50 protein-coding genes and 1 pseudogene (2 of these 51 running past the window's edge) are annotated in these 57,671 nt (G+C 57.3%); 14 read left to right on the forward strand and 37 right to left on the reverse strand.

The window, feature by feature from the left end; all coding sequences use genetic code 11:
- On the forward strand, window positions 1–1,016 hold the 3' portion of the coding sequence (gene ahpF / locus D8U61_RS23880) for an alkyl hydroperoxide reductase subunit F (protein WP_130927771.1). It extends 547 nt beyond the left edge of the window; 1,016 of the gene's 1,563 nt are visible here — the last part of the coding sequence; the start codon falls outside the window, past its left edge; its stop codon occupies window positions 1,014–1,016.
- Window positions 1,017–1,268: 252 nt separating this feature from the next.
- Here ahpF and gloA read toward each other — a convergent pair whose 3' ends face one another.
- The gene (gloA, locus tag D8U61_RS23885) at window positions 1,269–1,790 is read right to left on the reverse strand and encodes a lactoylglutathione lyase (RefSeq protein ID WP_130927772.1); all 522 of its coding nucleotides are present in this window, start codon (window positions 1,788–1,790) and stop codon (window positions 1,269–1,271) included.
- Window positions 1,791–1,927: 137 nt separating this feature from the next.
- On the opposite strand from gloA, the gene D8U61_RS23890 reads away from it, so the two are divergent.
- A complete protein-coding gene (locus D8U61_RS23890; protein WP_130927773.1) occupies window positions 1,928–2,446 on the forward strand; it encodes a DUF4946 domain-containing protein in 519 nt (172 codons plus the stop codon).
- A 215-nt stretch (window positions 2,447–2,661) separates the two neighbouring features.
- On the opposite strand, the gene D8U61_RS23895 is transcribed toward D8U61_RS23890, so the two are convergent.
- A complete protein-coding gene (locus D8U61_RS23895; protein ID WP_016774912.1) occupies window positions 2,662–3,027 on the reverse strand; it encodes a histone-like nucleoid-structuring protein, MvaT/MvaU family in 366 nt (121 codons plus the stop codon).
- A 227-nt stretch (window positions 3,028–3,254) separates the two neighbouring features.
- Window positions 3,255–4,790: an EAL domain-containing protein gene (locus D8U61_RS23900; protein WP_130927774.1), complete on the reverse strand. Its 1,536-nt coding sequence runs from the start codon at window positions 4,788–4,790 to the stop codon at window positions 3,255–3,257.
- A gap of 351 nt (window positions 4,791–5,141) precedes the next feature.
- On the opposite strand from D8U61_RS23900, the gene hppD reads away from it, so the two are divergent.
- Window positions 5,142–6,218 (forward strand): 4-hydroxyphenylpyruvate dioxygenase, encoded by a 1,077-nt coding sequence (gene hppD / locus D8U61_RS23905; RefSeq protein WP_016774910.1) that lies wholly within the window; start codon window positions 5,142–5,144, stop codon window positions 6,216–6,218.
- A gap of 173 nt (window positions 6,219–6,391) precedes the next feature.
- On the opposite strand, the gene rarD is transcribed toward hppD, so the two are convergent.
- Both rarD and D8U61_RS23915 read right to left on the reverse strand, forming a co-directional pair.
- The gene (gene rarD, locus D8U61_RS23910) at window positions 6,392–7,273 is read right to left on the reverse strand and encodes an EamA family transporter RarD (protein ID WP_016774909.1); all 882 of its coding nucleotides are present in this window, start codon (window positions 7,271–7,273) and stop codon (window positions 6,392–6,394) included.
- Between the two features lie 284 nt (window positions 7,274–7,557).
- Window positions 7,558–8,868 carry an MFS transporter gene (locus tag D8U61_RS23915; RefSeq protein WP_130927775.1) on the reverse strand — a complete coding sequence of 437 codons (1,311 nt, stop codon included), beginning with the start codon at window positions 8,866–8,868 and terminating at the stop codon, window positions 7,558–7,560.
- 171 nt (window positions 8,869–9,039) lie between these two features.
- Here D8U61_RS23915 and D8U61_RS23920 point away from each other — a divergent pair, with 171 nt between their 5' ends.
- From D8U61_RS23920 to D8U61_RS23935, 4 genes are all read left to right on the forward strand, one after another.
- Entirely contained in the window at window positions 9,040–10,158 is a 1,119-nt protein-coding gene (locus D8U61_RS23920; RefSeq protein ID WP_130927776.1) for a sugar diacid recognition domain-containing protein, read from the forward strand.
- Between the two features lie 215 nt (window positions 10,159–10,373).
- On the forward strand, window positions 10,374–11,510 hold the full coding sequence (locus D8U61_RS23925) for a glycerate kinase (protein WP_130927777.1): 1,137 nt from the start codon (window positions 10,374–10,376) through the stop codon (window positions 11,508–11,510).
- Window positions 11,511–11,668: 158 nt separating this feature from the next.
- A complete protein-coding gene (locus D8U61_RS23930; protein WP_071172587.1) occupies window positions 11,669–13,294 on the forward strand; it encodes a methyl-accepting chemotaxis protein in 1,626 nt (541 codons plus the stop codon).
- A gap of 41 nt (window positions 13,295–13,335) precedes the next feature.
- Entirely contained in the window at window positions 13,336–14,523 is a 1,188-nt protein-coding gene (locus tag D8U61_RS23935) for an aminotransferase class I/II-fold pyridoxal phosphate-dependent enzyme (protein WP_130927778.1), read from the forward strand.
- A 167-nt stretch (window positions 14,524–14,690) separates the two neighbouring features.
- Here the strand turns inward: D8U61_RS23935 and D8U61_RS23940 are convergent, their stop codons facing one another.
- The 5 genes from D8U61_RS23940 to D8U61_RS23960 form a co-directional block, all read right to left on the reverse strand.
- Window positions 14,691–15,659, reverse strand: coding sequence for a D-glycerate dehydrogenase (locus D8U61_RS23940; protein ID WP_130927779.1), 969 nt, complete (start codon window positions 15,657–15,659; stop codon window positions 14,691–14,693).
- 13 nt (window positions 15,660–15,672) lie between these two features.
- Window positions 15,673–16,971 carry an MFS transporter gene (locus D8U61_RS23945; RefSeq protein ID WP_130901596.1) on the reverse strand — a complete coding sequence of 433 codons (1,299 nt, stop codon included), beginning with the start codon at window positions 16,969–16,971 and terminating at the stop codon, window positions 15,673–15,675.
- Between the two features lie 57 nt (window positions 16,972–17,028).
- On the reverse strand, window positions 17,029–18,048 hold the full coding sequence (locus D8U61_RS23950) for a sugar kinase (RefSeq protein ID WP_130927780.1): 1,020 nt from the start codon (window positions 18,046–18,048) through the stop codon (window positions 17,029–17,031).
- Window positions 18,041–18,823 carry a TIM barrel protein gene (locus tag D8U61_RS23955; RefSeq protein WP_130927781.1) on the reverse strand — a complete coding sequence of 261 codons (783 nt, stop codon included), beginning with the start codon at window positions 18,821–18,823 and terminating at the stop codon, window positions 18,041–18,043. The genes D8U61_RS23950 and D8U61_RS23955 overlap by 8 nt, the downstream gene beginning before the upstream one ends.
- A gap of 151 nt (window positions 18,824–18,974) precedes the next feature.
- Window positions 18,975–20,003 carry a LacI family DNA-binding transcriptional regulator gene (locus D8U61_RS23960; protein ID WP_130927782.1) on the reverse strand — a complete coding sequence of 343 codons (1,029 nt, stop codon included), beginning with the start codon at window positions 20,001–20,003 and terminating at the stop codon, window positions 18,975–18,977.
- Between the two features lie 248 nt (window positions 20,004–20,251).
- Between D8U61_RS23960 and D8U61_RS23965 the strand changes: the two genes are divergently transcribed.
- The 3 genes from D8U61_RS23965 (at window position 20,252) to D8U61_RS23975 (ending at window position 25,732) form a co-directional block, all read left to right on the forward strand.
- On the forward strand, window positions 20,252–21,070 hold the full coding sequence (locus tag D8U61_RS23965) for a hypothetical protein (protein ID WP_130901598.1): 819 nt from the start codon (window positions 20,252–20,254) through the stop codon (window positions 21,068–21,070).
- 122 nt (window positions 21,071–21,192) lie between these two features.
- Complete coding sequence (locus tag D8U61_RS23970; protein WP_130927783.1) at window positions 21,193–23,199, forward strand: hypothetical protein; 2,007 nt, start codon at window positions 21,193–21,195, stop codon at window positions 23,197–23,199.
- A gap of 181 nt (window positions 23,200–23,380) precedes the next feature.
- Window positions 23,381–25,732, forward strand: coding sequence for an autotransporter outer membrane beta-barrel domain-containing protein (locus D8U61_RS23975; protein ID WP_130927784.1), 2,352 nt, complete (start codon window positions 23,381–23,383; stop codon window positions 25,730–25,732).
- 62 nt (window positions 25,733–25,794) lie between these two features.
- On the opposite strand, the gene D8U61_RS23980 is transcribed toward D8U61_RS23975, so the two are convergent.
- From D8U61_RS23980 to D8U61_RS23995, 4 genes are all read right to left on the reverse strand, one after another.
- Window positions 25,795–26,238, reverse strand: coding sequence for a hypothetical protein (locus D8U61_RS23980; protein WP_130927785.1), 444 nt, complete (start codon window positions 26,236–26,238; stop codon window positions 25,795–25,797).
- Window positions 26,239–26,397: 159 nt separating this feature from the next.
- Complete coding sequence (locus D8U61_RS23985) at window positions 26,398–27,039, reverse strand: DUF1345 domain-containing protein (protein ID WP_130889137.1); 642 nt, start codon at window positions 27,037–27,039, stop codon at window positions 26,398–26,400.
- A gap of 180 nt (window positions 27,040–27,219) precedes the next feature.
- Window positions 27,220–30,318, reverse strand: a complete 3,099-nt coding sequence (locus tag D8U61_RS23990; protein WP_130927786.1) for an efflux RND transporter permease subunit — start codon at window positions 30,316–30,318, stop codon at window positions 27,220–27,222.
- A 15-nt stretch (window positions 30,319–30,333) separates the two neighbouring features.
- Window positions 30,334–31,491 carry an efflux RND transporter periplasmic adaptor subunit gene (locus D8U61_RS23995; RefSeq protein ID WP_130901603.1) on the reverse strand — a complete coding sequence of 386 codons (1,158 nt, stop codon included), beginning with the start codon at window positions 31,489–31,491 and terminating at the stop codon, window positions 30,334–30,336.
- Between the two features lie 253 nt (window positions 31,492–31,744).
- Between D8U61_RS23995 and D8U61_RS24000 the strand changes: the two genes are divergently transcribed.
- Both D8U61_RS24000 and D8U61_RS24005 read left to right on the forward strand, forming a co-directional pair.
- On the forward strand, window positions 31,745–32,446 hold the full coding sequence (locus tag D8U61_RS24000) for a response regulator transcription factor (protein ID WP_016774890.1): 702 nt from the start codon (window positions 31,745–31,747) through the stop codon (window positions 32,444–32,446).
- 4 nt (window positions 32,447–32,450) lie between these two features.
- On the forward strand, window positions 32,451–33,752 hold the full coding sequence (locus D8U61_RS24005) for an ATP-binding protein (protein ID WP_073476613.1): 1,302 nt from the start codon (window positions 32,451–32,453) through the stop codon (window positions 33,750–33,752).
- 15 nt (window positions 33,753–33,767) lie between these two features.
- Here D8U61_RS24005 and D8U61_RS24010 read toward each other — a convergent pair whose 3' ends face one another.
- On the reverse strand, window positions 33,768–33,947 hold the full coding sequence (locus D8U61_RS24010) for a hypothetical protein (protein WP_130901604.1): 180 nt from the start codon (window positions 33,945–33,947) through the stop codon (window positions 33,768–33,770).
- A gap of 68 nt (window positions 33,948–34,015) precedes the next feature.
- The gene (locus D8U61_RS24015; protein WP_130889135.1) at window positions 34,016–34,372 is read right to left on the reverse strand and encodes a DUF2834 domain-containing protein; all 357 of its coding nucleotides are present in this window, start codon (window positions 34,370–34,372) and stop codon (window positions 34,016–34,018) included.
- Between the two features lie 250 nt (window positions 34,373–34,622).
- On the opposite strand from D8U61_RS24015, the gene ilvA reads away from it, so the two are divergent.
- Window positions 34,623–35,636 carry a threonine ammonia-lyase, biosynthetic gene (gene ilvA / locus D8U61_RS24020; RefSeq protein ID WP_130927787.1) on the forward strand — a complete coding sequence of 338 codons (1,014 nt, stop codon included), beginning with the start codon at window positions 34,623–34,625 and terminating at the stop codon, window positions 35,634–35,636.
- Between the two features lie 12 nt (window positions 35,637–35,648).
- On the opposite strand, the gene eco is transcribed toward ilvA, so the two are convergent.
- Window positions 35,649–36,134: a serine protease inhibitor ecotin gene (eco, locus tag D8U61_RS24025; RefSeq protein ID WP_125926527.1), complete on the reverse strand. Its 486-nt coding sequence runs from the start codon at window positions 36,132–36,134 to the stop codon at window positions 35,649–35,651.
- 369 nt (window positions 36,135–36,503) lie between these two features.
- On the opposite strand from eco, the gene D8U61_RS24030 reads away from it, so the two are divergent.
- Window positions 36,504–36,773: a DUF1652 domain-containing protein gene (locus D8U61_RS24030; protein ID WP_016774885.1), complete on the forward strand. Its 270-nt coding sequence runs from the start codon at window positions 36,504–36,506 to the stop codon at window positions 36,771–36,773.
- Here D8U61_RS24030 and D8U61_RS24035 read toward each other — a convergent pair.
- The 20 genes and pseudogenes from D8U61_RS24035 to D8U61_RS24135 all read right to left on the reverse strand — a co-directional run.
- Window positions 36,770–37,168, reverse strand: a complete 399-nt coding sequence (locus tag D8U61_RS24035) for a hypothetical protein (protein WP_125926528.1) — start codon at window positions 37,166–37,168, stop codon at window positions 36,770–36,772. The two genes, D8U61_RS24030 and D8U61_RS24035, sit on opposite strands and share 4 nt — an antisense overlap.
- A 90-nt stretch (window positions 37,169–37,258) precedes the next feature.
- On the reverse strand, window positions 37,259–37,528 hold the full coding sequence (locus D8U61_RS24040; RefSeq protein ID WP_125926529.1) for a DUF2790 domain-containing protein: 270 nt from the start codon (window positions 37,526–37,528) through the stop codon (window positions 37,259–37,261).
- A 270-nt stretch (window positions 37,529–37,798) separates the two neighbouring features.
- On the reverse strand, window positions 37,799–38,770 hold the full coding sequence (locus tag D8U61_RS24045; RefSeq protein WP_177433365.1) for a sel1 repeat family protein: 972 nt from the start codon (window positions 38,768–38,770) through the stop codon (window positions 37,799–37,801).
- An 89-nt stretch (window positions 38,771–38,859) separates the two neighbouring features.
- Window positions 38,860–39,867: a sel1 repeat family protein gene (locus D8U61_RS24050; protein WP_241663652.1), complete on the reverse strand. Its 1,008-nt coding sequence runs from the start codon at window positions 39,865–39,867 to the stop codon at window positions 38,860–38,862.
- A gap of 241 nt (window positions 39,868–40,108) precedes the next feature.
- Window positions 40,109–40,258 (reverse strand): annotated as a pseudogene (locus D8U61_RS24055) (type VI secretion system tip protein VgrG); the annotation flags it as partial.
- Window positions 40,259–40,368: 110 nt separating this feature from the next.
- A complete protein-coding gene (locus D8U61_RS24060; RefSeq protein ID WP_177433366.1) occupies window positions 40,369–42,162 on the reverse strand; it encodes a DUF2235 domain-containing protein in 1,794 nt (597 codons plus the stop codon).
- An 18-nt stretch (window positions 42,163–42,180) separates the two neighbouring features.
- Entirely contained in the window at window positions 42,181–42,648 is a 468-nt protein-coding gene (locus D8U61_RS24065) for a DUF3304 domain-containing protein (protein WP_166554769.1), read from the reverse strand.
- 92 nt (window positions 42,649–42,740) lie between these two features.
- A complete protein-coding gene (locus D8U61_RS24070) occupies window positions 42,741–43,580 on the reverse strand; it encodes a DUF4123 domain-containing protein (protein ID WP_130927789.1) in 840 nt (279 codons plus the stop codon).
- Window positions 43,580–45,673: a type VI secretion system tip protein VgrG gene (locus D8U61_RS24075; protein ID WP_130927790.1), complete on the reverse strand. Its 2,094-nt coding sequence runs from the start codon at window positions 45,671–45,673 to the stop codon at window positions 43,580–43,582. The genes D8U61_RS24070 and D8U61_RS24075 overlap by 1 nt, the downstream gene beginning before the upstream one ends.
- A gap of 275 nt (window positions 45,674–45,948) precedes the next feature.
- Complete coding sequence (locus D8U61_RS24080) at window positions 45,949–46,536, reverse strand: lipoprotein (protein WP_041480414.1); 588 nt, start codon at window positions 46,534–46,536, stop codon at window positions 45,949–45,951.
- Between the two features lie 77 nt (window positions 46,537–46,613).
- Entirely contained in the window at window positions 46,614–47,552 is a 939-nt protein-coding gene (locus D8U61_RS24085) for a carbohydrate kinase (RefSeq protein ID WP_125926533.1), read from the reverse strand.
- Window positions 47,553–47,565: 13 nt separating this feature from the next.
- Window positions 47,566–49,062 carry a xylulokinase gene (gene xylB, locus D8U61_RS24090; RefSeq protein ID WP_130927791.1) on the reverse strand — a complete coding sequence of 499 codons (1,497 nt, stop codon included), beginning with the start codon at window positions 49,060–49,062 and terminating at the stop codon, window positions 47,566–47,568.
- A 204-nt stretch (window positions 49,063–49,266) separates the two neighbouring features.
- Window positions 49,267–50,739, reverse strand: coding sequence for a mannitol dehydrogenase family protein (locus D8U61_RS24095; protein ID WP_130889129.1), 1,473 nt, complete (start codon window positions 50,737–50,739; stop codon window positions 49,267–49,269).
- Window positions 50,740–50,754: 15 nt separating this feature from the next.
- A complete protein-coding gene (gene ugpC / locus D8U61_RS24100; RefSeq protein ID WP_073476158.1) occupies window positions 50,755–51,858 on the reverse strand; it encodes a sn-glycerol-3-phosphate ABC transporter ATP-binding protein UgpC in 1,104 nt (367 codons plus the stop codon).
- A gap of 165 nt (window positions 51,859–52,023) precedes the next feature.
- Window positions 52,024–52,854: a carbohydrate ABC transporter permease gene (locus D8U61_RS24105; protein WP_016774872.1), complete on the reverse strand. Its 831-nt coding sequence runs from the start codon at window positions 52,852–52,854 to the stop codon at window positions 52,024–52,026.
- 8 nt (window positions 52,855–52,862) lie between these two features.
- Complete coding sequence (locus D8U61_RS24110) at window positions 52,863–53,789, reverse strand: sugar ABC transporter permease (protein WP_041480415.1); 927 nt, start codon at window positions 53,787–53,789, stop codon at window positions 52,863–52,865.
- Window positions 53,790–53,945: 156 nt separating this feature from the next.
- Window positions 53,946–55,256: a sugar ABC transporter substrate-binding protein gene (locus tag D8U61_RS24120; RefSeq protein WP_130927793.1), complete on the reverse strand. Its 1,311-nt coding sequence runs from the start codon at window positions 55,254–55,256 to the stop codon at window positions 53,946–53,948.
- 341 nt (window positions 55,257–55,597) lie between these two features.
- On the reverse strand, window positions 55,598–56,503 hold the full coding sequence (locus D8U61_RS24125; RefSeq protein WP_125926540.1) for an AraC family transcriptional regulator: 906 nt from the start codon (window positions 56,501–56,503) through the stop codon (window positions 55,598–55,600).
- Between the two features lie 88 nt (window positions 56,504–56,591).
- A complete protein-coding gene (locus D8U61_RS24130) occupies window positions 56,592–57,455 on the reverse strand; it encodes a phospholipase (RefSeq protein ID WP_130927794.1) in 864 nt (287 codons plus the stop codon).
- A gap of 107 nt (window positions 57,456–57,562) precedes the next feature.
- On the reverse strand, window positions 57,563–57,671 hold the final stretch of the coding sequence (locus tag D8U61_RS24135) for a glycosyltransferase (protein ID WP_130927795.1). 1,196 nt of this gene lie beyond the right edge of the window; only the last 109 of its 1,305 coding nucleotides appear in the window; the start codon falls outside the window, past its right edge; its stop codon occupies window positions 57,563–57,565.

The raw sequence follows: 57,671 nt of genomic DNA on the forward strand, positions 1-57,671 counted from the left end.
GCCGTATGGGCCTTGAGGAAATCCTCGCCAAGCTCGACACCGGCGCCATCGTCCGTCAGGCTGAGAAGATCAGCGCCAAAGAAGCCTTTGACGTGCTGGTCGTCGGTGGGGGCCCTGCTGGTGCTTCGGCGGCTATTTATGCCGCACGTAAAGGCATCCGCACCGGTGTCGCGGCTGAGCGTTTCGGCGGTCAGGTGCTCGATACCATGGCCATCGAGAACTTCATTTCCGTGCAGGAAACCGAAGGGCCGAAACTGGCCACGGCGCTGGAAGAACACGTCAAGCAGTACGACGTCGACATCATGAACCTGCAACGCGCCGACAAGCTGATCCCGGGCAAGAACGGTGAGCTGCATGAAGTCCACTTCGCCAGCGGTGCAACTTTGAAAGCCAAGAGCGTGATCCTCGCCACCGGCGCACGCTGGCGCGAAATGAACGTTCCGGGCGAGCAGGAATACCGCAACAAGGGCGTGGCGTACTGCCCGCACTGCGACGGCCCGTTGTTCAAAGGCAAGCGCGTGGCGGTGATCGGCGGCGGTAACTCCGGCGTTGAAGCGGCCATCGATCTGGCCGGTATCGTGTCGCACGTAACGTTGCTGGAATTCGACGTGCAACTGCGTGCCGATGCCGTGCTGCAACGCAAGCTGCACAGCCTGCCGAACGTCACCGTGATCACCAGTGCGCAAACCACTGAAGTCACCGGCAATGGCGAGAAGGTCAACGGTCTGCGTTACAAGGATCGCACCACAGATGAGCTGCGTACGGTTGAGCTGGAAGGCATCTTCGTGCAGATCGGTCTGCTGCCGAACACCGATTGGCTGAAGGGCACCATCGAGCTGTCGCCGCGTGGCGAGATCATTGTCGATAATCGTGGCGAGACTTCGATCTCGGGGATCTTCGCAGCGGGTGACGTGACGACTGTGCCGTACAAGCAGATCGTGATCGCAGTGGGCGAGGGCGCCAAGGCTTCGCTGAGTGCGTTCGATCACTTGATTCGCACTTCGGCACCGGCGTAACTGCCAGGTCGAAAACGAAAAAACCCATGAGCGATCATGGGTTTTTTATTGCGCGTGGAAAGCCACCCCTCACCCCAGCCCTCTCCCGAGGGAGAGGGAGCCGACCGAGGTGTCTGAAATCATCCATCGACCTGAGAGAGCCGGTCGATTATGGATTCACCGCCAATCGTTCAAGTCGGCGTAATTCTCCAACATCCCGCAATCAGTCCCCTCTCCCTCTGGGAGAGGGCTAGGGTGAGGGGCTTTCAGCTTTTACAGCGGCGCAGGCTGAATGATTTCGACCCAGTAGCCATCCGGATCCTTGATGAACGCCAGGCTCTTCATCCGGCCATCGGTCAAACGCTTCTGGAAATCGCAACCCAGCTCTTCAAAGCGTGCACACGCTGCGACGATGTCCGGCACCGAAATGCAGATGTGGCCGAAACCGCGCGGGTCGGTGTTGCCGTTGTGATAGGCGAAGTCGGCATCGTTTTCGGTGCCGTGGTTGTGGGTCAGTTCGAGAATGCCCGGGATCGATTTCATCCATTCGGTACGCGCGGCGTCGTCGGCCGGGATCTGCGCTTTGTCGACCAGCGCGAGGAAGTACAGGCTGAATTCGGCTTCCGGGAAATCGCGCTTCTCGACCAGCGTGAAACCCAATACGCGGGTGTAGAAATCCAGCGACTTGGTGATGTCCTTCACGCGCAGCATGGTGTGGTTGAACACGAAGTTGCGGGTTGCGCTGTCTGGCGTGGCGGTCACGCCGGGAAAAGTGTTCAGTTCGTTGAGGCTCATGGGCCCTCCAATTACAATGGGCGAGTGAATGGGCGCAATGATACGCATGCCGGCCGGCATCGCCAAATGCAAGGCGGGCTTGCCCTGCGCGAGGGCGGGGCTCAGACTTTGCCTTCTATCTACGAGTGCGTCCGGCAATGATCCGACTGTTGAAATCTGTGTTTGTTTTTTTTGCTTTGTCGTCAGCTGTGGTTTTCCCCGCGATGGCCGAACCAAGTATCACTTGGCCGACGGGCTGGGAGGTTGAAGCATTGCCGGAAAGCGCGCCGCCAGTCTCGCGGCAGCGGGCGGTGAAGCTCGATGCTGATGGCAATCAGGTGATGGTGATGGAGTTGACCATGACGCAAGTGGAGGCGGGGCATCAGGTCAATTTGCAAGGCGTGCTGCTGGAAATGCGCAAATCGATCCAGAAAGATTTCTTCCGCAGTGGTTATCAGAGCGTTTGCAACAGAATTCATCCGGCTGCGCTCGGCTCATTGTCCGGGCTGGAGACGACCTGCACGGTCACCGAGAACGGTCGACACGTATTATCACAAACGTTGGTGGCAGCTGTGGAAACAGACAAGGCTTACGTACTTTCATATGCCGGACAGGCCGAGGTTTATAAGGCGAGCGTCGACGATATAGAAGCGGCGCGCAAAAGCCTGAAATTATAAACGTTCGTACTAACTCGCAGCAGTCCGCTTGCCGGAAAGGATTAAGCACATAGTTTGATCAAGCGCTCGAGGTAACATCGCGCAGCAAAATGTTTAGCCTGATGATTCAGAAGCGTTACACAAATTTCCAACTTGTTCGATGAAAATCATTTCATTTGTTAGATATTGTCAATAAAAAAGCCCTGCATCAGGCAGGGCTTTTTGTTGGCGTCAGATTAACCGCGCAACCATGAATCCACGGTGGCTGCACCGTACTGCTCTTTCCAGGCTTTCAGACCGCGATGGTTGCCGCCCTTGGTTTCGATCAGCTCGCCAGTGTGCGGGTTCTGATAAACCTTGACCACCCGGGCGCGGCGGGTCTTGGGCGCTGCGGACTGCTGCAGACCGGACTTTGCCGGGTTTGGATCAAGGATGGCGATGATGTCTTTCAGGCCTTTGCCATAGGTTTTCATCAGTCCCTGGAGCTTTTCTTCGAATTCGATTTCTTTCTTCAGCCCGGCATCATTCTTCAGCGATTCCAGCTGTTTGAGCTGTTCCTGAAGGGCCTTTTCAGCTGCGCGAAATTCAGCGAGTCTGGACAATATCTTTACTCCAATAGTGTGTTTGGCTGATACCAACCGCAAACAAAGCTATAAGCCAAGAGCCTGGAAGCGACTCGGTGATAATTGGCTCACCTGCCAGTCTGGCTCAGGTTGAAAAAATTGTAGTAGTTAATGCGACAAGAGTAAATCCTGATGTTGTCGCCATGTAACAACAATGACTTTTTGTATCAATTTGGTGCGGTTGTTCGGCGGGCAGTGTCGGCGATTTAATGATGAGTTAATGCTTCGAGGAAATCAGCGCCAGGCATCGGTCTACCGTACAAATAGCCCTGCAAAAAGTTAACGTTATGCTCGGTCAGGTAATCCGCCTGGGCCTGAGTTTCGACACCTTCGGCAACAATGCCCAAGTCCAGTTTGGCCGACAGTTCAATGATGGAGTCGAGAATATGCCTCGATAGCGCGTCTACGCCGATCATGGCCACGAAGCTCTGATCGATCTTTAGAAAGTCGACGTTGAAGGTGCGCAGGTAACCAAGGCTCGAGTGCCCGGTACCAAAGTCGTCGATCGCGATTTTTACTCCCAGTGCATGCAATTGCTCAAACAGCTTAAGCGTGATGTCGCTCGGCTCGATCAGTTCGCGCTCCGTCAATTCCAGCACCAGTTCGACGCTGCCGGGCGCAAACGCCGCCAAGAGGTCACGACAATCTTCGACCAGCTCCAGATCCTGGCAGTGGCTGGCGCTGATGTTGATGCCGATATGGAAAGGCTTGGCGAAGTTCACAGAGTGCGGTCCCAGCAGGGCCGCAGTCTGTTGCATCAGCGCGCGGGTCATCGGCACGATCAGACCTGAGTGCTCGGCAAATGGAATGAACAGATCCGGGCGTACCAGCCCCTCTTTCGGGTGATTCCAGCGCATCAGCACTTCGGCACCCGACCATCGCTTGCTGTCGCCGTGAACCACGGGCTGGAAGTAAGGAATGAATTCCCCGGCCTCGAGTGCGCGCATCATTTCGTGGCTGGGCGAGGTCGATCGCTTTTGAACGAAGTGGCCAATGGCTCCGGAGATTGCACCGAAGAAAATCAACAGACTGAACAGCGGAGGATATTCAGCCGCCATGTAACGCCGGACTTCGCCCTGGGGGAAACCCGCCGACACTTTGAAGCCGTAACGCTCGGATTCCAGCAGGCTGTGCGCGACCGGCGGGGCAGGCAGTGATCCCTGATGAACTTTGCCGTCGGCGGACAGCCCGTTATCGCCCACTTGCAACGTCAGTAATGTCTGGCGGCCGATCAGGCGCAGGATGTTGCTCAAGTGATAGCCATCCAGAGTGGTCAATGCGCCACCGCGACCGTCGCTGATACGGTAGATCAACAATGCCGTATCAGGCGTCACCGGATTGCCGTTCATCAACCACAGTTTGCCTTGATGATAGTCCCCGGCATTGACGGCTTCCTGGAACGCCCCGAAGAGTGAGCTGCAGTAGAGATTGTTGTCCCAGACCAGATTGGTCGAGCGCACGAAGGGGCGGCGGGTCACTTGTTCGCGCAGGGCCAGTTTCACCTCTTCGCAATTTTTCCCGGCAAGCGGCAGCAGGACCCGAGCGGCTTCTGCCGTGTTATCGAGCATCAGATCGAACTGTCGCAGCGCTTGTTCGGCCGTTTCCTCGGCACTTTGCTGCAGTGTGCGTTCTGCCTGCATATAAAGAATCCCACTGCCCAGTACGATCGGCAGCAGACCGCTGAGCACAGTCACGACGATGCGGGTCCTGCGTTTGCGGCGGGGTCTGCGGGTCAGCGGCATGGACACATCCTGTGGCGTCGAAGTCCGGCCCGATAGACAATTGAGCCAGAGGGGAGAATAGATCGCAGATGGCTATTGCGCCGTACGAAAAAAAGCGGATTTTATACAGAGGGCAGACAGGTCTCGTTACGCTGTGTAGAATCGATTTACGCATACAATAATAATCGTCTTCTGGCAGCAGAAGCCTCGCCCGCAAGAGCCTTGGGTCGACAATGAAGATATTCGGGTTCCAACTGATCTACGGAGACTTCCTCGCGCGCAGCGTGCGTGGCATCTCCTGTGCGCCTCCCTCTACATCACTTTCCTGACAAATAACCCTGGTTAATTGATAAGAAATGATGAGGCGTCACCATGGCAGATTTATACGAAAACCCAATGGGCCTGATGGGCTTTGAGTTCATCGAGTTCGCAGCGCCGACTCCCGGCACGCTGGAGCCGATCTTCGAGATCATGGGCTTCACCAAAGTCGCGACCCACCGTTCCAAGAACGTGCACCTCTATCGTCAGGGCGCGATCAATCTGATTCTCAACAACGAACCCAACAGCGTCGCCTCGTACTTCGCCGCCGAACACGGCCCGTCCGTTTGCGGCATGGCGTTTCGCGTGAAGGATTCGCAGAAGGCCTATTCCCGCGCACTCGAACTCGGCGCTCAGCCGATCCACATCGAAACCGGTCCGATGGAGCTTAACCTGCCGGCGATCAAAGGCATCGGCGGCGCGCCGCTGTATCTGATCGACCGTTTCGGCGAAGGCAGCTCGATCTACGACATCGACTTCGTGTTCATCGAAGGCGTTGATCGCAATCCGGTCGGTGCCGGCCTGAAGATCATCGATCACCTGACCCACAACGTTTATCGCGGTCGCATGGCCTACTGGGCGAACTTCTACGAGAAGCTGTTCAACTTCCGTGAAATCCGTTACTTCGACATCAAAGGCGAGTACACCGGTCTGACTTCGAAAGCCATGACCGCACCGGATGGCATGATCCGCATCCCGCTCAACGAAGAGTCGTCCAAGGGCGCCGGGCAGATCGAAGAGTTCCTGATGCAGTTCAATGGTGAGGGTATCCAGCACGTCGCGTTCCTCACCGACGACCTGATCAAGACTTGGGATCAGCTGAAGAAAATCGGCATGCGCTTCATGACCGCGCCGCCGGACACCTACTACGAAATGCTTGAAGGTCGCCTGCCGAACCACGGCGAGCCGGTCGATCAGCTGCAATCACGCGGCATCCTGCTCGACGGTGCCTCGGAGCAGGGCGACAAGCGTCTGCTGCTGCAGATCTTCTCGGAAACTCTGATGGGGCCGGTGTTCTTCGAATTCATCCAGCGCAAGGGTGACGACGGTTTCGGCGAGGGCAACTTCAAGGCTCTGTTCGAATCGATCGAGCGTGACCAGGTGCGTCGTGGTGTGCTGACCACCGAGTAATCCGAAATGAAAAAATCCCGGCCTGCAGAAATGCAGGGCCGGGATTTTTTTGCTTCATACAAAACCTGTGGGAGCGAGCCTGCTCGCGAATGCGGACTTTCATTCAACAGTCATGTTGACTGGTCTGACGACTTCGCGAGCAGGCTCGCTCCCACATTTGTCTTGTGTTGCATTCAAGAGCGTCGTTGGCGCGTCAAATGCTTGAAGCCTTCGAACACCAGCACCACAACCGCCAGCCAGATCGGGATGTAAGTCAGCCACTCGCCCGACTCGATGCTTTCTCCCAGCAACAACGCCACCGCAAGCAACAACACCGGTTCAACATAACTCAACAAACCAAACAGACTGAACGGCAGCAGGCGGCTGGCGATGATGTACACCACCAGCGCGGAAGCGCTGATCAGGCCGAGCAGCGGAATCAGCCACATCAGTCCTGGATATTGATCGAACACGGCCAGGCCCTGTTCGCCGCCCTGCACAAACCAGTAAGCGACCGGCAGCATCAGGGTCATGTCGACCCACAGGCCACCGAGGTTGTCGGTTTTCAGGTATTTGCGCAGTACGAAGTACAGCGGATAACCGACCACGACCACCAGCGTCGCCCAGGAAAAACCACCCACCTGATACAACTCGTTCAACACGCCGAGGCTGGCGAAAAATACGGCGATTTTCTGCAGGTAAGACAGGCTCTCGCCATAGGCAATCCGCCCGGTCAGCACCATCGCCAGCGGCAACAAGAAATAACCCAGCGATACATCCAGGCTGTAGTCATTGAGCGGTGCCCACATGAACAGCCACAGCTGAACGCCGAGGAGGGCGGAAGAGACCAGCAGCCCGGCGATCAGCTTCGGTCTGGCTGCCATCAATCGGAACAGCTCCAGCACCCGCCGCCATTCCCCGGAAACCAGCATGAACACGGTCATGCACGGCACGGTCAGGAGCATGCGCCAGCCGAAGATCTCCACACCGCTCAGAGGGGTCAGCAGCGACGTGTAGTAATACATGACGGCAAACAGCACCGAGGCTGAAACCGATAGAGCGATACCTTTAGACAAACTGTCCTCGCGGCTTGTTGGTTGAACGGGCGCGCAGGATACGTGGTTTTTGTGCTGAATATTGAGCGGATGCTCATTATTTCCCACATCCAGGAGCCACAAATCCTGTGGGAGCGAGCCTGGGCGCGAAGCGGCCGGCAGAGTCAGCATAGATGTTGCGTCGACTGGCGCTATGCATAATTGCACCGCTTAAACGCAAAAGATCGCAACCTTCGGCAGTTCCTACAGGGAACGCATTCCACAGTAGCTGACGAAGGCTGCGATCTTTTGATCTGCGCTTCTGATTAAGCCCGCAACGTCCGCGTCATCCGCAACGCCAGCATACTCCCGCCAACGATCACCGCCGCCAGCACATACAACGCCGCATCCGTCGAGCCAGTGCTGTCCTTGACCCAACCCACCAGATACGGGCTGAGGAACCCGGCCATCTGCCCCATCGAGTTGATCAGCGCCAGACCGCCAGCCGCCGCGCCCGCGCTCAGCATGGCGGTCGGCACCGGCCAGAACATCGGCAGACCAGTCAGTGCGCCCATGGTCGCGATGGTCAGGCCGAGAATCGCAATCGCCGGATTCGCTGCGAAGTTCACTGCGATCACCAGACCGACAGCGCCCATCAGCATCGGCACCACCAAGTGCCAGCGGCGCTCCTTGCGCAAGTCCGCCGAGCGGCCGACGACCAGCATGAACACCGCCGCGAGCAGGTACGGAATCGCACTCAGCCAGCCGATCACCAGGTTGTCGCTGAAGCCGAGGTTCTTGATGATCGACGGCAGCCAGAAGTTGATCGCGTACACGCCGCTCTGGATGCAGAAATAGATCAGGCCGAAGGCCCAGATCGCAGGATTCTTGAACACCGCAAGCAGCGAGTCGGTGGCGGTTTTCGGTTTGTTGGCGAGGTCTTCGGCGTGGTCGGCTTCGAGCACCGAACGTTCGTGGGCGGTCAGCCATTTGGCGTTGGCAAAGCTGTCGCTCAACAGGAAATACGCCAGTGCGCCGAGGATCACCGTCGGAATGCCTTGCAGCAGGAACATCCACTGCCAACCGGCCAGGCCGCCTTGGCCGGCGGCGAAGTGGTTGAGGATCCAGCCGGAAAACGGGCTGCCAAGCAGACCGGAGACCGGAATTGCCGACATGAACAACGCCATGATCCGGCCACGGCGGAAGGTCGGGAACCACTGCGAGAGATACAGCACGACGCCCGGGAAGAACCCGGCTTCAGCGGCACCGGTGAAAAAGCGCAGGGTGTAGAACTCGGTCGGGGTGGTGACGAACAACAGGCAGGTCGACAGCGCGCCCCAGGTGATCATCATCAAGGCAATCCAGCGCCGAGGACCGAAGCGGGTTAATGCCAGGTTGCTCGGCACGCCGCACAGCACGTAACCGATGAAGAAGATGCCGGCGCCGAGGCCGTACACGGTTTCGCTGAATTTCAGTGCGTCGAGCATCTGCAGTTTGGCGAAGCCAACGTTGACCCGGTCGAGGTAGTTGAACAGATAGCAGATGAAAATGAAGGGAATCAAACGCAGGGTGATGCGTTTGTAGACGGCGTTTTTACCGTCGTCGATGGTCTGGGTAGCTGCGGCGCTCTGCGACATAGCGGCTCTCTCTTTATTATGATTTTTTGCGATGCAAAGGGTAACGTTGATCGCCCTGAGAGTCTCGGCCACCTTTGGCCGGATTGTCTTTGTGCCTGAGCACAGGGTTTGCCGCCAGACCCTGTGCGGCTGAACAACCGTTCGTGCCTGAACTGAAGGATTGCCGCCGCTATGTTCGAACTCGATCACGACCTTGCCCAGGACATCGTCGACCGGGCCATGGCCATTTTGCCGTACAACGTCAATGTCATGGACAGTCAGGGCCTGATCCTCGGCAGCGGTGAACCGGAGCGCATCAACACCCGGCATGAAGGCGCGCAACTGGTGCTGGCCAACGGGCGCGTGGTGGAAATCGATGCGCAGACGGCGGTGCACCTCAAAGGCGTGCAACCGGGCATCAACCTGCCGCTGTTGCTCGATCAGCGCTTGATCGGCGTGCTTGGCATCACTGGCGAGCCGGAGCAATTGCGCACCTACGCCGAGCTGGTGCGCATGACCGCCGAAATGCTCGTCGGCCAGCGCAATCAGCAGGCCGAGCAGCAATGGCGACGGCAGCGCTGCGATGATCTGCTGGCGCTGCTGTTGAGCGAGGCGGGGGATTCGCCGCGCCTGATCGATGAGGCGCAGCAGCTTGGACTCAAGCCGCAATTGACCCGGGTGCCGTATCTGTTTGAGCTGGGTCTTGAGCACGGGCCGGGGCAAACCGTCGAGGCACTGAGTGCGTGGCTGACCTCGCGTTATCCGGACAGTTGGTGCGTGAGTTCGGCGAAGTCGTCGCTGTTGTGGTGTCGCCCGGCGAGCCAGAACGTCGAGCACGATCGCCTGCTGGAAAAAATCGATGGCCTCGGCTGGAAGATTCTGCGCATCGCCGTCGGCGGGCAGGCGGATGGTCTGGCCGGGTTGCGCCGCTGTTATCGACGGGTCGGCGACTTGCTGGCGTATGGTCGTGACGTGCTGCCGAATTCGAGACTGCTGACGCTCAATCGTTATCGCTTGCCGGTCATGCTGTGGCGGCATCGCAACGATGATGCGCTGGACGAACTGCTCAAGCCGCTGCGCAAGGTCATCGCCAAGGACAGCAACGGCCAGTTGCTGGCGACCCTGCGCAGTTGGTGCGAGCACGACGGGCAGAGCCAGGCCTGTGCCGAAGCGCTGGGTATCCATCGCAACAGCCTGCGCTATCGCATGGAACGGATTGCCGAGCTGAGCGGGGTTGATCCGTTGAAGCTGGACGGGATGCTGGCGTTGTACCTGGGGGTGCAGCTGTTGCCGCAGACTGATCCGAATTGATCGGTGTATTTCGGGGCCTCTTCGCGAGCAGGCTCGCTCCCACATTAGAAATGCATGCCACTGTGGGAGCGAGCCTGCTCGCGAAGGGGCCGGAACATCCAGCGCCAGCCCTTTGTGGAAATGAACAATAAACGCCGACGCCACTTGTGCACCCGACCGGCGTCAACGCTCACGACCGCTGGCAGCATGAACGCCACTGCAACCGGAGAATTCCCATGAAGATCGTCATCGCCCCCGACTCGTTCAAGGACAGCCTGAGTGCCCAAGGCGTTGCCGAAGCCATTGCCCTCGGACTGGCACAGGTCTGGCCGCAGGCAACGCTGATCAAATGCCCGATGGCCGATGGCGGCGAAGGCACGGTCGAGTCGATTCTTGCAGCCTGCGAAGGTGAGTTACGCCGCACCCGCGTGCGCGGTCCACTGGGTGCGCCGGTCGATGCTGCTTGGGGTTGGCTACCGCACAACCACACCGCGATCATCGAAATGGCCGAGGCCAGCGGTCTGCAACTGGTCCCGCCGGGACAGCGCGATGCCTGCATCAGCAGCACGTTTGGTACGGGTGAGTTGATTCGTGCAGCGCTGGATGCCGGCGCGCAACGGGTGATCCTGGCGATCGGCGGCAGCGCGACCAATGATGGCGGTGCGGGTGCGATGCAGGCATTGGGTGTGAAGTTGCTGGATGCGCAGAATCAATCGTTGGTGCCCGGCGGCCTGGCCTTGGCGCAACTGGCGCGATTGGACCTGAGTGGACTTGATCCGCGCCTGGCCGATATGCGTTTCGACATCGCCGCCGACGTCAATAATCCGCTCTGCGGCCCCCACGGCGCCTCGGCCATTTTCGGCCCGCAGAAGGGCGCATCGCCCGCGCAGGTTGAGCAACTCGATCAGGCGCTGGGTCACTTTGCCAAACTCTGCGCGCAAGCACTGGGCAAGGACGTGCGCGATGAACCGGGCAGCGGCGCGGCGGGTGGTCTGGGGTTTGCCGCCAAGGCTTTTCTCGGCGCGCAGTTTCAGGCGGGCGTCGAGGTGGTGGCGGAACTGGTCGGGCTCGCTGAGGCGGTCAAAGATGCGGATCTGGTCATCACCGGAGAGGGCCGCTTCGATGCGCAGACCCTGCGTGGCAAAACACCGTTCGGGGTGGCGCGAATTGCCAAACGATACGCCGTGCCGGTGATCGTGATTGCCGGAACCTTGGGCGAGGGCTATCAGGAACTCTACCAACACGGCATCGACGCCGCGTTCGCCGTGACCAGTGGACCGATGACATTGGAACAGGCCTGCGCCGAAGCCCCGCGCCTGCTGCGTGAACGCGCTACAGATATTGCTCGGGTCTGGCAACTCGCCTCAGCCTGAAAAATATTTACCGCCGACCCGAAACCTTCCTCAAGCCTGGCCGATACAACGGTCAGGCGCACACAAAACCACAACTCAGTGCTGCCGGACTGTCGCCCGCTATGGGCCAGTGCTCACGGCATGGACGCTCGCAGTTTCTTTCTTTCGAGAGTCCGACCATGTCCCTGCGTAACCTGAATATCGCGCCCCGTGCTTTCCTCGGTTTTGCCTTTATCGCCTTGCTGGTGATTGTCCTCGGCGTGTTCGCCGTCAGCCGCATGACGGTCATTCGTCAGGCATCGATCGACATGGACACCAACCAGTTGCCAAGCGTGACCCACCTCAGCGTGGTCACGGAAAACGTCCTGCGCATGCGCATTCTTTCGTTCCGTGTGCTGGTCAATCGCGAACCGGCCAGCCTGCAAGAGGCAGAAACCCGCATCGCGGTGCTGGTCGACAAGGTGCGCAAAGCGCAGGCCAGCTACGCTGCGTTGCCGGCAGGCCCTGAAGAGCGCGCGGTCTTCCAGACGTTTTCGACGACGCTCGATAATTACCTGCAAGCGCAGAATCAGATGATTGAGCTATCGCGCAAAGGCGATCTGGAAGCGATGCGCGCGTTGATCAACACGCGCATCAAGGAAGGCACCGATCAGATGGGCGAGCAGCTCAACAAGCTGATCGGCATGAATACCGCCGGGGCCAGAGCGGCGGCCACCAAGGCCGGTGAAAACTATGACAGCGCCATCACCGGGATCATCATCGTCGCCGTGATTGCGGCGCTGGCCACCGTGTTGCTCGCCTGGTTGCTGACCCGCAGCATCGTCACGCCGCTCAACCGCGCCGTGCTCGCTGCGCAAACCATTGCCGACGGTGACCTCAGCAAAGCCATCGAAGTCGACGGCAAGGACGAACCGGCGCGCTTGCTTGAAGCCTTGGCAGCGATGCAGTCCAACCTGCGCAAAACCATCGAGCAGATCGCCGGTTCCGCCACGCAACTGGGCGCCGCTGCCGAAGAACTCAGCGCCGTCACTGAAGAAGCGTCGCGCGGGCTGCAGCAGCAGAACAACGAAATCGAGCAGGCCGCCACCGCCGTCAACGAGATGACCGCTGCGGTGGAAGAGGTGGCGCGCAACGCCGTGTCGACTTCCGAAGCGTCAAACCAGTCGACCCACGCCGCCCGCGAAGGTCGCGATCAGGTGGTGAAAACCGTCGACGCGATCCAGACCATGACTCACGACGTGCAGAACACCGCGCAGATGATCGAAGGCCTCGCCGCGCAAGGTCGTGACATTGGCAAGGTGCTGGACGTGATTCGGGCCATCGCCGAGCAGACCAACCTCTTGGCGCTCAACGCTGCAATTGAAGCGGCGCGTGCCGGCGAGGCTGGCCGTGGTTTCGCCGTGGTGGCGGACGAAGTGCGCGCCTTGGCGCATCGCACCGCGCAGTCGACTCAGGAAATCGAAAAAATGGTCGCCGGCATTCAAAACGGTACCGGTGAAGCGGTTTCGTCGATGCAGCAAAGCAATCAGCGCACTCAGTCCACGCTGGAAATGGCCCGCGCTGCCGGTGTGGCGCTGGAGCAGATCACGCAATCTATTCACCAGATCAACGAACGCAACCTTGTTATCGCCAGCGCTTCGGAAGAGCAGGCGCAAGTCTCCCGCGAAGTCGATCGCAACCTCGTCAACATCCGCGACCTCGCCACGCAATCGGCCGCCGGCGCCAACCAGACCAGCGCCGCGACCCACGAACTGTCGCGGCTGGCGGTGGATTTGAACGCCATGGTGGCGCGTTTCGTGATTTGAGATACGGTGAAGGCTGGAAACCGCGCTAACAGGAGACGTACATGCGCTATTCAGCCTTGACCCAACGAATCGCCGGGGAGGGTGCCGCTGCCTGGCAGATTCACGACCGAGCGCTGGAACTGCGCGCCGAGGGCGTTGATGTTTTGTTGTTGAGCGTCGGCGATCCGGATTTCGATACGCCGTTGCCGATCGTCCATGGTGCGATCGACAGCCTGTTGGCCGGCGACACCCATTACGCCGACGTGCGTGGACGGTTCGAGCTGCGCAGGCTGATTGCCGAGCGTCATCGCCAGCGCAGTGGTCAACGGGTCGATCCTGATCAGGTGATTGTCCTGCCCGGCGCGCAATGCGCGGTGTATTCGGTGGCGCAGTGTCTGCTTGATCCGGGTGATGAGGTGATCGTCGCCGAGCCCATGTACGTTACCTACGAAGGAGTGTTTGGCGCTTGCGGTGCCAAGGTAATTGCGGTGCCGGTGCGCCCGGAAAACGGTTTTCGTGTCGACCCGGCCGATGTCGCCGCGCGCATCACCCCGCGAACTCGCGCCATGCTGCTCAACAGCCCGAACAATCCCAGCGGCGCCAGTTTGTCGCTGCTGATCTGGCAGGAGCTGGCAGCGCTGTGCATTCGCCATGACCTGTGGCTGATCAGCGATGAGGTGTACAGCGAGCTTTTATACGAAGGCGAGCACATCAGCCCGGCGAGCCTGCCGGGCATGGCCGAGCGCACCGCGACGATCAACAGTCTGTCGAAATCCCATGCGATGACCGGTTGGCGCATCGGCTGGATGATCGGCCCGAAACCCTTGGCCGAGCATTTGGTGAATCTGTCGCTGAGCATGCTCTTCGGTCTGCCGGATTTCGTACAGAAGGCCGCGCAAGTGGCGCTGCAAAGCGATCTGCCGGAAGTCTCTCAGATGCGCGAGGAGTATCGCTTGCGCCGCGATCTGGTTTGCGAACGTTTGTACGGTTGCCCTGGGTTGCAGCCGATTCGCCCGGATGGCGGCATGTTCGTGATGGTCGATGTGCGCCAGACTGGCCTTGGCGCTCAGGCGTTTGCCGAGCGCTTGCTGGAAGGTTATGGCGTGTCTGTGCTGGCCGGCGAAGCGTTCGGGCCGAGCGCGGCGGGGCATATTCGCATCGGTCTGGTGGTGAATCGGGTCAAACTGGCGGATGCCTGCGCGCGGATTGCGTTGTGTGCGGTGCAGCTGTTGCAGGCGCGCAGTGCCTGAGGGTCTTGCATTGCCTGCCCCGGCGCCTTGCTGATCGTTCCCACGCTCCGCGTGGGAATGCCTCTAGGGACGCTCCGCGTTCCAGCTTTCGGAAGGGACGCGGAGCGTCCCGGGCTGCATTCCCACGCTGAGCGTGGGAACGATCAGTACGCAGAGCGTGGGAACGATCAGTTTAGAGGATTCACCAGATTCCCCGGCCGCTGCCCATTCAACGCCGCCAACAGATTCTCCACCGCACACCGCGCCATTGCTTCCCGGGTTTCATGGGTCGCCGAGCCCATGTGCGGCGTCGCCACCACATTGCTCAACTGCAACAACGGCGAGTCATGATTCAACGGCTCGCGCTCGAACACATCCAGGCCCGCCGCGCGAATGCGCTGGTTGCGCAACGCCTCGATCATTGCCGCCTCATCGACCACCTTGCCCCGCGAGATATTGATGAAGATGCTTTCCGGCCGCATCAGCGCAAATTGTTCCGCGCCGATCAAACGTTCGGTCTGCGCCGTCAGAGGCAAAGTCAGGCAAATGAAATCGGCCTGCTGGAGCAACTCTTCGAGGCTGCGATATTGCGCAGCGAACCGCTCCTCGACCGCCGGCTTGCGCGACTGACTGTGGTAGATCACCGGCATGCCGAAACCGAAATGCCCGCGCTGGGCCAACGCTTCGCCGATGCGGCCCATGCCGATGATGCCCAGCGTCTTGCCATGCACATCGGTGCCGAAATGCGCCGGGCCGATGTTGCGGCTCCACTGCCCGCCACGGACCATGTTCGCCAGTTCAACCACACGCCGCGCGGCAGCGAGGATCAGGGCGAAACCGGTGTCGGCGGTGGTTTCGGTGAGCACGTCGGGGGTGTTGGTCAGCAGAATCTTGCGCCGATTCAGATACTCGATGTCGTAGTTGTCGACACCCACCGAGACGCTGGCAATCGCCTCCAGTTGCGGCGCCAGATCCAGCAACGCTGCATCCAGTTTCAGGCTGGCGCCTAGCAAACCGTGGGCGCGGGGCAGGGCATCGCGCAACTGCATGAGGCCATCGGCGTTGAGGCTTTCGATCAGCGTTACGTCAAACTGCTCTTGCAGGCGCGCCATTAGCGCGGGCGAAAGTTTCTTGTACAGCACGACCTGTTTTTTCATGGCAAAAGTCCTTTCAGGAATGCGCCGGCACACGCGGTGTGGCGGCGGCTTTGGCGACGACGCAATCACTGGCGCCGGGCTTGAGGAAAATCGTCAGCACCACCGACAACAGCAACGCGCCGCTCATCAACAGGTAGGAGGCGCCGGGCGAGCCGGTGGAGCTGTTCAGGTAGCCGACCAGATACGAACCGCCGAACGAGCCGAGCGCGCCCATGCTGTTGATCAGCGCCATGGCGCCACCGGCAACGTTGGCCGGCAGGATCTCCGGAACGATGGCGAAAAACGGCCCATACGGCGCGTACATGCAGGCGCCGGCAATCACCAGCAGCGTGTACGACCACCAGAAATGTTCGGCGCCCAAGGCGTAAGAGCCATAAAACGCAATCGAAGCGATCAGCAGCGGCGGCCAGACGAAGCGTTTGCGCTTCTGCAATTTGTCCGAGCCCCACGACACCGCGAGCATGCCCAGCACCGCCGCCAGATAGGGCAGCGACGAGAGCCAGCCAGCCTCGATCATGTCCATTTGCGCGCCTGCCTTGAGGATCGATGGCAGCCACAAAACGAATCCGTAGACGCCGATGCTCCAGCAGAAAAACTGCAGCGCCAGGATGATCACCTTCGGCGAACGGAACGCCTCGGCGTAGTTCTTCACGGCTTTGATGCCGACCTGCTCTGCGGCGAGAGCGCTTTCCAGATCGTGTTTTTCCTGCTCATTGAGCCACTTGGCCTGGGCCGGACGATCATCGGCCAGACGCCACCAGATAAACGCCCACAACACTGCGGGCAGACCTTCGATGATGAACATCCAGCGCCAGCTGAAATGCTGTACCAGATAACCCGAGACTACCGACATCCACAGCATCGTCACTGGGTTGCCGAGGATCAGAAAAGTGTTGGCCCGCGAGCGTTCGGCACGGGTGAACCAGTGGCAGAGATAGACCAGCATCGCCGGCATCACCGCCGCTTCGACCACGCCGAGCATGAAGCGAATGACGATCAGCCAATAGGCGTTGGAGACCACGCCCGTCAGCGTGGCGAGCCCGCCCCAGAGAATCAGGCTGACGAAAATCAGCTTTTTCACGCTGTGTTTCTGCGCGTAGATCGCGCCCGGTACCTGGAAGAAAAAGTACCCAAGAAAGAACAGCGCGCCGAGCAGCGAGGACAGGCCCGGCGTGATCATCAGGTCTTCGGCCATGCCCGACGCGGCGGCAAAACCGTAGTTGGCGCGATCGAGATAGGCCAGGCTATATGTGATGAACACAATCGGCATGATGTACCACCAGCGGCGGGTGGCGAGGGTAGCGGTTTTCATCGGTGTGACTCCTGAGCTTGTTGTTTTTGTCGCAGCAGGTTCATTGATTTGCGGTGATCAGGCGGGCCTCTTCGCGAGCAGGCTCGCTCCCACAGGCGATTGCATGCCAAATGTGGGAGCGAGCCTGCTCGCGAAGGCGGATTCAAATTCAATCGATAACTCTTGGCGGGTCGGCAACCCCTCCATGTCGCCACGACTCTGCACCGCGCGACTGCCAATCCAGTTCGCTCGCTGCACAGCCTCGGCAAAACTCTGATGCTCGAGCAGGGCACTGATCATCCCGACCGCAAAGCCATCACCGGCGCCCACGGTATCGACCACGTTGCTTACCGGCACGCCAGCGACAAAACCCTGATCCAGCTGCGTGCGGTAATAAGCGCCTTCAGGCCCGAGCTTGATCGCCACCGCCTCCGCACCTTGATCCAGATAGAACGCAGCAATGTCGGCCGGGTCGTCGAAACCGCTAAGCAGGCGGCCCTCGCTTAAGCCCGGCAACACCCAGTGGGCGAGGGCGGCGAGGCGGTTGATCTCGCGGATCATCTCGCTTTCGCTGGCCCACAGGCTTGGGCGCAGATTCGGGTCGAACGACACGCTGCGTCCGGCGGCGCGCATGCGGGTTATCAGCTCGAGGGACATTTCCCGCGCCGAGGCGGATAGCGCTGGAGGAATACCGGTGGCGTGCAAATGGCGGGCGCTGAGCAGGTTGTCGTTGATGGAGTGCGGCGACAAATGACTGGCCGCCGAACCGCGCCGGAAATATTCGACCTGCGGGTCGCTGCCGTCGTCGTTGCGCGATTTGAACTGGAATCCGGTCGGATGGTTTTTATCGACTTCGACGTGGCTGCAATCCAGACCTTCCTTGATCAGCGTCTCGACCACAAAGCGTCCGAGTGAATCGTTGCCGACCCGGCTCAACCACGCGACGTTGAAACCCAGACGCGACAAGCCGATCGCGACGTTGCTGTCGGCCCCGGCAATCCGTTTGTGAAACTGCTCGACCTTAGCCAGATCGCCGGTCTGCTCGGCGACCAGCATTGCCATGGTTTCACCGAAGGAAAGAATATCGATCTCAGACATGGGCTGGCTCCAGGCGCGATTGACCGAGGCGGGCGAGGGCGGCGACGTGTTCACGGGTCAGTTGCACCAAGTCATCGCCTTGCAGCGGGTATTCGGCGGCGCGCATAACGCCTTGGTCCATGTGCCGCAGCAGTTGTTCCCAAAGATGCAGGTCGCTGATGGCCGGCGGTACGGCGACCAGTTTGCCGTCGGCGCGGCGCGCAACGGCTTTGCAATGCACATAACCGACGTGACGGCCGAGCGCGCGTGCGGCGCTGGCGGCGGACTGGTCCTGCCAGTGCCAGTTGCCAATGTCGAAAGTCATCTTGATCGGCAGGTTGTGCTGCTCGACGGCGGCGAAGAAACGCTGGAATGGCTCGATGCGCCCGCCATGTAAGGTTTGATCGTTCTCTACCAGCAGTTGCACCGGGCTTTGCTTGAGTCGCTCGGCCAGTGCCTGCAAATCAGAGTTGTCGGTGAAATAACCGAGGGACACCTTCAACCATTTCGAGCCGAATGCCCGGGCCTGTTGCAGCGCGGTAATCAGTTCGGGATTTGGCTGCGCTTGCCCTGCGAGCCAGAGTTCGGTGGGTGAGGAATAAATGCTTTGCAAGCCCTGCGCCTGGGTAGCCTGAGCGAGTTGCGCCGGGTCTTCCCGGGTCAGCAACTCTTCGCGCCACTCGATGCGATTGGCGCCGGAGGCCGCGAGGATCTCAATAAAGGAATCCTGCCCACGCTGGCGCACAAGCTCGGCGCCGTAGCTGGACAGACTGATGGAAACGGCTGGTTTATTCATTGTTATTGACCTCTGAAACCGGTTTCATTTTTGTTCAAAAAAATATCAAGTAGTTCTGCAGTGTTCTTCTGCAGGCCTTCGCGAGCAGGCTCGCTCCCACAATGGAATGGGATCAACCTGTGGGAGCGAGCCTGCTCGCGAAAGCGCCAGATCAGACGCCGTCAATCCCTCGGGTCGAACCCCGCTCAATCAGCACAGGGGCAAAATCCACCACCCGCGCCATCTCATCATCCCCGCGCAAGCGCTTGAGCAGACACTCAAACGCCCGCGCGCCAATCTCTTGCGTCGGCTGTGCCAGCGCGGTAATTCCGCTGCCCACCAGCGGATACCAGTCCAGATCATCCAGGGCAATCAACCCGACATCTTCAAATAGACGCACGCCCAGCGCGCGCAGCGCATGCGTTGCCGCCAACGCCGCCACGCCATTGGCGCAAAACAGCGCTTTCGGGCCATCACCGGGTGTGTTTAAAAAGCTTTGAAGTTGCGCGTTCAGATCATCACCGGTTTCCAGCACCGCCCCAGTCAGGGTCGAGCGCTGAGCAATCTGCGCCTGAAAACTGCTGACCCGCTCGATCCGCGAGCTGGTGCCGTCATACGGTTCGGTGACCAGCAAAAGATCCCGATATCCGCGTTGTTCGAGATGCGCGAGCGCCATCTCTACTGCTTGCGAGTTGTTCAACCCGACCATGTCGCTGTCGAGCCCGTCGACCTTGCGATCCACCAGCACCAAGGGCATCTCGCGGCGCAACTCGTGCAACTCGTCTCGATGATGGCCCAGTGTGTTCACGATCAGCCCTTCGATGTTGTACGAGCGCAACAGCGCCAGATGCTGGCGCTCCTGCTCGTCATCGCGGTCGGTGTTGCAAACCACCAGGCTGTAGCCGTGCGCCCGGCAGGCGGTTTCCACCCCGTGCATCACGGCAATTGAATAAGGGTTACGGATATCGGCGACAAGCATGCCGATCAGGCGCGTACGCCCGCGTTTCAGGCCGCGGGCCATTTGGTTGGGGCGGTAGCCGAGTTCATCAATCGCCTGCTCGATGCGCCGGGCTATGGCATCGGAGAGCAGGGCGCGGTCATCGCCGATGAAACGCGAGACGCTGGCCTTGGATACGCCGGCATGTTCGGCAACGTCGAGCATGGTCACGCGGCTTCGTTGTGCGGCGGAGAAATCGTTCACGGGCGTATAGACCTTATTTTTATATTGCGGGGATAAGCTCTGAAACCGGTTTCAGTGTTCTCCGAAAAACGAAATATCGTCAAGTGCTCTCTTATTCGCTTGCAGTGATCCATCCTGTTATTCCGACAGACGGTCATTTGACCTGTCAGATATGACAGTAGGCAAAAGGGAGAATCCGGCGCTTAATCGAAACAACACACAGAGTTCATTGACGCGCACACAGCAGATTATCGCAGAGAGTAGATAACATGGAGCAGAGTAATCAGCTCACCGCGGAGCCTTTTACATTAGATGGAATTAGTTCATCAGACCCGGACGGCCACGTGCCGCCGGATGTTTTGATTAACGGGACGAAAGGGAGAATACCGCGCTGGGCAAATTTTCCACAAAAGCCGCTTCCAGGTGAAGATGAAGATTACACGAAGCTTTATGTTTATTGGGAGCAAAACAAAGAAACGAACGTGATTTTCTGCGAGAGATATACCTATCTCGACGATAAACCAGAGTTCGAATTCGATCTCACAGCAGAACATATGAAAGAGGACGGCCTTGCCGACATTTATTATCTGCTTGTGGGGCGTAATGGTAATGATGATGAATCGCCCCGGCGTAGACTAACAATAGTACACGCTCTCAAGCCCACGCTTCGTAAACCAGCATTTCCGGATGCGGATCTTTGGGGCTATATAAATTGCAAAACCGTTCCTTGGGTTGGGGAAAAAATACAGGTCGAGATAGTGCCTGAGGCTGCGGATATATTCCAGCATGAGGATGTGTGTGTACTCGTCTGGCAGGGGTTTGCGACATTAAATGGATCTCCCCCTGTACTCACTCCGCAGCATACGTTCAGGGAAATAATTGATGGTGATAAACCTGTTAAGGGGTTTGTTATAGATATTCCGTTTGATCCTTTTATAAGGCCTATGTTTGACAAGCATTCTGCTATCGCCCGATACACCATTATCCGTCGGGGGGTACCGATTTATGCCTCACATCCTGGTCTGGTCAAAATAGACCGCGTCGAGTCGGGTTGTCCAGAGCCCTGCGGCGGCGGTCCTTTGAAGTAAATGTTGTAACACAGCCGTAATCAAAGCGGTTTTTGGCCTCTACGTCATGCATGTCGCTCATGTTGGCGACAGAAAGTTGCTTGGGTGCGGCTTGGGTTTTTAATTACTACGAGGAAATGAAGGTGAATACTTCGATTTTTAACGATAAGCCGCAATCTGCTGTTGCTCTTGGTAAAAGTAGTCGCCTTGCGCTGCGTACTTCTAACGTTAACGTAGGGGTGCGCTTGGCTGATCCCGAGTTCGTTGGCTTGCTACCGGGTAGGCTGTTGCCGAAGGCAATCATTGATTCAGGTACCGCCCAGGTAAAATTCCTGACTTCAACAATCCTGACGCCCGAAGATAACGATTTATATGAGTTGTACCAGCGCAAGGGCCCGGGCGGTACAGAAGACATGATTACAGACGACAATTTGGGGGCAGTCGCCGGCCGCCCGGCGGAAGTGCTTATCGACGTGCCGACCGCGGCGCTGGTGGATGATGATGTGAATAAAGCTTCAACAACGTGGCAGTTTCAGTTACGCGTACAAAACGGAAAAAACGGCAATTGGGACGACTCGAATTGGCTCACTGTAGAAATCGATAAAAATCCACCAGAGGTGGACAAGGTAACGGGTACGAAATTTCCGCCGGAAAGAGCTGTTTACATGAATTTGCCCGATAAAACCGTCGACGACGCATGGCTGGAGAATAATGAGTTCTTACAAGTAAGTATCAATCGAAACTACGAGTTTTATAGTGCAACCGACACTATTCATGTGTATTCAGGCTCCACATATGGAACTGGAAAGTTGCTCCATACTCAGCGGTTAACAGCGGACACAGTTGACGTGCCAAGTGCTGAATTGCCAAAAATAGACGCGCGGGAATATCTTTGGTACACGCTGACGGACGCGACGGGCAACATCAGCGAGCAAGCGGTTGCCAATGATTATCAAATTTCTCGAACCCCACCTCCAGTCTTTCACGATTGTGAGTTTCCCCAGGGTATCTTGCCGGACCCAATCGACCTCAACGATCTGCAGGGTACGGTGTATTTGAATGTCAAACGCCCGGACAATGCGCAAGACACCGACCGCATTGCTGCAACTGTCACCAATGGAACGCTTCCAGTCAGTTTGGGGACTCGCCCCTTGGGTGCCGCCACTGTGCTGCAGTTCCCTATCACAACCAGCAGATTGCTGGCGCTCTGGAATAATGCGACCGCGGCAGTGCCGATTACTGGATCTTATAAGTTTTTTCGTGGAACTGAACCTGAAGTTGCTCCGCCAGGTACCGACTCCCAAATCAATTTACTTGCCCCCGGCCCAAGTAATCCGGGCTTTCCGGACATCAAAAACCCGAACATGGTAGAAGTTACCGTGGAGGGTGCGTCGGGAACCAAGAACCACATCACCGCTTCCGACCGTTTGGCGGATATCACATTCAGCACACCGATGATAAAAACCGGCGACACGTGGGTGCCTGTAACTGGCGACATTGCCAGATTCTGGATAAACGGCGAGGAAGTTGCTGACTTTACGCTGACTGCGGGTAATACGGACCCATTGACTCATACCATGACGCCTGATGAGTTTGATGCAGTGATCGGGGCACCAGGTCCAAAGCAGGCATATTGGACGATCGAAAATAGCGCTACCAGTCCAGCCGTCATAGAGTCACTTAACACTGAAGTCCAGGTGGATCTCGCCAAGGTCGACTTAGTGGCGCCAACAGTTAGGCTGTTCAATGGACTAGTATCATGCGCGTATCTGACCCGGCCTGATCGAGAGTTGCCGGTTACCGTGACGATAGATGCAACGCATATGCCGAAAGACACAGTTGTTACCGTTTATTCGGAAGGCTATGAGGACGCGCTTGGAACCAAAAAAATCGGTGGAACAGAGTTTTTGGACACTTATACCATACTTGGCACCGAAAGCTCGGCGGAATTCGTTCTTAATATCAAGCCTTATTTGACCAAGATCAAGCCTATTCAACCACCCTTCAGTTCCGGGTTGCCAAATGGCTATATCAAAATCTGGTATTCGATACTCATCTCGGGTGCTCCAAATCCTTCTGAAGAGTTTTTTAACGAGGTGTCGCTACTAAATTCAAGTAACAATTATTGCGAAGGTACTCCGACAATTTAGGTTTGTCAGCATTGCTGCCGGGACAGGTTGTCCCGGCAGTTGGCAACGATTGGAAAAAAACAATTGTGCAATATCGGACATGTCCTACATACCAATGCGTAACGGATCGGTAGTTTGGCGCCGCCTTGGGTGAAGGATCTACTCGATCTATCACCATCGACGTATATTTGGAGGATTGGATTTGAGTACTTCATCTCTTTGCAAAACCACACATTTTCGCTCTCGTGCCAAGACCGTTATCTGGCTTGGAACCTCTTCGTTCTGCTTCTCATTGCTGAATTGCGAGTCTGCTTTCGCCGCCGGACTGGTGGGAACGGCTCATACAGTCACCAAAGGCGATAACGTGGAGTCCTGGCAGCTTTCACAGCAGGCGACATTGAATATCGATCAGGCTGAGACTCTGGGCATCGTCGCTCGGCAATCTCAAGTCAATGCGGTAGGGGCAACCACTCAGCAGATCTTTGCCTCCGCTGGATCAGTGGTAAACCTGGCGGGAACCACTGTGACAGGTGGCAATGCGCGTTCCGGGGTTGAACTGACTAACAGTACCGCGACGATTTCTGGCAATAGCACTATCTCCAGTGATCGCCTTGGGCTCCAGGCCGGACGCAACATCAACGTCGATTCCGGCTCGAAGGTGACGGTCAGTGACAGTACGATCCGCGGGGCAACAGGCGGAGCACGTGCAACGGCCTTCAGTACATTAGAGTTTTCGGGCTCTACTATCGAAGGGACCGGTGCAGGCAGTTATGGTGTAACGTTGCTGAGCGGTTCGGCTTCCGCTACGGAAGGCAGCCAGATACTTGGTGGTCAGAATGGCGTAAGGCTTGGACTCGAGGGTGCAGGGCTGCCTGGAAGCCATTTGCTGTTGCGAGGTTCAGGTGTTGAGGGCAAAGGCGGGTCGGCAATTGTCGTGGATTACCAGGGGACCAGCGCAGCCGCCTCCCGGATCGACGTCCTCGACGGCTCGGCGCTGACGGGTGGCTCCGGGACCATTATTGAAGTCAAGGGGCTGGGCAATGCGGACTTCAATGTGGAGCGCAGCGACCTGATGGGCAACGTGCAGATTGCGGATACCAGTACGGCAGCGCTTGGTTTCAACCAGGCATCGTTGACCGGAGATGTGACAGCCGATACTGGAGCAACTGCTTCTGTAGCACTGCAGCAGGATTCGCAATTGACCGGTGTCATGACCAATGTCTCCAGCGCCACTATCGATTCGACGTCACGCTGGAACATGACGGGCAACAGTCAGGTGGGCGATTTGGCGCTCAATGGCGGTACGGTAAGGATCGGTGCCGATACCGTTTTCAATCAACTGGACGTGCGCAACCTTTCTGGTAGTGGCTTGTTTGAAATGAATGTCAATTTCACAACAAATCAATCCGACGTGCTGAATATCACAGGAACAGCGACTGGAGATCATCGTTTGTTGGTCGCCTCAACTGGGACAGAGCTGCCGAGCGGTCAACCCGTGGATCTTGTGCATGTCGCCGGCGGTGACGCCAAATTCTCATTGGCCAACGTCAATGGCGAGGTCGATCTAGGTGCGTTTTCTTATGGCTTGAAACAGAGTGAAAGCGGCAACGACTGGTTTCTCGATCCGACTGCTCGGACGGTCAGTCCGTCTACTCGCGCTGTCACAGCGCTTTTCAATACTGCCATCACTGTGCTTGATGGAGAGGCTATGTCTTTACGCAGCCGTATGGGTGAAGTGCGTTTCAATCGCTCTAAATCCGGCGCGTGGGGGAGGGCGTATGGCAGTAAGTACAATGTTTCGGACGCGTTTGGTGATGGTTATCGACAAGATCAGCATGGTTTCACGCTTGGCGCAGATGCTCCGCTGCCTATAGGCGGTGGACAGTGGCTGTTGGGCGTCATGGCCGGGCAAAGTCATTCTGACTTGAATTTGCACCGCGGAACCAGCGGCACGATCAAAAGTTACTATGTGGGCTCCTATCTCACCTGGATCGATAATGCCAAAGGTTATTACGTTGATAATGTGATCAAGTTCAATCGTTTCCAGAATGAAGCTAAAGTCGGGTTGAGTGATGGAAATCGTACGAAGGGTGATTACGATAACACTGGTGTCAGCGGATCTATTGAATTCGGACGCCATTTCGCATTCGATCAAGGCTATTTCATCGAACCGTATATCCAAGGCAGTGCTGCAATAATCCAGGGCAAAGATTATCACCTGGCGAACGGCTTGAGCGTCGAGGGTGATCGTACCCGTTCCATGCGTGCCGAGGGCGGTATGACGTTAGGTCGAAACTTGCAATTGCGCAACGGAGTTGTCTGGCAGCCTTATGTTCGTGCGGCTTTAGCTCACGAGTTCTCAAAGAGTAACGAAGTACAGGTGAATAATAATGTATTCAATAACGACCTTTCCGGCTCGCGTGTAAAAGTTGGCGGCGGTGTTGCGCTTAACATGTCGGATCGATGGCAGGCGCATGCGGAACTGGAATATATGAGGGGCAACAATATCGAAATGCCTATCGGCGCAACGCTTGGCCTTCAATTGAAATGGTGAATAAGTAAGTTAACGAGTTATAAAAAAGCCCCTTCATAAATGATGGGGCTTTGATTATTTTGTCAAGTCAAGGAGGTGTCGAAAGTTGCGGTGCAGGGAAATGTTCCACTTGCGTCCGATTTAGCTACGTCAGCTGTGAAGGTGCCAGTGAATCGATCGGTTTCCATGTCCAGTTTATAGTCCAAGGTGCCCGAGGTCGCTTTTTGTAGAGTTGGGGCCTGCTGGTTTTCGTAGCTGTTGTAAGTGATATTTGCACCGACATCAAACTCAGTAATAGCCGTTGATGCCTCAAGCTTGGATTTTTCAAAAACAATGGTGAAGGTCCGTACGAATGGCTTTTCACGGTCATAGGCAATGACGATGTATACGTCACCCCTGCCGGGGGTCGTGTCCGACCTTAATTCTGTATACCAAGCTCTGAATTTCGTGCCGTCTTCCAGGTCGGCGGTGAAGTCGTCTATGAAGTCGTTTTGGTTATAGCCAGTTTTCAGTGCCGCGCTGCGCATGAGTTAAATCTCCATATTAGCGAGTCGGGAAGATCCAGGCAGCATCGTAAGATAAGAGTGCGTGGACAACCCATATAAGACGACCTTCACTGTCTTGTAAACTGTCAGATATTACAGCTATGCAATAGACTGTTTTTATGCTTGGAGTCGTAGAGTGATTCAACTGAACAAGCCAGCCGCAATGTTCATCGAGAATCCCAATATTGCTGTATTGAATACAAATCCAATCAGCGACTGCGCGAGGACAATCTTTCGAATATCCCGTGTCGCAACACCCACATCCGAAGTCTGCACAGCCACGCCGATGGTGAACGAGAAGTACAGAAAATCCCAGTAATTGGGGGTGGTCAGTCCTTCCGCAAAACGCAGTGCTGGCTCCTTCCCATTCCAGGTGTAAAACAACCTCGCGTAGTGCACGCAAAAGATCACCCCGATCAGCAGCCATGAGCCGATCACCGTCAGCGCTGTGAAGCCGTAGTGCATCAATTTGTGTGTGTTATCCAGATCTTTGCTGCCCGTCAGTTCAAATGTGATGGTGGCCAGGCTTGCCAGCGCGGCGATGCACACGACGAAAAGCACCAGTCCAGCGTTTTCATCCTCGATCTCGGCGATGCGACGCACATCCGGGGCCTTGGCGCGTATGGTCAGCCAGAACATCAGGACCAGGTAAGTCCAGACACCGGCGTTCCAGCCGATGAGGATTTTGCTGACGATGGAGTCGGCCGGGACCAGCAGGCCCGTTGCGAGGCCGAACAGGGCGGCGCCGGAAAGACGAGGGTGGGTGCGGGCGAGGAAGGGCATGAAAGCTCGGTAGGTGAGGGAGGTTTTACCACCTTAGCCCAGCGATGACAGATGTGGCCACTGCGCATGATGTTGGCCAATCCTTGTGGGAGCGAGCCTGCTCGCGAAGACGTCAGCAGATTCAACATTAATGTTGGCAGACCGGACGCATTCGCGAGCAGGCTCGCTCCCACAGTTTGATCAGCGTTGTTTGGTGAATCGTTGTACGAGCTTCATGACCACGACGAAAAACACCGGCACGAAGATTACCGCCAGTGTCGCGGTGATCATCCCGCCGATCACGCCCGTGCCGATCGCCTGCTGACTCGCCGAGCTGGCACCCGTGGCAATAGCCAACGGCACCACGCCGAGAATGAACGCCAGCGAGGTCATCACGATCGGCCGCAAGCGCAAGCGAGCAGCCTGCAACGTTGCATCGATCAGGTCGTGACCTTCGTCATACAGGCTCTTGGCAAACTCGATAATGAGGATCGCGTTCTTCGCCGACAGTCCGATGATGGTGATGAGACCGACCTTGAAGAACACATCGTTGGGCATGCCACGCATTGTCACCGCCAACACCGCGCCGAGCACGCCCAGCGGCACCACCAGCAATACAGAGGTCGGAATCGACCAGCTTTCATACAGCGCCGCCAGACACAGGAACACCACCAGCAGCGACAGGCCAAGCAGAATCGGCGCCTGATTGCCGGACAGACGCTCCTGCAACGACAACCCAGTCCATTCCTGGCCCAAGCCCTTCGGCCCCAACGCTACCAAACGCTCGATTTCCGCCATCGCTTCGCCAGTGCTGTGCCCTGCTGAAGGTTCGCCGGAGATGGCAATCGCCGGATAACCGTTGTACCGGGTCAACTGCGCCGGGCCTTGAATCCAGTTGGCCTGGACAAATGCCGACAGCGGCACCATGTTCCCGGTGTTGTTGCGCACATGCATTTTCAGCAAGTCGTCTACCTGACTGCGCTGATCACCTTCGGCTTGCACGACCACGCGCTGCATGCGGCCCTGATTGGGGAAGTCGTTGATGTAGCTGGAACCCACCGCAGTGGACAGCACATTACCGATGTCGGCAAACGAAACGCCCAAGGCGTTCGCCTGCTTGCGGTCGACGATCAATTGCACTTGCGGCGCTTCCGCCAGCGCGCTTTCACGGACGTTCATCAATACCGGACTTTTCTCGGCGGCGGCGAGCAGTTCCGTGCGCGCCTGCATCAACGTCGCATGGCCCAGACCACCGCGATCCTGCAAACGGAACTCGAAACCGCTGGACGTGCCAAGTCCATCCACCGGCGGCGGCAGCACCGAGAAGGCCATGGCGTCCTTGATCTGACTCAACGCAGCGTTGGCGCGATCGGCAATCGAGCTGGCAGCATCGTCACTGCCACGTTCCGACCAATCCTTGAGCGTCGAAAACGCCAGCGCTGCGTTCTGCCCGCTACCGGAAAAACTGAAACCCAAGATCACCACACTGTCACTGATTCCCGGCTCACCGGCGTTGTGCGCTTCGAGCTGTTCGGCTACTTGTACGGTGCGGTTCTTGGTCGCGCCCGGCGGCAGCTGGATATCGGTAATGGTGTAGCCCTGATCTTCTGTAGGCAGAAACGAAGAAGGCAGGCGCGCGAAACAGAACCCAAGTCCAATCAACAGGACGACGTAGATCATCAGGTAGCGACCGGTGCGCTTGAGCGCATAGCCGACCCAACCCTGATAGCGATCGGTCAGTTGCTCGAAACGACGATTGAACCAGCCAAAGAATCCGGACTTCTCGTGATGCTCACCCTTGGCGACAGGCTTGAGCAATGTTGCGCACAACGCCGGCGTCAACGTCAGGGCGAGGAACGCCGAGAACAGAATCGACGTCGCCATGGACAGCGAGAACTGCTGGTAAATCACCCCGACCGAGCCTTGCATGAACGCCATCGGAATAAACACCGCGACCAGCACCAGGGTGATGCCGATAATCGCGCCGGTAATCTGCGTCATTGCCTTGCGCGTGGCTTCCTTGGGCGACAAGCCCTCAGTGGCCATGATCCTCTCGACATTCTCTACCACGACGATGGCGTCATCCACCAGAATGCCGATGGCCAGCACCATGCCGAACATGGTCAGCACGTTGATCGAGAAGCCCAGCGCCAGCATGGTCGCGAACGTGCCCATCAGCGCCACCGGCACCACCAGCGTCGGGATCAGCGTGTAGCGCACGTTCTGCAGGAACAGGAACATCACTGCAAACACCAGCAGCATCGCTTCGCCAAGGGTGTAGATCACTTTGGTGATCGAGACTTTGACGAAGGGCGAGGTGTCGTACGGAATCTTGTACTCCACGCCCGCCGGGAAGTAGCGCGCCAGCTCATCCATCTTCGCCCGCACCAGCGTTGCGGTGTTCAGTGCGTTGGCGCCGGGAGACAGCTGCACGCCGACGGCGGTGGACGGCTTGCCGTTGAGGCGAGTGCCGAACTGATATTCCTGACTGCCGATTTCGACGCGCGCGACATCACCGATGCGCACCGTGGAGCCGTCGCGGTTGGCCTTGAGCACGATGTCGGCAAATTCCTGAGGCGTCGACAATTGGCCTTTGACCAGAATCGTCGCAGTGATTTCCTGTGTGGAAGGCGACGGCAAATCACCGATGCTGCCCGCTGAAACCTGGGCGTTCTGCGCAACGATGGCTTCGTTGACATCGGCCGGCGTCAGGTTGAACGCGATGAGCTTCTGCGGATCGATCCAGATGCGCATCGCCCGCTCGGCACCATACAACTGCGCCTTGCCGACACCGTCCAGGCGCTTGATCTCGTTCATCACATTGCGCGCCAGATAATCGCTGAGCGCCACGTCATCGAGCTTGCCGTCGCTGGAGGTCAGGGTAATCAGCAAGAGGAAACCGGAAGAGACCTTCTCCACCTGCAAGCCTTGCTGATTGACCGCTTGCGGCAGACGCGACTCGACAACCTTCAGACGGTTCTGCACATCGACCTGCGCCAGTTCCGGGTTGGTGCCCGGCTGGAAAGTTGCCTTGATCGTCGCGCTGCCGAGGCTGCTCTGCGATTCGAAGTAGAGCAAGTGATCGGCGCCGTTGAGCTCTTCCTCGATCAGGCTGACCACGCTCTCATCGACGGTCTGCGCCGAGGCGCCTGGGTACACGGCATAGATTTCGATCTGCGGCGGTGCGACGTCCGGGTATTGCGCGACCGGCAACTGCGGAATGGCCAGCGCACCGGCCAACAGGATGAACAGGGCGACCACCCAGGCGAATACTGGGCGATCGATAAAGAAATGCGGCATATAAGAGCGTCCTGCTTACTGACCAGTGGTCTGGGCAAGTGGAAGAGGGGTTTCGTCGACCTGTACTTTTTCCCCGGGACGGGCGTGTTGCAGGCCTTCGATGACAATACGGTCGCCGGGCTTCAGGCCGCCGGTGACGATCCAGCGATTGTTCTGCACCGCACCCAGTTGCACCCGTTGCTGCGCCACGCGCATCTGCTCATCGACGGTCAGCACCTGGGCAATGCCGGCACTGTCACGCTGCACCGCGCGTTGCGGCACGGTAATGCCGTTCTGAATGGTTGCCTGTTCAAGGCGTACGCGGATGAAACTGCCCGGCAGCAGGTCGAGATCCGGATTGGGGAATTCACTGCGCAGGATGATTTGGCCAGTGCCCGGATCAACGGTGATGTCGCTGAACAGCAGCTTGCCAGGCAATGGATACAGGCTGCCGTCATCCTGAATCAGTGTGGCCTTGACCTGGTCCTGACCGACTTCCTGTAACTGCCCGGAACGGAACGCCCGGCGCAGTTCATTGAGTTCGCGAGTCGACTGGGTCAGGTCGGCATGGATCGGGTTGAGCTGCTGAATCAGCGCCAGTGGCGTGGTTTCGTTCTGCCCCACCAGCGCACCTTCGGTGACCAGCGCGCGGCCGATGCGGCCGGAGATCGGCGCGGTGACGGTGGCATAACCGAGGTTCAGTTTCGCCCGTTCCAGCGCTGCCTTGCTGGCGGCGACATCAGCGGCGGTCTGCCGGGCAGCGGCTCGGGCGTTGTCGTAGTCCTGGCCGCTGATGGCCTGGTCCTCGATCAACTGCGCATAGCGTTGTTCTTGCAGTTTCGCCTGAAAGGCGTTGGCCTCGGCTTTGCGCAGCGCGGCTTCGGCACTGTCCAGATCGGCCTTGAACGGCGCCGGGTCAATGCGGAACAGCACATCGCCTTTTTTCACGTCGCTGCCTTCGCGATAGGTGCGCTGCAACACCACGCCGGCTACTCGCGCACGCACTTCGGCAATCCGTGGCGCGGCGATGCGGCCGCTCAGTTCGCTGCTGATCGACAGGGGCTCGGTTTTAATGGTCTCGACGCGCACGGTGGCCGGCGGCGTCTGCTCTTCGGCGTTCGAGGATGAATCACAAGCGCTCAGCGTCAGCGCCAATGCGATCAGGCCGAGCCCGGCCAGCAGTTTTCCAGACATGTACAACCCCCAATATTGAAGGCCGCATCCTACGGCCAGACGGGGAGGTTAGCGGTGAAGCTTTGTAGCTGCTGTGTGAAATTGTGTAAGGGTTTTGCTCCGTGGCGGGTGAGGGCGTATATCCTGCAGGCCTTGAAATTTATTGCGACAGTTCGATCGCTTTCGCGAGCAGGCGCGCTCCCACAGGAGATCGCATTTCAATGTGCGAGCGAGTGAGCCCTGACTGTCGCCCCAGCATTTTCTGGAACACCCCATGCCCAACATCCTCCTGGTCGAAGACGACACCGCCCTCGCCGAACTGATTTCCAGCTACCTGGAGCGCAACGGTTATTCCGTCAGCGTCATCGGCCGTGGCGACCATGTGCGCGAACGGGCGCGGATCAGTCCGCCGGATCTGGTGATCCTCGACCTCATGCTGCCAGGTCTCGACGGTTTACAAGTGTGCCGCTTGCTGCGCGCCGATTCAGCGACCTTGCCGATCCTCATGCTCACAGCCCGCGATGACAGCCATGATCAAGTGCTGGGCCTGGAAATGGGCGCTGACGATTACGTCACCAAACCCTGCGAGCCACGGGTGCTGCTGGCGCGGGTGCGTACCTTGTTGCGGCGCAGCAGCCTGGGCGAACCGTTGGCGGTCAATGACCGGATCGTCATGGGCAATCTGTGCATTGATCTGTCCGAGCGCACCGTGACCTGGCGTGATCAAGCGGTTGAGCTGTCCAGCGGCGAATACAATTTGCTGGTTGTGCTGGCCCGGCACGCCGGCGAAGTGCTGAGTCGCGATCAGATTCTGCAGCGGCTGCGCGGTATCGAATTCAACGGTACCGATCGCTCGGTGGACGTGGCGATTTCCAAGTTGCGACGCAAGTTCGATGATCACGCCGGCGAGGCGCGCAAGATCAAGACCGTGTGGGGCAAGGGCTATCTGTTCAGCCGCTCCGAGTGGGAATGCTGAGCTGATGTTTCGTATTCTGTTTCGCCTGTATCTGGTGACGATCGTCTCCTATAGCGCGGCGATCTATCTGGTGCCGGATCTGGTGGTCATGGCCTTCCGGGATCGCTTCGTCACCTACAACCTGGACTTTTCCCGAGGTCTGCAATCGCTGATCACCAAGCAGTTTCATGCCGCGCCGCAAGAGCAGTGGCCGGAGATTGCAGCGGCGATGGACAAGGAATTCCAGCCGCTGCACATCGTCCTGACGCCAATCGACGACCCGGTTTTCACCCCCATCGAGCAGGAACGTCTGCACCGGGGTGAAAACGTGGTGCGCATCGGCGACTGGGGCTGGCGAACTTTGGCAGTCACTCCGCTGAATGCGGACATGGCCGTGCGTATGGTCGTACCGCCGGATCCGGTCGACGTCGATCTGTTGTACTGGAGCATCAACGTACTGATCGGCGCCATGCTGCTCGGCTGCCTGCTGCTCTGGTTGCGCCCGCACTGGCGCGATCTAGAGCGCCTGAAAGGCACTGCCGAACGCTTCGGCAAAGGCCACTTGAGCGAGCGAACCAGAATCGCCCCGAGTTCGAACATCGGCAGCCTCGCCAACGTGTTCGACACCATGGCTGGCGATATTGAAAACCTGCTCAACCAGCAACGTGATCTGCTTAACGCCGTTTCCCATGAGCTGCGTACACCATTGACGCGTCTGGATTTCGGCCTGGCATTGGCCTTGTCGGAAGACTTGCCGGCCGCCAGCCGCGAGCGCTTGCAGAGCCTGGTCGCGCACATTCGTGAGCTGGATGAATTGGTGCTGGAGTTGCTTTCCTACAGCCGTTTGCAGAATCCGGCGCAATCGCCCGAGCGCATCGAGGTGTCGCTCGACGAGTTCATCGACAGCATTCTCGGCAGCGTCGATGAGGAGCTGGAATCGCCGGAGATCGTGATTGACGTTCTGTTGCACGGCCAGCTCGAACGCTTTGCGCTGGATCCGCGCCTGACCGCTCGGGCCATCCAGAACCTGTTGCGCAATGCCATGCGCTATTGCGAAAAGCGTATTCAGATTGGCGTGCAGGTGATTGCCGGCGGATGTGAGATATGGGTTGATGACGATGGCATCGGCATTCCCGACGACGAGCGCGAGCGGATCTTTGAACCGTTCTATCGGCTCGACCGCAGCCGTGATCGCGCGACGGGTGGATTCGGCCTCGGTTTGGCGATCAGCCGCCGCGCACTGGAAGCGCAGGGCGGTACCTTGACGGTTGAAAGTTCGCCGCTGGGTGGGGCGCGATTCAGGCTGTGGTTGCCGGCCACGGCCTGAACCGTATGACGAATATCAGGGCTGCGTTGTGCCGCTGGTCTGCAACACGCATTGCTGGGTTTTACTGTCCCACACTTGACCTTTCGGACATTCGGGCTTTTTCACGGCGTCGCTTTCATCGACGGCGAAAACAGCAGGGCTGGACAGGGCAGCGACCAGCAGCGGGACGGCGAACAGCACTTGGCGAATGTTCATGGTCAATCTCCACTTTCATCGGCTTGGAGCGGAAGTTGTTGTTCTCATTTGCAGTGACTGTTCAGTTCTCAGGAAGATTCAAAATTGTGAGGCTGGGCCGACGGCGCAGCGGCAGATTTGCGCCGTTCCTGAATTCCGCGAATCACCAGGTACAACAGCGGCCCCACTGAAACGAACACTGTGGTCAGCAGCAAATAAGGCACTACCGACCAGACGGAGCGTCCCCGAGACCGGGCGTCCTTGACCATCCATACGCCGGCCAGTGTCGCCAGCAGGTACAGATCGATGACCACTTGCGCAGTGTCCGGTCGTGACATCAGGCTGAGGCCGAAGTCGATCAGTGACTGTTCAGCCTGGAGCATTACCGAAACGGTGTAACCGCTGAACGCGAGCAAAGCGGTGAGAGGCAGGGCGATGGACATCATGCTTTCCTTCCTTGGTGTGATGAGCAGAAGTGCCAGCCTACCGGCGCGACGCGCAATTGACCATTGACTTGTCATCCGCCGGCAGGCTAATTTCGAGCCCATGACTTTCACTGTATCGCGCTGCCAGCCAAGCATTATCACCGCCATTCCTCATTTGGCGGGCTAGCTCACGACTGCAGCACCCAACCCGCCCTAGAGGCGGGTTTTTACTTTCTGTCTCCGGGGTTCTGAAAACTGTCAGGAGACGACCATGCCGCACAGCCCCGACCAGCAAGCCCTGCTTGAGCATTACGTGAAAAAGATCCTGGCAGCGCCGGTGTACGACATTGCGGTGCCTACCCCGTTGCAGCCTGCGCCGGCATTGTCGCAAGCATTGGGCAATCGGGTCCTGCTCAAGCGCGAAGATCTCCAACCGACGTTCTCTTTCAAGATCCGTGGTGCGTACAACAAACTCGTGCAACTAAGCGGAGAGCAGAAAGCGCGGGGAGTGATCACCGCGTCGGCGGGTAATCACGCGCAGGGTGTAGCGTTGGCCGCACGGGAATTGGGCATTGCCGCGACGATCGTCATGCCGTCTACCACCCCTGAGCTCAAAGTGCTCGGCGTGCGCAGTCGCGGTGCCGAAGCATTGCTGCACGGTGAGAGTTTTCCGTTTGCTCTGGCCCATGCGCTGCATTTGGCCGAGCAGAGCGGATGCACGTTTGTTTCACCCTTCGATGATCCTGACGTGATCGCCGGCCAAGGCACCGTGGCGATGGAAATCCTGCGCCAGCATCAAGGCGCGCTGGATGCGATCTTTATCCCGGTCGGCGGCGGAGGTTTGATCGCCGGTATCGCGGCCTACGTCAAATACCTGCGCCCGGAGGTGCGGATCATCGGCGTCGAATCCGAACATTCGGCGTGCCTGCAAGCGGCTTTAAGTGCGGACGAGCGGGTGGTTCTGCCGAGCGTCGGCACCTTCGCCGACGGCGTAGCGGTGGCGCAGATTGGCGCGTATGGCTTTGAGGTTTGCCGCTTCTGCGTAGATGAAGTGATCACGGTCAGCAATGACGAGCTCTGCGCCGCGATCAAGAATATCTACGACGATACCCGTTCGATCACTGAACCTTCAGGTGCGCTGGCCGTGGCGGGGATCAAGCAGTACGTGGCGCGCAGCGGCGTTCGCGATCAGACATTCGTCGCCATCGACTCCGGGGCCAACATCAACTTCGACAGTCTGCGCCATGTCGCCGAACGCGCCGCTGCTTGCGGCGTGCCGGCGTAACAAGCGCTCGGGTTATTCCTGCAGGGCGGTGCCGACTTTTTCCGACGCCGACCAGATGCGATAGCGCACTTCGACGTCCGATGGCGCGTACACCACGACTGGCAACTTGCTGTTGTAGCGCAACATGAAGCCGTCACCGACGACCGGAACGAAAGCGCGCTTTTTCTGGCTGCCGGGCGGGCAGGCCATCATCGTGCTCATCGGGCCGATGACCTTTTCCAAGCGATAGAACGGATAGCCCCAGCCTTGCAGGTTCTTTTCATCGAGAACACCGCCCAGACGCTGGCGATTGCAATCCACTTCGAGGGTTTTGCCGGCGAGAATTTCAACCTGGAAATTCTCTTCCTGCTCTTGCTTGGGCAGATGGATGACTTGTCGGGTAAACCCGGCTTCGGCTTTGGGATACGGCGCCACGTCTTCGAGCTTGGCGGCGTGGGCGAGGGTGGAAAGGTTGGCGATTAACAGCCCAGTGATCGCGCAAATGCGTAAGGAATTCATGGAAGCCTCCGTGCGAGTTGAATTGCAATGGGAGACATTCTTGCCGTCATGGTCTTCGAAAGCAAATTCAGCCGGAGATTGCAGATTGCAGTGGACGGGTGGTCGGTTCATGCATTTTGCAAATAGCAGGATACTGGCCACTTTTCCAAGTGCTTGATTTTGCAGGGCGTAAAACGAACCGATCAAAGGCACGTTTTATGCGTTCTTCCGGTGAGGCGCACCGGATTTGGACGCCTACACTCCAATGGGCATTTCGCAGTACCACCATTTGCCGCACCAAGGAAACAGCGGGGGCACACCCGTGAAGGCGCAGCAAAGGGTCAGCGTGAATACTTGATTGGCAATCGCACAGAAAGGAGAGGGTTCGCCATGTTTTTATCTGCCTTGGAATTACGCAATATCATTGAAAGCAGCTTCCTGCCGAAACGCTGCCAGTGCACGCTGTCACCCGACTTGTCGATGTCCGTCAAAGTATTTGGCGACCATCGGACCGACCAGGCCGATCTCTACGTCAGTGGAATCGACGCCAGCCGCCTGAACAGCTGCCGTGAAATCAACAACCTGGTCGCAGGCCTGCGATCCGATCTCGCGCAACAGACCACGACACATCAAACCAGCGCTCGTTCTCGAGCCGTTTAACTCACCGTTTCACCCAGTTCGACCGTCACGCGCCGGGCCTGCACGAAACCCAGGCCCAGCGCGAACTCGACCAGCACCGCGAGCAAAATCCCGGGGCCGGCATGGCCATTGAGCCATTCGCCAAAACCCAACGCCGCCAAACCGAAACAGCCGACGATAAAACCATTGCTCAGCGCACTGCGTGCCGCTGACGGCGGAGCATTGCGCAGCAAATAAAACATCACCCCCAACGCCGCAAACAGCACCGCGCTGCGCCTTGCGACTACGCCAGTGCCTTCCGAATAGCCAATACTCCAGATCGCCAGCAACACCTCCGGAAAAAATCCCCAGACCAGCGCCAGCAAAAAACACAGGATTGAAGTGAAGCTCGACAACGTGCGGAACGACAACTGCATGGCCAATCCTTGCGGCAGTAGGGAAGGCCCCGAGCATAACCGCCGGAGCCACTCCACGCCTATGGCGAACCGGAAAATCAGAAGTGTCTGTCAGTTCTGTTGACTGCAAGCGTCAGATAACTTCCTGTAACTGATTTGTGCGGGCTTGCCGGTGTTGTCTATGTATTTCATGTCGGCGGTGATGACTTTGCATTCCAGGGTCGGCGGCTCGGTTAGCGAAAGCACCTTCGCCACGTGTAGTGGCATGCCGTATTGGTAGGGTGTTTGATTCGATGTGGCGGAGGTGTCGTTGGCTTGGGCCAGTGCGGCGTATGAGCAGCAGGCGAGGGTGGCGGTGAGCAGGAAGGGACGAATGTTCATGGGAGGACTCCAGCGTAACGGATAGGCGCCCGGCACGAAGCCGGACGAGCCTGCCGCACTGGGCGTCAGCGGGGGAGAGCTGAGGGTGTGCGGTGATATGGAGTCTCTGACTATGGCGTTAAGGCTGAGTTAACCGCGGTGAATATGAGCTGCGCTATTCACGGTTGCTTTTTCCTTGCCTCGGGCATTTGTCGGTTGCGATATGAATCATTAGGGTACGGGCTTTGACGTGCTCGAAAAAAATTAATGATAAGGCTGTGCTGCTAAATTTCAGTACCCTAACTTATCTGGAAAAAACGAGAGCGGTGGGTGAGTGGCCTTCCACGTTTTTGCGAGTTCTTTTGCTTTTTCTAATTGCTCTTTTGATAGGTTTTTTTCTATGTCAGGTAATGTGTCGTTGACATCTCGTATTACGTTACCTCCGCCATTAAGCTCCAGCAGATTTGAAAGTAAAGCATACGACTTTACTGGGTCGAACGTGAAACCGTACTTGGAGTTTTCTTCACCTATGTAAGATGCATATCCAAATACACCTTCTACATAGCTTGAGTCGGCGGCTTTCTCGTTCCAGAATCTGAACGAGGCTAAATCATTTTTTTCTATCATGATCGCGGCTAACCCCATCATTGCGAGTGGATAACCATTTTCAGCGGATGCCTTCATCCATCGTTCGATAGCTTGGTTGCGCCTTGAGGGTAGTAAAAATGAGCCATTCCCTTCTTGGTACTTCGTCGCCAGACGGAACTGAGCAAATGCGAATCCATTCTCTGCGGATTTCTCCAGCCATTCCTCGTTGCCCGTCATTTCATATAGCAGGTACATCGACTCGCTATCGCCCTGCTTTGCTCGCTCAACTGCAAGGCTTTTAGCATTAATTACCCAGCTACTGGCAGAGTCTTCACCTGGAGGACAGTTATTCATGGTCGTACACAAATCTTCTCCAATCCTTCCAAGGCGAATCATGGCGTAGATGTTCCCCTTTTTTGCGGAGCTTTCGTATGCTTTTTTAGCCTCCGGAGTCATGTGACGGTTGTTTTTTCTTAGCGCTTCACCGAGATAATAAAGTGCTTCATCGTCACCGCCTTCGGCTGCTATTTGTAATGGTTCAATTGCGGAGATGGCTTTGTATTGATTGTATAGTTCAATGCCCTTGGTTTTTGCCTGAGATTGTTCGTTCGTAAGCGCGTTTGACTGGGCTGATACTAGGCTTAAAAATGTTAACGCAGTGGCCAGCAGTTTCATTGGAGTCTTTGCCTATTCAGTCGTTCATCAAGGGCAGTGGCGATAGTTCATCTAGATGGAATTTGGGTGCGGACAACCTAAAAATATACTCAATTACTCAGCTTGTCGGGGAAGAAAGACAGCGGTGGGTGATTGGTTTTCCATTCTTCAGCGACGATTTTTGATTCTTCAATTTTTTCTGGTGTCATCTTTTCAGAAATTTTTTCGATTTTACGGTCGACATAATTTTGCACGCCACCGGCGTCACCGAGTTCTTTTAACAAAGAGAAAATAGCGTAGCCTTTGACTAAATCCAAAGAGTAACCTACTTTATCTGGCGTATGTGAAATGTACGCGCCATAGTTACTCATTGCAGCTTGTTCGCCTGTTGCGGCAGCCTTCTCGAGCCAATATCGAATGCTCGCCATGTCTCCTTGCTTATAAAGCGTCTCTAGATATTGCATCATAGCTTTAGGGTTGCCACCTTCCGCAGAGAGTAGCAGCCATTTTTTGACCGACGCTTCGCGTCCTCCAGGAGTAAAGAAGTAACCCTCTCCCTGCCTTTCGCTGATCGCCATCCAATATTGCGCGAGCGGATAGCCTGCTTTAGCAGATTTTTCTAACCAATGGTGATCCAACGTGATTTCGTACATCAAGTATAAAGATTCAGGATCGCCATCATTTGCCTTAGGTAACGTTATTTTTTTTGCCTCTACGAACCATTCTGCTTGAGTTTTTTTTGACGACGGGCAATTTCCCATCGTTGCGCAAAAATCTTTTTTTGCTCGACCCAACTGAATCATTGCGTATATGTTTTTTTTCTCTGCTGCCGATTCATACCAAAATTGGGCTTCGGGAGTCATGTATCCATTTTTCTTTCGAAGAGCTTCGGCAAGATAATACTGTGATTCTATTACGCCGTCTTTTGCCTCTCGCTCTAGCTGTGGAATGGCCGCATCTATTTTCATCTGGTTGTAAAGAATGATTCCGCTTGGTCCACTTTGCTGAGGGACTGAGGATGCATTGGTAAAATTGGCGCTATACGGCGACACTGAAGTCAAACCCAAGCTGAACATTAGAATGATTTGATTTAATTTGATTTTTATAAGTCTGTTCACTGGTTGCCTTTTAAATAGGGTGTCGCCCCACTAAGCGAGTAGGTTGGTGATGGGACATAATTTTGTTGACAATGATCAGCCAGATTTGCGCCAAGTAATTTTGGGTGCGATTTATAGTTTTTACGTACTTCAAAAATTGTATCATCAAAGAGGCTTTGAACGCTTTCCGCCATGAAACTATTCAGTGACATGCGATTTTTGCAATACTCTTGTTCTCCCGCTTACTCCTTTATACCAAACGGAAATGGCCGCTGGTGAGGGTCGGTTCATCACCTTTGCCTTCGGCGAGCTTGTAGTCGCTGCAATGGCGTTCCAGCGCGCGCGTCGAGAGCAACTTGCCGCGCTCGCGAGTCGTGAAACGGCCGGGGTAATCGTAGTCTTCCAGGTCCGGGGCGAGTTCGGATTTGACCGTCCCTAGCTAGATTTTTGCTCAATGCCATTACTTTATCCATCCGTTTTTCAGGCATAACGGATCTTGAGTCGTCGGATAAACTTGTGGGGCTAGGATTTATACTTCATTTGGTCCATATAGTCAGGTGCCATACCTTTTGTTTTATTTAGACTAGGGATGTCGAACTCTCGGATGCGGAAATATTTTGGTATTGGTGCGCCCGTGCCTATAGGGATTTGTTGAATCATGAATTGATCATTTATGTAATACTCAAGTAAGTCTTCAACATCGGGGCTGAGTCCCTTCGGTGATGTGACGAACCATTCATCCAAAAGAGCTTTAACAGAAGCGCTGGGGAAGCTGACTCTTAACCTTTGCGCTTCTCGATCAATATCTTCAAGCCAACTCAGTTCGGCGCGAAGGGCTGCCTTGTTTTTTTGCGTTTGTTTAATGGCTCGCTCGCGCTTGGCTGCCTCTACTTCGCTCTCGCTGCTAATTCCTAGTGCGCGTGCAATTGGACCATCCTTGTTCAACATAGGGCGTTGGAGGCGCTCTTCCTCATCATCATAAGCTTTATGCTGTCCCCGATATAGTTCCCATAAGCTGCGCAGGCGTTGGATATATAAGCGTCGATGAGCAAGGAATCCTTCAGTAGACAGCTTCTTATTTCCTGCTTTATTCATGTAGTTAGCGCTTGCACCGATGGCGCTGATACCATTTATATGGTCATTCAAAGTGAAAAGCTTGGCGACGCTAGTGTCGGTGCGTTTTATTTCATCAAGAGTTGGGAACGGTACACCCGCACGGATTGCAGCTTCATACATCTCGTGGAGGCATGCTAAGTGCAGTTCAGTACTATGTGGCACATCTTGTTTGCCCAAGCCACCCCCTACGTCATAAGATGTTCCGGGAACCAAGCGCTCCTCCCACCTAGGGGTTAGTGGTCCCGTACCGATCAATCTGGATCGGCGAGCATCTTGGCACTCATGTGCTGCAACGAGGTGTAAAGCTGACTTAACTGGGCCCGGAAGGCACTCTCCGTCGTCGACGACGTTTACGAACGGGATCAAATACTCCATAATAATGGAGTTTTCGCCACTACGGTCGACAGAGTCGAAAAGGCCAACGAAACTTACTTCAAGCTTCGCACCTTTGAAAATGGTCGTCGCTGGATCACATTCCTCGAATAATTTATGAGCGAAAGCGCGAGCTAGTGTGGCCCCATAGTCAAAGCCATAAACCGAAACCGAGATTTTTTTTACAGGCGCTCCGGATTTGCCTTTGATTTTAGTGAGCACGTCTTCCAAAACACTGAATGCGGCTTCTAGCCTCGTATCAACTCCCGTTTTGAAAAAGGTTGCCGTAATTTCGTTGTCGCGCGTGACTGAAAACACATCCAGGGTTGCTGGGGCTACGGCTTTAGCCAAACTGGACAAAAGGCTCCCGGGTTTTAGATTACTGTATGCGCTCTCCCACCATTTTTTTCCCGTAACGACGTCTTTTATCGCGTCAAGCGGGCTATTTTTTATCGTGTCTTCGGGAGTTTTGATAGCGCTGTCTTTGGCCCTATTTAATGCTCCGTCTAGCCCAGTATTGCTAAGCTGCGCACTACCGCCCAAGGATTCATCAAAAGTTTTCCCTAGGCCGGAAATGTAAAATCTTCGATAGTGTGCGTCCGGCTGAGCTTCTAAGTTTTTAGTGTCACCTGGATAAGCTAAAAACAAACGGGCGACATTTGTAAGGCGATTTTCTTTAAGATCTTCGACTAGGTTGCGTCCAAAGCCGTCAAAAAAGAACCCAATGTATAGAGTAGCTTCGCAAGGCAGAACAGATTTTCTCTCGGTTGCATTAAGACAAGTTTTTGCAGAAATTGATTGAGCACGATCAAGGTTTGTCGCGTTCATCATAAACCTCCTTGTTTTTCAATTGGCTGCTGATGGATTGGTATCAAAGGGACTGTCGAGGTTCGGGCTCCACATTATTTGAACAGAGTTATTTTCAAGAAAACGTACATGGAGATATCGATCAGTTCGACGCTGCTCCGGAAGAGTCAAAGTCGTTTCGTGAGTTTCTTGTTTCAAGCCCCTCTTTTCTTGCTCTTCTGTAGTGCTTAGTATCCAAGTTATCTTTACAGCAGGGCCCTCTATCGCTTGGCAGCATGTGATCCCACCGCTACCCATCGCACTTAAGTTGCCGCCCCAAAAATCGTTCACCCAAAAACTGAAAATTGGTCTTTCCATATAGTTTTCAGAAGTCAACATCGCACCCGGCGTACGAAACTGGTTATAAAGATACGATCCAATGAAAGGCAGCAGTAAAACGAATACCCCGATGACAAGGTTGCGGCGACGCCAGGTTTTTTGCCGTTGAGTATTCATGCTTATGAACATTTACCTAAATTCCTTATCCAGCAATGTATCTTGAATTTCCAGAAAGCTATAAGACAGACAGAAAGTTCTGATCAGTATGTTCATCATGAAACTCACGCCGACAACTCTCGCATCACCACACCAAGCGGCAACTTCTCTCCAATTGCCCGTTCTTTCGCCTTCTCCCACATCGGCCAGTTCGACGGAAATTCGCGGTCCATCAATTGCAGGCTGGCAAATAGGGTGACGTCTTCCGGGTCGGTCAAGCCTTCATCGCGGCCAGCGTCCAGCGCTTCTTTCACCTGTTTCAACCGTGCACCGTGACAACTGCTGGTGAAGACCTCAGGCGCTTCTTTTTCCAGTTCAGTGGTGAGGCTGTAGGGTAGAGGATCGATCTCCATGTCCGTCCACAGCTTTCCGTCAAGAAAGATAGGCTCGTATCTTCCGGGCTTTTCAAGGTTGAGTCCCTTCAGACAGTGCCATTGATCTTCTTCTGCTGGCACCCACCACTCCTGCAGTGGGCCAAACAGCCACGCATGCCAAGACAGATCATCGCGTGCGTACAGCATCGGCACCACTTCTGGTGCGTAGCTACGAATCATCAGGACTTCGCCAGCTTCATTTTTTGCCAGCAACGCATCACTAAGGTGAGCGGCGAGCTTGTCGGCTGGGCAGTCGGTACGAATCCAACTGGCCATTGCGGTGCAGCCGGTGAAGTGTTCGTGAGCAAGAAAGGCTTCGAAATCCATGTGGCTAACGTCGACCAGCCACGGGCCGTAGTTGCGCAGTTCGGCGAATTCCGGTTGCACCATCAACGGCCGTCGTGACGGGTCAACTCTGACGAACTGCAATCGAGCGGGTTCCGGCAACAGGCCGATCTCAACGATCGCGAATATCGACTGAGCGTTCTTTTTCGCTTCGCTCCAGGCTTTCGCTGCGTCACTCTTCGTCATCAATTTGCCCCCGATTGCAGGGCGAGTTTTTCACGCATGGCTTTTTTCAGGCATTCGACGCAGATGCCGGTAGGTGCTTTGAGTTTCGGCGTCACGGCGAGGGACTCCGCCTGCATCATCTGGTTAGCGCGGGTTTGCATCAGGCGTCCGGCGTTATCAATGGCTGCGAGTCCCGGAATGAATGGGGCGAGGATCTGAATGCCGGTACCGGCTCCCGGACCACCACCCGAATTCACCTTCACTTCCGTGCCGCTGATGGTCACACCACCCGCATCCACCTTCACAAAACTCCCGCCAGCCTTGGCCGTGAGCTCCATGCCACCCTCAATCACCACCTTCTCACCAGCGTGATAGTGAATCTCCGTCCCGGCCTCAACAAACTGCCCCGTCCCCACCTTCACATGCTGCGTCACACCCACTGTCAGGTGATCATCCGCGCGCATTTCGCTGATGCGGTCCAGATGGGTGATCCGGTGTTCTTCAACCTTGAACTCGCTCAACACGTTGGCTTCAACGGTGTCATGCCGTTCGTTGCCGACGCGGATTTTCTGGTCGTGTTCGATGTTTTCGTCCCAGTCGCGCTGGGCGTGGATGTAGATCTGTTCGGCGCCTTTTTTGTCTTCGATGCGGAATTCGTTGTAGCCCTTGCCGCCCGGGGAGCTGAGGGTTTTGAAGGTGCTGCGGGTCTTGTTGGCCGGCAGGTCGTAGGGGACGACGTTTTCCTTGTGGTACAGGCAGCCGGTCACCAGCGGTTGGTCGGGGTCGCCTTCGAGGAAGGTGACGAGGACTTCCATGCCGATGCGCGGGATGGCGATGCCGCCGTAGGCTGCGCCGGCCCAGCCGCTGGCGACGCGCATCCAGCAGGTGGTTTTGTCGTCGGACTGGCCGTCGCGGTCCCAGTGGAATTGGACTTTGATGCGGCCGTACTGATCGCAGTGGATTTCTTCGCCGGCAGGGCCGGTGACGACGGCGGTCTGGCTGCCGAGGACTTTCGGTTTCGGGTGTTCGAGGGCAGGGCGGTAGTGCGCGTCCCACGGGATGGCGAGGAAGCTGTTGCGGTAGCCCTGGTGGAAATCGCTTTTGTTGTCGGTGACGTCGCTGGTGACGTTTTCACCGAGCACTTGCGGTTGTTTGCCTTCGTGGAAGACTTCCAGCAGCAGCCACAGATCGTTCCACTCGGCGCGCGGGTGTTCGGCGAGCGTGAGGAAATGGCCGCTGGTGAGCGTCGGTTCATCACCTTTGCCTTCGGCGAGTTTGTAGTCGCTGCGATGGCGTTCGAGGGCGCGGGTTGAGAGGAACTTGCCGCGCTCGCGGGTGGTGAAGCGGCCGGGGTAATCGTAGTCTTCCAGGTCCGGGGCGAATTCGGATTTGACCGCGCCTTCGGGCAGCAGCTTGGGTTTTTCGAAATCGTAGTCGCGGCGGCTGACGCGAGTGGTGCGGGTTTCCAGGCGCAGGTTGAAGCGCTTGATCACCGGCTTCTCCGCAGCCATGCCGGAGTCCTGCTGGTAGCTGACCGGCTTCAGTTTGCGGAATACGGTCTGGTCGTCGCCGAACACCAGTTTGTGGCCGCTGCTGCTGTGCTGGAAGTGGAAGTGAATGCCTTCTTCTTCGCACAGGCGCTGGATGAAATGCAGGTCGGACTCGTCGTATTGCACGCAATACTCGCGTTCCGGGTACTCGGCGCCGAGCTGGAAGCTGTAGGCGTCGGAGAGAATGCCGCGATCTTCCAGCACCTGGGCGATGATTTTCGGCACCGTCAGTTGCTGGAAGATCTGCTGATCATGGTTGTGCTGCAGATAGGCCAGTTGCGGCATCAGGCTGATGCTGTAGCGGGTCAGGGTCTTGCCGGAGTCGCCCTGCTCGATGCGATAGACCTGGCCGTGAATCTTGCCTTCGCCGGTGGCGCCGAACGTCAGGCAGGCGCGCTTGTGCAGCAGCTCTTCGAGCTTCAGGTCGGGGCGGGCGCTGACCAGTTCGAGGTCGAAACGGAACGGTTCGTTGAGGGCTTCGCGACCGGTGAAGCTGAGGACTTGCAGGTCGGCGTTGGCGTCTTCGATCGTGAGGGTGATGTGGGTTGCATTGGCGTCCAGCATGCCTTGAATTCCGTCCGTTGAATAAGCAGGTGATGGATGTTGCAGGATTAGACGGCCTCATTCAAGGCGCAAATGGCGTAGGTGTGGGGCCTTGATGCCATAGGGAAAACCCTTAGGAGGGCGGTTTGGGTCAGTGAAATCGGGCCTTTCATAGACTTTGATGGTGTTTGAGAGATTGCCATCGCGGGCAAGCCCGCTCCCACAGGTTTCTCGGGTGTAGACAAAATCGGCATTCACTAAGGCCCTGTGGGAGCGAGCCTGCTCGCGAACGGCTTCTACAACCAATGCCAGAACCGGCTCCAGAACCCGCGATTGAGGTCTTCCTTGCAGCCGGCATATTGCTGCGCATACAGATCCGAACGGTTCTGCACCTTGCGCGCGGTCGGCGGTAGCCAGGCTTTGCTCGCGTAGGTCTTGTTGCGGAAGCCGCCCCAGCCTTCGTGGTAGTTCAGGTACTGGTTATAGGCGTCGTATTTGTACACGCCGTTGATCGAGGTGGTCTTGTCCATGTACCAGCCGACGAAGTCGATTGCGTCGTCGAAGTCTTCGCGATCGGCCCAGTTGCGGCCGGTGCTTTTCTGGTAGTCGGCCCAGACTTCGTCCTTGGCTTGCGCATAGCCGGAAGCGGTCGAGACGCGACCCCACGGAATTACCCAGAGCAGGTATTTGCGCGGCGTCTTGGCGTCGTAGCGATAGCCGGATTCCTGATACATGATCGCGAAAGGCACCTGGATCGGCACGCCCCAGCGTTTCTGGGTGACTTGCGCAGCGTCGTACCAGTCGCTTTTCTCGCGGAAGATTGCGCAGATGTCTTCCGGGGAGCGGGGCGGCGAGGTGCCGCAACCGCTCAGCAGGGTGGCCATGGTCAGGAGGGCGAGGATGTGCCTGTGATTCAAGAGCTGTTTTCCGTCGTGCGCAAAAAGGTCGACAGTCTACGCGCTCAGCTCAATTGATGACGATAGGGCAAATCCGGACCGGTTTTGCTGCAGGTCAGTGCGGCGGCTTGTACGGCGAACCTGAGCATGCCGTCGATTTGCTCTCGACTGAGCTGCTGCACGCCTTCGACCGAGTCCAGCGAATGTTCGGTCAGCCAGGTGATCAGCGCCGCCTGGAAGGTGTCGCCGGCGCCTACCGTATCGGCGATCTGAACCTGATTGGCCGGCACCGACCACGAGCCATGGGTGCGACTGAACACCGTTGCGCCGTCGCCACCGCGCGTCAGGAAGACGATCTGGCAGCGATGTTCGAGCCAGCCTTCAATCACGTTTTGCGGATCCTGCTCGGGATAGAGCAGGCTCAGATCCTCGTCGCTGACTTTGATCAGATCGGCCAGTTGCACCAACGTGGCGATGCGTTCGCGCCATAGATCGATGTTCGGCTCGGGATTGAGGCGCACGTTGGGGTCGAGGCTGATCAGGCGTTTGCCGCTTTCGCGTTGGACCAGTTTCAGCAACGTGTCGCCAATCGGCTGTACCACCAGCGAAAACGAGCCGATGTGCAGGCCGCGCACCTCGTCGCCGAGCGTCGGCAGATGTGCCTCGCTCAGTTGCCGGTCGGCACAGCCTTCGCCACGGAAGCTGTAATGCGGTGAGCCATTGGCGCCTACCGCGACCATTGCCAGGGTGGTCGGCGCGGAAAAATCCACCAGATAATCCGGGCGCACACCTTCGTCCTGCAGCACTTGCTGCAAACGCCGGCCGAGATAGTCGGTGGACAGCCCACCGAAGAGCGCCGAGTCCACGCCCAGGCGGCGCAGACCGACGGCGACGTTGAACGGCGAGCCACCGGCAATCGCCTTGAAATTGACTTTCGAGGCCAGACCGCTGGCATCGTTTTCGCTGAAGAAATCAAACAGGGCTTCGCCACACACCAGGTACATAGTTGTTTGCTCGTTATAGGGTTGCGACATGCTGTTGATAGCGTTCGTAGGCCTGCTGGAACGCCGCGACATTGGCGGCGATCGGCAGGGTTTCGCTGCCCGCGTCGAGTTTCACGCAGCGCTCGCACAGCTCGGCCAGGGAGACATCATCGCCGTTAGAGCGCGATGCGCACCACGCCGCTTGAATCGCCGCACCCAGTGCGGCGGCTTCGCTTTGTTCGGTGCAGATCACCGGAGCGTTCATGATATCGGCGACGATCTGCCGCCACACCGCGCTCTTCGAGCCGCCGCCGATCAGGCAAATGCGCAGGCTTTGTAAACCATTCTGGCGGAGCAAATCCAGCCCGTAGCGCAAACCGAAGGTGGTGCCTTCGACAGCGGCGCGGCACAGGTTGGCTTGGGTCAGATTGTCCATGGTCAGCCCGTGCAGGCTGCCGGTGGCGTGGGGCAGGGCAGGGACGCGCTCACCGTTGAGAAACGGCAACATGCTCACGCCTTCGGCACCGATCGGCGATTGCGCGACCAATTCGTTGAAGGTCGGCAGATCGAGCTTGAACAGTTCGCGAATTGCACCGGTGGCGTTGGTCAAATTCATGGTGCAGATCAACGGCAGCCAGCCGCCGCTGGAGGAACAGAACGTGGCAACCGAGGCACCGGCGCTGACGTTCGGCTCCTCCGAATAGGCGTAGACCGTGCCGGACGAACCGAGGCTCATGGTGATCGCGCCGGGCTGGATATTGCCGGTACCGATGGCGCCCATCATGTTGTCGCCACCGCCGCTCGAGACCACCGCGTTGGGGTTGATGCCGAGTTGCTCGGCGATTGCCGGCAGGAGAGTGCCGACGGCGGCGTGCGCGTCGATCAACTCCGGCAGCGCGGCTTGCAAACGGCCGCTGGCGTCGATGTCGCGCAGGATCTGCACATCCCACTGCCGCGTGCGCACGTTGAAATAACCGGTGCCGGAGGCGTCGCCGTATTCGCTGCAGGCGCGGCCGGTGAGCCAGTAGTTGAGGTAGTCGTGAGGCAACAGAATCCGCGCGATGCGTGAGAACACGTCGGGATGCTGCTCTTTGGTCCAGAGCAGTTTCGACACCGTGTAGCCCGGTGCAATGACCACGCCGAGGCGTTCCAGCGAGCCTTCCTCGCCGCCCAGTTGCGCGAGCAAGCGGTCGTTTTCCGGCGTGGTTTCGGTGTCGCACCAGAGCTTGGCCGGGCGCAGCACTGCGCCTTGCTCATCGAGCAGGACCAGGCCGTGTTGCTGGCCGGAGACGCCGACACCGAGGATCGCCTGGCCGTCGACATTGGCCGCTCGCAACGCCTGGCGGGTGGCGCTGACGAACGCGTCGAGCCACTGTTGAACGTCTTGTTCGCGGCGGCCGTTGGCGCCGCTGATCATCGTGTGCGGCGCCGCGCCCAGACCGAGCACCTGACCGCTGTCGGCATCGAGGATGATCGCTTTGGTGCCTTGGGTGCCGCAGTCGATACCCAGGAAGAGCTTTGTTGTTGTCATGTATGGGCCTGTCAGATTGCGCTGAAGATCAAGAGCTACCCCCTCACCCCAGCCCTCTCCCCCAGGGGGGCGAGGGGGAAAGGGAGCAGATTTTCATGCCTTTCACACTCTGTATTCGACTCGGAATTTCAGGTCGATGAATAACGGAAGAACCACGCGGTCGGTTCCCTCTCCCTCCGGGAGAGGGCTAGGGTGAGGGGCTTTTCAGCCGAGCACCCGTTCCAGAGTCCGCGAAACCCCAACCTCGCGCAAACTCTGGCAGCACCACTCGAATGCCGCAACAAACTCCGCCGACTTCGGTATCGCCGTGCCGAAAATCTCTTCAACACCCAGCAACCGCTCCGTGGTCAGCCCTTCGTCCGCTACCAGACCTTGGCAGAAAGCCCCTCGCGGGTCCGGAATCGAATACGTATCGCCATTCTCATCCATGCCCTTCAAATACAGCGCCCACGCCGCGACTACCAGTGCCGCACGCTTGGTCTCGCGGCCATCGGCAATCAGCCGATTGATCGTCGGCACGGTGAACTTGGGAAACTTCGATGAGCCATCCGAACACACGCGCTCCAGCTGATCGGCAATCGCCTGATTGGAAAACCGCGCCACCAGCGTGTCCTTGTATTCGCTCAGATCAATGCCCGGCACCGGCGCCAGTTGCGGCGTGACATCCAGGTCCATGTAGGCGCGCATGTACCGCACGAACAGCGGATCGTTCATGGTCTCGTGGACGAAGCGATAGCCCTTGAGAAAGCCCAGATAGGTCAGCGCCAGGTGACTGCCGTTGAGCAGTTTGATTTTCATTTCTTCGTACGGCGACACATCGTTGGTGAACTGCACGCCGACCTTTTCCCAAGCCGGGCGGCCGTTGACGAATTTGTCTTCCAGCACCCACTGCACAAACGGTTCGCAGACCACCGGCCAGGCATCGTCGACGCCGTGTTTGTCGGCCAGTTGCAGGCGATGCGCGGTGCTGGTCATCGGCGTGATGCGGTCGACCATGGCGTTGGGGAAGCTGACGTTCTGGTCGATCCAGTCGCGCAATTGCGGATCACGCAGCGCGGCGAACGCCAGCAGTGCCTTGCGCGCGACCGCGCCGTTGTGCGGCAGGTTATCGCAGGACATCACGGTGAATGCCGGAACACCCGCCGCACGGCGTCTGGCCAACGCGGCGCAAAGGAAGCCGAACACGGTGCCCGGCGCTTCCGGATGGGCGAGGTCGTGTTGAATCTGCGGCAGATGCGCCATGAATTCGCCGTTGCTGTCGTCGATGCAGTAACCGCCCTCGGTGATGGTCAGCGAGACGATGCGGATCTGCGGTTCGGCGAGTTTGTCGATCAGCGTTTGCACGCCATCTTCGGCCAGCAGCATGTCGCGGATCGCGCCGATGACGCGCACTTCGGTGTCATCGCTGTCGCCCAGTTCGAAGAGGGTGAACAGGTAATCCTGCTCGCGCAGATCATCGCGGGCACGGCGATCTTCCGGGCGCAGGCCGACGCCGCAGATTGCCCAGTCCAGCGCTTGGCCAGTGTTCATCAAGGCATCGGTGTAATACGCCTGATGCGCGCGGTGGAAACCACCGACGCCAATGTGGGCGATGCCCTGGCGGGTGTCGCTCAGGTTGTAACCCGGCAGTTGCACTTCGGCGGCGAGGCGATTGAGGTTCTGTTGGTTGAGTTTCATCGGATAGTCTCGAAATCAGGCGGCAGCGCGCAGTGGGCGGGTCAGCGCCACACCTTCAGCGTCGAACAGGTGGCAGTGAGTCGGGTCCAGACGCAGGCTCAATTGCTCGCCATAACGGCTGGCCAGATCGCCGCGCACGCGCATGGTCAGGGCTTCACCGGCGCTGGTGGTGACGTGGCAGAAGGTGTCGCTGCCAAGGCGCTCGCTGACATCGGCAGTCACCTGCAGCGTGCAGTCGCCGGGTTGCGCCAGCTCCAAGTGTTCAGGGCGAATACCCAGCGTTACTGCGCTGCCGACACTGAGGTTGGCAGCGTTGAACGGCAGGGTGATGCGCGTGCCGGCGTCCAGCGAAACTTCGCAGCTGGCGCCGTCGATGCGGGCAATCTTGCCTTTGAGGAAACCCATTTTCGGCGTGCCGAGAAAGCCTGCGACAAACAGGTTGGCCGGGTTGTGATAGAGGTCCAGCGGCGAGCCGACCTGCTCGATCCTGCCGCCATTGAGCACCACGACTTTGTCGGCCATGGTCATCGCTTCGACCTGGTCGTGGGTCACGTAGATCATCGTCGCTTGCAGGTCTTTATGCAGACGCAGCAACTCCAGACGCATCTGCACGCGCAACGCCGCGTCGAGGTTCGACAGCGGTTCATCGAAGAGGAAAATCTTCGGGTTGCGCACGATGGCACGGCCGATCGCCACACGCTGGCGCTGGCCGCCGGAGAGCTGTTTCGGCTTGCGCTCGAGCATCGGGCCGAGCTCGAGAATGCGCGCCGCTTCGCCAACCTTGCGTTCGACTTCGGCTTTCGGCACGCCGGCCAGATCGAGGGCGAACGACATGTTCTTTTTCACAGTCATGTGCGGGTACAGCGCGTAGGTCTGGAACACCATCGCCAGATCGCGCTTGGCCGGGCTGACTTCAGTGATGTCGCGGCCATCGAGTTCGATGGTGCCGCCGCTGACCTCTTCCAGCCCGGCGATCAAGCGCAGCAGGGTGGATTTGCCGCAGCCCGACGGGCCGACGAAGACCACGAATTCCTTGTCGTTCACTTCCAGGTCGATGCCCTTGATGATGGAAAAGCCTTCGAAGCCTTTTTGCAGATTCTTGATTTTCAGGTTGGCCATGAGATGGGCCTCCGCATTGTTGTTATTCGATTGAGCTGGATAAGCTCTTTTGTGGGAGCGAGCTTGCTCGCGAAGGGGCCGCGTCAGTCACCATCATTGTTGGATGACGCTCCGCTTTCGCGAGCAAGCTCGCTCCCACAGTGAATCGCATTAGATTGAGAGGCTTCATTTCACGGCACCAAACGAGAGGCCGCGCACCAGTTGTTTCTGGCTGATCCAGCCAAAGATCAGGATCGGCGCACAGGCCAGGGTCGAGACCGCCGACAACTTGGCCCAGAACAATCCTTCGGGGCTTGAATACGAGGCGATCAACGCGGTCAGTGGTGCGGCATTCGATGAGGTCAGGTTCAGCGACCAGAACGCCTCGTTCCAGCACAGGATCAGCGACAGCAGCACGGTCGAGGCGAGGCCGCCCTTGGCGATCGGCAGCAGCACGCGGACCATTTCCTGCCACAGCGTCGCACCGTCGAGGCGGGCGGCTTCGAGGATGTCTTTGGGGATGTCCTTGAAGTAGGTGTAAACCATCCAGACCACGATCGGCAGGTTGATCAGCGTGTAGATCACGATCAGCGCAATGCGCGTGTCGAGCAGGCCGAAACTCTTGGCCAGCAGGTAGATCGGCATCAGCACGCCCACCGGCGGCAGCATCTTGGTCGAGAGCATCCACAGCAGCGTGCCTTTGGTGCGCTGGGTTTCATAGAACGCCATCGAGTAGGCCGCCGGCACCGCGATCAAGAGACACAGGGCCGTGGCGCTGAAGGAGATCACCACCGAGTTCCAGGCGAAGCTGAAATAGTCGCTGCGCTCGTTGATGTGCAGGTAGTTCTCCAGCGTCGGCGTGAAGATGAACTGCGGCGGCGTGGCGAAAGCGTCGATTTCGCTCTTGAAACTGGTCATCACCATCCAGAAGATCGGGAAGAAAATCACGATCGCGATAGCCCAGGCCAGGGTGCCGAGCAGCAGGCTTTGCAGGCGGCGGGATTGTTGGAGGGTCATGGCAGGCCTCACGCTTTGTCAGTCAGGTTTTTGCCGATCATCCGCACCAGAATGATCGCGGCGATGTTGGCGATGACCACGGCAATCAAGCCGCCCGCCGAGGCCATGCCGACATCGAACTGCACCAGCGCCTGGTTGTAGATCAGGTAGGCGAGGTTGGTCGAGGCGTAGCCGGGGCCGCCGTTGGTGGTGGTGAAGATTTCGGCGAACACCGAGAGCAGGAAGATCGTTTCGATCATCACCACCACGGCAATCGGCCGCGCCAGATGCGGCAGGGTCAGGTGCCAGAAAATCGCGATCGGGCCGGCACCATCCAGGCGCGCAGCTTCTTTCTGTTCCTGATCCAGCGACTGCATGGCGGTCATCAGAATCAGGATCGCGAAGGGCAGCCATTGCCACGAAACAATGATGATGATCGACAGCAGCGGGTAGTGCGCCAGCCAGTCCACCGGTTGCGCGCCGAACAGCTTCCAGATGTAGGCGAGGATCCCCGAGACCGGGTGGAAAATCAGGTTCTTCCAGATCAACGCGCCGACGGTGGGCATGATGAAGAACGGCGAGATCAGCATCACCCGCACCAGGCCGCGACCAAGGAATTCGCTGGCCTCCAGCAACGCGCTGATCAACACACCGAAGACCACACTGATCAGCAGCACGCTGCCGACCAGCAACAACGTATTGGTCGCGCCGGGCATGAAGCCCGAATCGGTGAGGAAGTAAGTGAAGTTCTCCAGCCCGACGAATTCGTTTTCGCCGGGGTAGAGCAGGTTGTAGCGAATCATCGAAAAGTACAGGGTCATGCCCAGCGGCACGATCATCCACAGCAGCAACAGCGCCACCGAGGGGCTGACCAGAAACCAGCCGGGATTGCGCACCCGCAGCTTGCGCTGGGGTGGCGACAGGTCGATGTGGGCTTTGGCAGTTGAAGTATTCATGGCATTCACAACCGAGTCATTCAGACCTATGGAGATCCCCATGTGGGAGCGAGCCTGCTCGCGAAAGCGCCGGGTCGGTGTCATGTGTGTTGGCTGACACGACGCCTTCGCGAGCAGGCTCGCTCCCACAAGAGGCAGGAGCAAGTCGCTCAGCGCTTACTTGGGATAACCCGCGCGCTTCATCTCGCGTTCCGTAGTCTGCTGCGCCGCCGCCAAAGCCTGATCTACCGTGGTCTGGCCGATCAGTGCTGCCGAGAACAGCTTGCCGACCTGGGTGCCCACTGCCTGGAATTCAGGAATGGTCACCAATTGAATGCCGATGTACGGCACCGGTTTCAGCGTCGGTTTGCTCGGGTCAGCGGCCTTCAGCGATTCCAGCGTTACCTTGGCAAACGGCGCAGCGCTCATGTACGCATCGCTGTAGGTCGAAGCGCGGGTGCCCGGCGGCACGTTGGCGATGCCATCGGTCTTGGCAACCAGTTCGCCGTACTCTTTGGACGTGGCCCAGGCGCTGAAGGTTTTTGCTGCGTCCTTGGCCTTGGAACTGGTCGGAATCGCCAGCGCCCACGAATACAGCCACGCCGAGCCTTTATCCGTGACCTGATGCGGAGCGAAGGTGAAACCGACGTGATCGGCGACCTTGCTCTGGGTTTTGTCGGTGACGAACGAACCAGCCACGCTGGCGTCGACCCAGATCGCGCATTTGCCGCTGTTGAACAGGGCGAGGTTTTCGTTGAAACCGTTGCTCGATGCGCCTGGCGGGCCGGATTTCTTCATGGTGTTGACGTAGAAATTCAGCGCGTTTTTCCACTCCGGGCCGCTGAATTCCGGTTTCCACTGCTCATCGAACCAGCGCGCGCCATGAGCATTGGCGACCGTGGTCACCAGCGCCATGTTCTCACCCCAACCAGCCTTGCCGCGCAGGCAGATGCCGTATTGCTCTTTGTCTTTCTGGGTGAGCTTTTCCGCAAACCCGGCGATCTCTTCCCAGGTCGGCCGCTCCGGCATGGTCAGCCCGGCTGCCTTGAACAGGTCGGTGCGGTAATAGGTGATCGAACTTTCTGCGTAAAACGGCAGCGCATACAGCGAACCCTTCACCGACAGGCCTTCGCGCACCGACGGGAAGACATCGTCGAGGGCGTAACTGGCCGGCAGGTCCTTCATCGGCTCCAGCCAACCCTTGCCGCCCCAGAGTGCGGCTTCGTACATGCCGATGGTCAATACGTCGAACTGGCCGCCCTGAGTGGCGATGTCCGTGGTCAGGCGCTGACGCAGCACGTTTTCTTCCAGCACCACCCAATTGAGCTTGATGTCCGGATGCTCGCTCTCGAAGGTTTTCGAGAGTTTCTGCATGCGAATCATGTCGCTGTTGTTGACGGTGGCGATGGTCAGGGTCTGGGCGCCAAGGCTGACGCTGCTGAGGGTCATGCAGGTGAGAGCGAGCAGAGCTTTTGCAGTGGGTTGCATCGTGCACTCCTTTTCTGACACCCGACGGGGCAGAAGGACAGTTATTGTTTTTGTGTCTTCCGAATGCAGGAAGAATCTGCGCTGATTACAGCCTTCAACGGCGGGGCTGACAAATCATCCCTAGCACTTATGTCGATACTTTTTTGCACTGGGGTTTGGTGGAGTGAACGCAGGGAAGGGGTTTTGCGCGAGGTGCGGTTAACGAATGCGTACAGATTTCGCCAGCCGGGCACAACCTCTTGTGGGAGCGAGCCTGCTCGCGAAGATGGTGTGTCAGCCACAGGATTTTTCACTGACAGAACGCTTTCGCGAGCAGGCTCGCTCCCACAGGTGGCGTGTCGTCAGAGATGATTCTGTTCAGTCAGCCGCTGCACCGCCAGCCGTCGATAGTGCGACGGCGTCATGCCTTTGAGTTGCTGGAAGCGTCGATTGAAGTTGGAAATATTGTTGAAGCCCGACTCGAAGCACACCTCGGTCACCGGTTTGTCGCCATCGGCCAGCAGCTCACAGGATTTGCTGATGCGCAGGCGATTGACGAATTCGATGAAGTTGCGTCCGGTGGCCTGTTTGAATACCCGGCTGAAATAGGTCGGCGTCATGCCCAGGTGCTCGGCCACTTCTTCCAGTGAAATGTCCCGGGCGTAATGGCTGAAGATGTAATCGACCGCGCGGTTGGTGCGGTCGATGTTGTGTTCGTCGGCCAGTTGCGGCGTGGTGGCACCGGACAACAACAGGTAATCCTCACTGGCCGCGAGCAGTTCCATCAGGATGAAAAAATGCCCGAGGCGGGTGATGCCGGTGCTGTCGGCGATCCGCTGCATAAGCGTCATGGCCTGACGGATCGTGCGCTTGCAGCGAAATTCGATGCCGTACTGCGCGCGCTCAAGCAGTGGCGCCAGGGATTTCAGCTCAGCGAACACCTGATGCCCGCTCTCGAACAATTCGTCGGTGAAGTTGACCAGCATGTCGCGCTTCTCCACCACTTCATCTTCAGCGACCTGGCTGATCCAGTTGTGCGGCAGGTTGGGACCGGTCAGAAACAGGGTTTCCGGATAGAAGTTGCCGATGTAATCGCCGATGAACACCTTGCCGGAACTGGCAACGATCAGGTGCAGTTCGTATTCCTTGTGGAAATGCCAGCGCACCAGCGGGCAGGGAAAGCCGTGCTGGCGGTAGATGATGGACAAGCCGTTATGGTCGTCCATCAACTCGTAGGAAGGGTCGGTCACGCGAGCGGTTCGGGTCATGACGAGGCACTTTTTTATTATCGCTGCGCGATCATGCCTCGTTTTTTGCCATTTGTGCCACTTCCGACCGGCCGTCCGTGGAGACCGCTCAACTGAGCTTGTCGCGGGCCTTTTGCAAGTTGGCCATTTGGCAGAAGCGCACGATATTCGAATTCTTGATGAAGTCGAAATTGATGATGTTGCACTTGCGCGCCCAATCGGATTTTTCCGGATCGAACCACTCGTCAAGACTGTCGAGGATTCGCTGTGGCCCGCCGAGTGTGTAACTGGTTGCCGACAGCGACCACGGGCGGCGCGTACTGACAGGTGTGCTCAGTACGTTGTCTATATAGCCATAAAGATCCGAGGTGCTGACCTGTGATTTGCCGATCCACTTGTGATTGATCTGGCTATAAAAGCGGAAGTCCAGGGTTTCCCAGGTCATCGGCGCAGCCACCATAACGCGCTGCAATGGATCGATGGCTTTGAGTTGGCCAATTGTCAGATGCAGATTTTCGGTGGGAATGATCCGTTCCCCAAGGTGCTCCAGCAAAGCTGTTCTGAATTCCTCATGGTTGAATGGATCTGTAGCGTTGGAAAGTTCATGAAAGTCCAGAACGATAAACTCGTTCGGGCTTCTTTCATAAAATCCCTTGAGGTCTCTGATCAGGTCTTCAAGCGTTCGCGAAGAGTTGAATCCATTGTGCTGGAAACGGAATCTCGCCAGTTGTTTCGCCTTGCTGTTGTAAACAAGGCGTACATCAAGTGCGCGAGCGCCGCGATTCAACTGCGAATAAAACGAAACGTCCTGGCAGGCAAGCCAGTTTTTCCCGGGAATCAGGGCATAAGAAGCTTCCCAGTCACAGCCGGCGTTGTGCGCGCCGGGCAGGGTCATTTCGAATAACGAAAGATTATCGATCTGTGGTGAATCAGCCATCCATTGATGGGTTGGTATATCGTCGAAGTTTTCCATGTTGCATATCCTGCGAAGTGGTTGATTAGTTGCGCGCAGGATGTTTATAGGCATGTTAGCGTTATTGCGAAAGTTCGCTTTTAATGCAAGTCATGTAATTGATGTAATCAACGCTCTGTTGGATTCAACTGGTTTTTCGCTTCGATCCATTGAGCCATGTATTGAGTGCTTTTGAGTGTGTGATGTCGCAGCATGGCGCCGGTGAAATTGTCGTTT

This window comes from Pseudomonas sp. Sample_14 (genome assembly GCF_004307515.1).
Classification (GTDB): domain Bacteria; phylum Pseudomonadota; class Gammaproteobacteria; order Pseudomonadales; family Pseudomonadaceae; genus Aquipseudomonas; species Aquipseudomonas atacamensis.

Coding starts and splice junctions, on each gene's coding strand:
- gloA (WP_130927772.1), bottom strand. CDS start 1,790: ATGAGCCTCAACGAACTGAACACTTTTCCCGGCGTGACCGCCACGCCA.
- D8U61_RS23890 (WP_130927773.1), top strand. CDS start 1,928: ATGATCCGACTGTTGAAATCTGTGTTTGTTTTTTTTGCTTTGTCGTCA.
- D8U61_RS23900 (WP_130927774.1), bottom strand. CDS start 4,790: ATGCCGCTGACCCGCAGACCCCGCCGCAAACGCAGGACCCGCATCGTC.
- hppD (WP_016774910.1), top strand. CDS start 5,142: ATGGCAGATTTATACGAAAACCCAATGGGCCTGATGGGCTTTGAGTTC.
- D8U61_RS23915 (WP_130927775.1), bottom strand. CDS start 8,868: ATGTCGCAGAGCGCCGCAGCTACCCAGACCATCGACGACGGTAAAAAC.
- D8U61_RS23920 (WP_130927776.1), top strand. CDS start 9,040: ATGTTCGAACTCGATCACGACCTTGCCCAGGACATCGTCGACCGGGCC.
- D8U61_RS23925 (WP_130927777.1), top strand. CDS start 10,374: ATGAAGATCGTCATCGCCCCCGACTCGTTCAAGGACAGCCTGAGTGCC.
- D8U61_RS23930 (WP_071172587.1), top strand. CDS start 11,669: ATGTCCCTGCGTAACCTGAATATCGCGCCCCGTGCTTTCCTCGGTTTT.
- D8U61_RS23935 (WP_130927778.1), top strand. CDS start 13,336: ATGCGCTATTCAGCCTTGACCCAACGAATCGCCGGGGAGGGTGCCGCT.
- D8U61_RS23940 (WP_130927779.1), bottom strand. CDS start 15,659: ATGAAAAAACAGGTCGTGCTGTACAAGAAACTTTCGCCCGCGCTAATG.
- D8U61_RS23945 (WP_130901596.1), bottom strand. CDS start 16,971: ATGAAAACCGCTACCCTCGCCACCCGCCGCTGGTGGTACATCATGCCG.
- D8U61_RS23950 (WP_130927780.1), bottom strand. CDS start 18,048: ATGTCTGAGATCGATATTCTTTCCTTCGGTGAAACCATGGCAATGCTG.
- D8U61_RS23955 (WP_130927781.1), bottom strand. CDS start 18,823: ATGAATAAACCAGCCGTTTCCATCAGTCTGTCCAGCTACGGCGCCGAG.
- D8U61_RS23965 (WP_130901598.1), top strand. CDS start 20,252: ATGGAGCAGAGTAATCAGCTCACCGCGGAGCCTTTTACATTAGATGGA.
- D8U61_RS23980 (WP_130927785.1), bottom strand. CDS start 26,238: ATGCGCAGCGCGGCACTGAAAACTGGCTATAACCAAAACGACTTCATA.
- D8U61_RS23985 (WP_130889137.1), bottom strand. CDS start 27,039: ATGCCCTTCCTCGCCCGCACCCACCCTCGTCTTTCCGGCGCCGCCCTG.
- D8U61_RS23990 (WP_130927786.1), bottom strand. CDS start 30,318: ATGCCGCATTTCTTTATCGATCGCCCAGTATTCGCCTGGGTGGTCGCC.
- D8U61_RS23995 (WP_130901603.1), bottom strand. CDS start 31,491: ATGTCTGGAAAACTGCTGGCCGGGCTCGGCCTGATCGCATTGGCGCTG.
- D8U61_RS24000 (WP_016774890.1), top strand. CDS start 31,745: ATGCCCAACATCCTCCTGGTCGAAGACGACACCGCCCTCGCCGAACTG.
- D8U61_RS24005 (WP_073476613.1), top strand. CDS start 32,451: ATGTTTCGTATTCTGTTTCGCCTGTATCTGGTGACGATCGTCTCCTAT.
- D8U61_RS24010 (WP_130901604.1), bottom strand. CDS start 33,947: ATGAACATTCGCCAAGTGCTGTTCGCCGTCCCGCTGCTGGTCGCTGCC.
- D8U61_RS24015 (WP_130889135.1), bottom strand. CDS start 34,372: ATGATGTCCATCGCCCTGCCTCTCACCGCTTTGCTCGCGTTCAGCGGT.
- ilvA (WP_130927787.1), top strand. CDS start 34,623: ATGCCGCACAGCCCCGACCAGCAAGCCCTGCTTGAGCATTACGTGAAA.
- eco (WP_125926527.1), bottom strand. CDS start 36,134: ATGAATTCCTTACGCATTTGCGCGATCACTGGGCTGTTAATCGCCAAC.
- D8U61_RS24030 (WP_016774885.1), top strand. CDS start 36,504: ATGTTTTTATCTGCCTTGGAATTACGCAATATCATTGAAAGCAGCTTC.
- D8U61_RS24035 (WP_125926528.1), bottom strand. CDS start 37,168: ATGCAGTTGTCGTTCCGCACGTTGTCGAGCTTCACTTCAATCCTGTGT.
- D8U61_RS24040 (WP_125926529.1), bottom strand. CDS start 37,528: ATGAACATTCGTCCCTTCCTGCTCACCGCCACCCTCGCCTGCTGCTCA.
- D8U61_RS24045 (WP_177433365.1), bottom strand. CDS start 38,770: ATGAAACTGCTGGCCACTGCGTTAACATTTTTAAGCCTAGTATCAGCC.
- D8U61_RS24060 (WP_177433366.1), bottom strand. CDS start 42,162: ATGAACGCGACAAACCTTGATCGTGCTCAATCAATTTCTGCAAAAACT.
- D8U61_RS24065 (WP_166554769.1), bottom strand. CDS start 42,648: ATGTTCATAAGCATGAATACTCAACGGCAAAAAACCTGGCGTCGCCGC.
- D8U61_RS24070 (WP_130927789.1), bottom strand. CDS start 43,580: ATGACGAAGAGTGACGCAGCGAAAGCCTGGAGCGAAGCGAAAAAGAAC.
- D8U61_RS24075 (WP_130927790.1), bottom strand. CDS start 45,673: ATGCTGGACGCCAATGCAACCCACATCACCCTCACGATCGAAGACGCC.
- D8U61_RS24080 (WP_041480414.1), bottom strand. CDS start 46,536: ATGGCCACCCTGCTGAGCGGTTGCGGCACCTCGCCGCCCCGCTCCCCG.
- D8U61_RS24085 (WP_125926533.1), bottom strand. CDS start 47,552: ATGTACCTGGTGTGTGGCGAAGCCCTGTTTGATTTCTTCAGCGAAAAC.
- xylB (WP_130927791.1), bottom strand. CDS start 49,062: ATGACAACAACAAAGCTCTTCCTGGGTATCGACTGCGGCACCCAAGGC.
- D8U61_RS24095 (WP_130889129.1), bottom strand. CDS start 50,739: ATGAAACTCAACCAACAGAACCTCAATCGCCTCGCCGCCGAAGTGCAA.
- ugpC (WP_073476158.1), bottom strand. CDS start 51,858: ATGGCCAACCTGAAAATCAAGAATCTGCAAAAAGGCTTCGAAGGCTTT.
- D8U61_RS24105 (WP_016774872.1), bottom strand. CDS start 52,854: ATGACCCTCCAACAATCCCGCCGCCTGCAAAGCCTGCTGCTCGGCACC.
- D8U61_RS24110 (WP_041480415.1), bottom strand. CDS start 53,789: ATGAATACTTCAACTGCCAAAGCCCACATCGACCTGTCGCCACCCCAG.
- D8U61_RS24120 (WP_130927793.1), bottom strand. CDS start 55,256: ATGCAACCCACTGCAAAAGCTCTGCTCGCTCTCACCTGCATGACCCTC.
- D8U61_RS24125 (WP_125926540.1), bottom strand. CDS start 56,503: ATGACCCGAACCGCTCGCGTGACCGACCCTTCCTACGAGTTGATGGAC.
- D8U61_RS24130 (WP_130927794.1), bottom strand. CDS start 57,455: ATGGAAAACTTCGACGATATACCAACCCATCAATGGATGGCTGATTCA.